At 73.6% G+C, this 55,812-nt stretch carries 50 protein-coding genes, 5 tRNA genes and 1 riboswitch (2 of these 56 only partly in view); of the genes, 31 read left to right on the plus strand and 24 right to left on the minus strand.

Annotated elements, in window-relative coordinates; all coding sequences use genetic code 11:
- Positions 1 to 282, minus strand: partial view of a hypothetical protein gene (locus ACFYS8_RS12090; protein WP_387639410.1) — the start only. The gene continues 318 nt to the left of window position 1, outside the view; 282 of the gene's 600 nt are visible here — the first part of the coding sequence; it begins with the start codon at positions 280 to 282; its stop codon lies beyond the left edge, outside the window.
- Between the two features lie 26 nt (positions 283 to 308).
- Positions 309 to 818 carry a SixA phosphatase family protein gene (locus ACFYS8_RS12095; RefSeq protein ID WP_387639413.1) on the minus strand — a complete coding sequence of 170 codons (510 nt, stop codon included), beginning with the start codon at positions 816 to 818 and terminating at the stop codon, positions 309 to 311.
- A gap of 96 nt (positions 819 to 914) precedes the next feature.
- Here ACFYS8_RS12095 and ACFYS8_RS12100 point away from each other — a divergent pair, with 96 nt between their 5' ends.
- Positions 915 to 1,499, plus strand: coding sequence for an HhH-GPD-type base excision DNA repair protein (locus tag ACFYS8_RS12100; protein WP_387639415.1), 585 nt, complete (start codon positions 915 to 917; stop codon positions 1,497 to 1,499).
- Positions 1,500 to 1,565: 66 nt separating this feature from the next.
- Positions 1,566 to 2,063, plus strand: coding sequence for an FBP domain-containing protein (locus ACFYS8_RS12105; RefSeq protein ID WP_387639418.1), 498 nt, complete (start codon positions 1,566 to 1,568; stop codon positions 2,061 to 2,063).
- A 9-nt stretch (positions 2,064 to 2,072) separates the two neighbouring features.
- Here ACFYS8_RS12105 and ACFYS8_RS12110 read toward each other — a convergent pair whose 3' ends face one another.
- Positions 2,073 to 2,591 carry a YbhB/YbcL family Raf kinase inhibitor-like protein gene (locus ACFYS8_RS12110; protein WP_387639420.1) on the minus strand — a complete coding sequence of 173 codons (519 nt, stop codon included), beginning with the start codon at positions 2,589 to 2,591 and terminating at the stop codon, positions 2,073 to 2,075.
- 49 nt (positions 2,592 to 2,640) lie between these two features.
- A complete protein-coding gene (locus ACFYS8_RS12115) occupies positions 2,641 to 3,477 on the minus strand; it encodes an alpha/beta hydrolase (protein ID WP_387639423.1) in 837 nt (278 codons plus the stop codon).
- Positions 3,478 to 3,571: 94 nt separating this feature from the next.
- Between ACFYS8_RS12115 and ACFYS8_RS12120 the strand changes: the two genes are divergently transcribed.
- The 3 genes from ACFYS8_RS12120 (at position 3,572) to ACFYS8_RS12130 (ending at position 5,986) form a co-directional block, all read left to right on the plus strand.
- Entirely contained in the window at positions 3,572 to 4,735 is a 1,164-nt protein-coding gene (locus tag ACFYS8_RS12120) for a hypothetical protein (RefSeq protein WP_387639425.1), read from the plus strand.
- 68 nt (positions 4,736 to 4,803) lie between these two features.
- The gene (locus tag ACFYS8_RS12125) at positions 4,804 to 5,100 is read left to right on the plus strand and encodes a type II toxin-antitoxin system VapB family antitoxin (protein ID WP_014136828.1); all 297 of its coding nucleotides are present in this window, start codon (positions 4,804 to 4,806) and stop codon (positions 5,098 to 5,100) included.
- Between the two features lie 205 nt (positions 5,101 to 5,305).
- Complete coding sequence (locus ACFYS8_RS12130; RefSeq protein WP_387639428.1) at positions 5,306 to 5,986, plus strand: LytR C-terminal domain-containing protein; 681 nt, start codon at positions 5,306 to 5,308, stop codon at positions 5,984 to 5,986.
- A 92-nt stretch (positions 5,987 to 6,078) separates the two neighbouring features.
- On the opposite strand, the gene upp is transcribed toward ACFYS8_RS12130, so the two are convergent.
- A complete protein-coding gene (gene upp, locus ACFYS8_RS12135; RefSeq protein ID WP_387639430.1) occupies positions 6,079 to 6,714 on the minus strand; it encodes a uracil phosphoribosyltransferase in 636 nt (211 codons plus the stop codon).
- A 149-nt stretch (positions 6,715 to 6,863) separates the two neighbouring features.
- Between upp and ACFYS8_RS12140 the strand changes: the two genes are divergently transcribed.
- The 4 genes from ACFYS8_RS12140 to ACFYS8_RS12155 all read left to right on the plus strand — a co-directional run bounded on the left by ACFYS8_RS12140 (position 6,864) and on the right by ACFYS8_RS12155 (position 8,713).
- A complete protein-coding gene (locus ACFYS8_RS12140; RefSeq protein ID WP_387639433.1) occupies positions 6,864 to 7,139 on the plus strand; it encodes a hypothetical protein in 276 nt (91 codons plus the stop codon).
- A 285-nt stretch (positions 7,140 to 7,424) separates the two neighbouring features.
- The gene (locus ACFYS8_RS12145; protein ID WP_387639435.1) at positions 7,425 to 7,991 is read left to right on the plus strand and encodes a hypothetical protein; all 567 of its coding nucleotides are present in this window, start codon (positions 7,425 to 7,427) and stop codon (positions 7,989 to 7,991) included.
- Between the two features lie 29 nt (positions 7,992 to 8,020).
- Positions 8,021 to 8,560, plus strand: a complete 540-nt coding sequence (gene tadA / locus ACFYS8_RS12150) for a tRNA adenosine(34) deaminase TadA (RefSeq protein WP_387639438.1) — start codon at positions 8,021 to 8,023, stop codon at positions 8,558 to 8,560.
- A 66-nt stretch (positions 8,561 to 8,626) separates the two neighbouring features.
- Positions 8,627 to 8,713: transfer RNA gene (locus ACFYS8_RS12155), tRNA-Ser, on the plus strand.
- 70 nt (positions 8,714 to 8,783) lie between these two features.
- Here the strand turns inward: ACFYS8_RS12155 and ACFYS8_RS12160 are convergent.
- Positions 8,784 to 10,814 (minus strand): hypothetical protein, encoded by a 2,031-nt coding sequence (locus ACFYS8_RS12160; protein ID WP_387639440.1) that lies wholly within the window; start codon positions 10,812 to 10,814, stop codon positions 8,784 to 8,786.
- A gap of 265 nt (positions 10,815 to 11,079) precedes the next feature.
- On the opposite strand from ACFYS8_RS12160, the gene ACFYS8_RS12165 reads away from it, so the two are divergent.
- The 6 genes from ACFYS8_RS12165 to ACFYS8_RS12190 all read left to right on the plus strand — a co-directional run bounded on the left by ACFYS8_RS12165 (position 11,080) and on the right by ACFYS8_RS12190 (position 18,171).
- Positions 11,080 to 11,505, plus strand: a complete 426-nt coding sequence (locus ACFYS8_RS12165; RefSeq protein ID WP_387639442.1) for a hypothetical protein — start codon at positions 11,080 to 11,082, stop codon at positions 11,503 to 11,505.
- Complete coding sequence (locus tag ACFYS8_RS12170) at positions 11,502 to 15,212, plus strand: HEAT repeat domain-containing protein (protein ID WP_387639444.1); 3,711 nt, start codon at positions 11,502 to 11,504, stop codon at positions 15,210 to 15,212. Before ACFYS8_RS12165 ends, ACFYS8_RS12170 begins: the two co-directional genes overlap by 4 nt.
- Before the next feature lie 391 nt (positions 15,213 to 15,603).
- The gene (locus tag ACFYS8_RS12175; protein ID WP_380486435.1) at positions 15,604 to 15,744 is read left to right on the plus strand and encodes a hypothetical protein; all 141 of its coding nucleotides are present in this window, start codon (positions 15,604 to 15,606) and stop codon (positions 15,742 to 15,744) included.
- A gap of 76 nt (positions 15,745 to 15,820) precedes the next feature.
- Positions 15,821 to 16,114, plus strand: coding sequence for a Dabb family protein (locus tag ACFYS8_RS12180; RefSeq protein ID WP_387639447.1), 294 nt, complete (start codon positions 15,821 to 15,823; stop codon positions 16,112 to 16,114).
- Between the two features lie 204 nt (positions 16,115 to 16,318).
- Positions 16,319 to 17,176, plus strand: a complete 858-nt coding sequence (locus ACFYS8_RS12185) for an RNA polymerase sigma factor SigF (RefSeq protein WP_387639449.1) — start codon at positions 16,319 to 16,321, stop codon at positions 17,174 to 17,176.
- A 173-nt stretch (positions 17,177 to 17,349) separates the two neighbouring features.
- Positions 17,350 to 18,171, plus strand: coding sequence for an RNA polymerase sigma factor SigF (locus ACFYS8_RS12190; protein WP_387640695.1), 822 nt, complete (start codon positions 17,350 to 17,352; stop codon positions 18,169 to 18,171).
- 122 nt (positions 18,172 to 18,293) lie between these two features.
- Here ACFYS8_RS12190 and ACFYS8_RS12195 read toward each other — a convergent pair whose 3' ends face one another.
- Positions 18,294 to 19,142: a tyrosine-protein phosphatase gene (locus ACFYS8_RS12195; RefSeq protein WP_387639451.1), complete on the minus strand. Its 849-nt coding sequence runs from the start codon at positions 19,140 to 19,142 to the stop codon at positions 18,294 to 18,296.
- A gap of 103 nt (positions 19,143 to 19,245) precedes the next feature.
- Positions 19,246 to 19,446 carry a hypothetical protein gene (locus tag ACFYS8_RS12200; RefSeq protein ID WP_387639454.1) on the minus strand — a complete coding sequence of 67 codons (201 nt, stop codon included), beginning with the start codon at positions 19,444 to 19,446 and terminating at the stop codon, positions 19,246 to 19,248.
- A 151-nt stretch (positions 19,447 to 19,597) separates the two neighbouring features.
- On the opposite strand from ACFYS8_RS12200, the gene ACFYS8_RS12205 reads away from it, so the two are divergent.
- The gene (locus ACFYS8_RS12205) at positions 19,598 to 20,554 is read left to right on the plus strand and encodes an aldo/keto reductase (protein WP_387639457.1); all 957 of its coding nucleotides are present in this window, start codon (positions 19,598 to 19,600) and stop codon (positions 20,552 to 20,554) included.
- A gap of 143 nt (positions 20,555 to 20,697) precedes the next feature.
- Here ACFYS8_RS12205 and ACFYS8_RS12210 read toward each other — a convergent pair whose 3' ends face one another.
- From ACFYS8_RS12210 to ACFYS8_RS12220, 3 genes are all read right to left on the minus strand, one after another.
- Positions 20,698 to 21,645, minus strand: a complete 948-nt coding sequence (locus ACFYS8_RS12210) for a C40 family peptidase (RefSeq protein WP_387639460.1) — start codon at positions 21,643 to 21,645, stop codon at positions 20,698 to 20,700.
- Positions 21,642 to 22,871: an SPFH domain-containing protein gene (locus ACFYS8_RS12215; RefSeq protein WP_387639463.1), complete on the minus strand. Its 1,230-nt coding sequence runs from the start codon at positions 22,869 to 22,871 to the stop codon at positions 21,642 to 21,644. The genes ACFYS8_RS12210 and ACFYS8_RS12215 overlap by 4 nt, the downstream gene beginning before the upstream one ends.
- Positions 22,872 to 23,062: 191 nt before the next feature.
- Positions 23,063 to 26,200, minus strand: coding sequence for an Ig-like domain-containing protein (locus ACFYS8_RS12220; RefSeq protein ID WP_387639465.1), 3,138 nt, complete (start codon positions 26,198 to 26,200; stop codon positions 23,063 to 23,065).
- Positions 26,201 to 26,436: 236 nt separating this feature from the next.
- Between ACFYS8_RS12220 and ACFYS8_RS12225 the strand changes: the two genes are divergently transcribed.
- Together ACFYS8_RS12225 and ACFYS8_RS12230 are read left to right on the plus strand one after the other, a co-directional pair.
- A complete protein-coding gene (locus ACFYS8_RS12225) occupies positions 26,437 to 26,913 on the plus strand; it encodes a globin domain-containing protein (protein WP_387639468.1) in 477 nt (158 codons plus the stop codon).
- Between the two features lie 12 nt (positions 26,914 to 26,925).
- Positions 26,926 to 28,131, plus strand: a complete 1,206-nt coding sequence (locus ACFYS8_RS12230; protein ID WP_387639470.1) for a globin domain-containing protein — start codon at positions 26,926 to 26,928, stop codon at positions 28,129 to 28,131.
- A gap of 37 nt (positions 28,132 to 28,168) precedes the next feature.
- Here the strand turns inward: ACFYS8_RS12230 and ACFYS8_RS12235 are convergent.
- The 3 genes from ACFYS8_RS12235 to ACFYS8_RS12245 all read right to left on the minus strand — a co-directional run bounded on the left by ACFYS8_RS12235 (position 28,169) and on the right by ACFYS8_RS12245 (position 28,622).
- Positions 28,169 to 28,244 (minus strand) — tRNA-Arg (locus tag ACFYS8_RS12235).
- Between the two features lie 34 nt (positions 28,245 to 28,278).
- Positions 28,279 to 28,354, minus strand: a tRNA-Arg gene (locus ACFYS8_RS12240).
- Between the two features lie 177 nt (positions 28,355 to 28,531).
- A tRNA-Ser gene (locus ACFYS8_RS12245) sits at positions 28,532 to 28,622 on the minus strand.
- Between the two features lie 201 nt (positions 28,623 to 28,823).
- On the opposite strand from ACFYS8_RS12245, the gene ACFYS8_RS12250 reads away from it, so the two are divergent.
- Positions 28,824 to 32,072, plus strand: a complete 3,249-nt coding sequence (locus ACFYS8_RS12250) for a PAS domain-containing protein (protein WP_387639473.1) — start codon at positions 28,824 to 28,826, stop codon at positions 32,070 to 32,072.
- 7 nt (positions 32,073 to 32,079) lie between these two features.
- On the opposite strand, the gene ACFYS8_RS12255 is transcribed toward ACFYS8_RS12250, so the two are convergent.
- On the minus strand, positions 32,080 to 33,513 hold the full coding sequence (locus tag ACFYS8_RS12255) for a sensor histidine kinase (protein ID WP_387639476.1): 1,434 nt from the start codon (positions 33,511 to 33,513) through the stop codon (positions 32,080 to 32,082).
- Positions 33,506 to 34,183 (minus strand): response regulator transcription factor, encoded by a 678-nt coding sequence (locus tag ACFYS8_RS12260; RefSeq protein WP_387639479.1) that lies wholly within the window; start codon positions 34,181 to 34,183, stop codon positions 33,506 to 33,508. Before ACFYS8_RS12260 ends, ACFYS8_RS12255 begins: the two co-directional genes overlap by 8 nt.
- Positions 34,184 to 34,317: 134 nt before the next feature.
- On the opposite strand from ACFYS8_RS12260, the gene ACFYS8_RS12265 reads away from it, so the two are divergent.
- Positions 34,318 to 34,923, plus strand: coding sequence for a PepSY domain-containing protein (locus tag ACFYS8_RS12265; protein WP_387639482.1), 606 nt, complete (start codon positions 34,318 to 34,320; stop codon positions 34,921 to 34,923).
- A 67-nt stretch (positions 34,924 to 34,990) separates the two neighbouring features.
- Here the strand turns inward: ACFYS8_RS12265 and ACFYS8_RS12270 are convergent, their stop codons facing one another.
- A complete protein-coding gene (locus tag ACFYS8_RS12270; RefSeq protein ID WP_387639485.1) occupies positions 34,991 to 36,652 on the minus strand; it encodes a long-chain fatty acid--CoA ligase in 1,662 nt (553 codons plus the stop codon).
- A 359-nt stretch (positions 36,653 to 37,011) separates the two neighbouring features.
- On the opposite strand from ACFYS8_RS12270, the gene ACFYS8_RS12275 reads away from it, so the two are divergent.
- On the plus strand, positions 37,012 to 37,980 hold the full coding sequence (locus tag ACFYS8_RS12275; RefSeq protein WP_387639487.1) for a DMT family transporter: 969 nt from the start codon (positions 37,012 to 37,014) through the stop codon (positions 37,978 to 37,980).
- Between the two features lie 610 nt (positions 37,981 to 38,590).
- On the opposite strand, the gene ACFYS8_RS12280 is transcribed toward ACFYS8_RS12275, so the two are convergent.
- On the minus strand, positions 38,591 to 39,955 hold the full coding sequence (locus tag ACFYS8_RS12280; RefSeq protein WP_387639490.1) for an FAD-binding oxidoreductase: 1,365 nt from the start codon (positions 39,953 to 39,955) through the stop codon (positions 38,591 to 38,593).
- Positions 39,956 to 40,060: 105 nt separating this feature from the next.
- Between ACFYS8_RS12280 and ACFYS8_RS12285 the strand changes: the two genes are divergently transcribed.
- From ACFYS8_RS12285 to ACFYS8_RS12295, 3 genes are all read left to right on the plus strand, one after another.
- Positions 40,061 to 40,282 carry a hypothetical protein gene (locus ACFYS8_RS12285; RefSeq protein WP_387639492.1) on the plus strand — a complete coding sequence of 74 codons (222 nt, stop codon included), beginning with the start codon at positions 40,061 to 40,063 and terminating at the stop codon, positions 40,280 to 40,282.
- Between the two features lie 81 nt (positions 40,283 to 40,363).
- Positions 40,364 to 41,851 (plus strand): hypothetical protein, encoded by a 1,488-nt coding sequence (locus ACFYS8_RS12290; RefSeq protein WP_387639495.1) that lies wholly within the window; start codon positions 40,364 to 40,366, stop codon positions 41,849 to 41,851.
- A gap of 4 nt (positions 41,852 to 41,855) precedes the next feature.
- Entirely contained in the window at positions 41,856 to 42,416 is a 561-nt protein-coding gene (locus ACFYS8_RS12295; RefSeq protein ID WP_387639498.1) for an NUDIX hydrolase, read from the plus strand.
- A 70-nt stretch (positions 42,417 to 42,486) separates the two neighbouring features.
- On the opposite strand, the gene ACFYS8_RS12300 is transcribed toward ACFYS8_RS12295, so the two are convergent.
- A tRNA-Ser gene (locus ACFYS8_RS12300) sits at positions 42,487 to 42,572 on the minus strand.
- Between the two features lie 58 nt (positions 42,573 to 42,630).
- Positions 42,631 to 44,373 carry a S1C family serine protease gene (locus tag ACFYS8_RS12305; RefSeq protein WP_387639501.1) on the minus strand — a complete coding sequence of 581 codons (1,743 nt, stop codon included), beginning with the start codon at positions 44,371 to 44,373 and terminating at the stop codon, positions 42,631 to 42,633.
- A 241-nt stretch (positions 44,374 to 44,614) separates the two neighbouring features.
- Positions 44,615 to 44,766, plus strand: a riboswitch (TPP riboswitch).
- Here ACFYS8_RS12305 and ACFYS8_RS12310 point away from each other — a divergent pair.
- The 4 genes from ACFYS8_RS12310 to ACFYS8_RS12325 all read left to right on the plus strand — a co-directional run bounded on the left by ACFYS8_RS12310 (position 44,757) and on the right by ACFYS8_RS12325 (position 48,825).
- A complete protein-coding gene (locus tag ACFYS8_RS12310; RefSeq protein ID WP_387639503.1) occupies positions 44,757 to 46,115 on the plus strand; it encodes a purine-cytosine permease family protein in 1,359 nt (452 codons plus the stop codon). It overlaps the preceding riboswitch by 10 nt.
- Before the next feature lie 79 nt (positions 46,116 to 46,194).
- Positions 46,195 to 47,007 carry a glycerophosphodiester phosphodiesterase gene (locus ACFYS8_RS12315; protein WP_387639505.1) on the plus strand — a complete coding sequence of 271 codons (813 nt, stop codon included), beginning with the start codon at positions 46,195 to 46,197 and terminating at the stop codon, positions 47,005 to 47,007.
- Between the two features lie 238 nt (positions 47,008 to 47,245).
- Positions 47,246 to 47,782, plus strand: coding sequence for an ATP-binding protein (locus tag ACFYS8_RS12320; protein ID WP_387639507.1), 537 nt, complete (start codon positions 47,246 to 47,248; stop codon positions 47,780 to 47,782).
- 65 nt (positions 47,783 to 47,847) lie between these two features.
- Positions 47,848 to 48,825, plus strand: coding sequence for a DUF5926 family protein (locus tag ACFYS8_RS12325; RefSeq protein WP_387639509.1), 978 nt, complete (start codon positions 47,848 to 47,850; stop codon positions 48,823 to 48,825).
- A 190-nt stretch (positions 48,826 to 49,015) separates the two neighbouring features.
- Here ACFYS8_RS12325 and ACFYS8_RS12330 read toward each other — a convergent pair whose 3' ends face one another.
- Positions 49,016 to 49,672: a bifunctional DNA primase/polymerase gene (locus ACFYS8_RS12330; RefSeq protein ID WP_387639511.1), complete on the minus strand. Its 657-nt coding sequence runs from the start codon at positions 49,670 to 49,672 to the stop codon at positions 49,016 to 49,018.
- 349 nt (positions 49,673 to 50,021) lie between these two features.
- Between ACFYS8_RS12330 and ACFYS8_RS12335 the strand changes: the two genes are divergently transcribed.
- The 3 genes from ACFYS8_RS12335 to ACFYS8_RS12345 all read left to right on the plus strand — a co-directional run bounded on the left by ACFYS8_RS12335 (position 50,022) and on the right by ACFYS8_RS12345 (position 54,421).
- Positions 50,022 to 51,392 (plus strand): PP2C family protein-serine/threonine phosphatase, encoded by a 1,371-nt coding sequence (locus ACFYS8_RS12335; protein ID WP_387639514.1) that lies wholly within the window; start codon positions 50,022 to 50,024, stop codon positions 51,390 to 51,392.
- Positions 51,393 to 51,518: 126 nt separating this feature from the next.
- Positions 51,519 to 53,009 carry an aminopeptidase P family protein gene (locus ACFYS8_RS12340; protein WP_387639516.1) on the plus strand — a complete coding sequence of 497 codons (1,491 nt, stop codon included), beginning with the start codon at positions 51,519 to 51,521 and terminating at the stop codon, positions 53,007 to 53,009.
- 395 nt (positions 53,010 to 53,404) lie between these two features.
- The gene (locus ACFYS8_RS12345; RefSeq protein WP_387639519.1) at positions 53,405 to 54,421 is read left to right on the plus strand and encodes a helix-turn-helix domain-containing protein; all 1,017 of its coding nucleotides are present in this window, start codon (positions 53,405 to 53,407) and stop codon (positions 54,419 to 54,421) included.
- Positions 54,422 to 54,443: 22 nt separating this feature from the next.
- On the opposite strand, the gene ACFYS8_RS12350 is transcribed toward ACFYS8_RS12345, so the two are convergent.
- From ACFYS8_RS12350 to trxA, 3 genes are all read right to left on the minus strand, one after another.
- A complete protein-coding gene (locus ACFYS8_RS12350) occupies positions 54,444 to 55,211 on the minus strand; it encodes a MerR family transcriptional regulator (protein ID WP_387639522.1) in 768 nt (255 codons plus the stop codon).
- Between the two features lie 80 nt (positions 55,212 to 55,291).
- Positions 55,292 to 55,714: a MarR family winged helix-turn-helix transcriptional regulator gene (locus ACFYS8_RS12355; protein WP_387639525.1), complete on the minus strand. Its 423-nt coding sequence runs from the start codon at positions 55,712 to 55,714 to the stop codon at positions 55,292 to 55,294.
- Positions 55,715 to 55,787: 73 nt separating this feature from the next.
- Positions 55,788 to 55,812, minus strand: the end of a protein-coding gene (gene trxA / locus ACFYS8_RS12360) for a thioredoxin (protein WP_387639527.1). Its footprint extends 299 nt past the window's final position; 25 of the gene's 324 nt are visible here — the last part of the coding sequence; its start codon lies off the right edge, out of view; the stop codon is at positions 55,788 to 55,790.

Below are 55,812 nucleotides of genomic sequence, written 5' to 3' on the forward strand. Positions count from 1 at the left end.
GGTGGGCGCCATGTTCCGGTACGGCCGGCCCGCCGCCAGCGCCTCACCGATCGCGGCCGCCTCCTCCCCGCCGACCACCCGCCACACCGGGCCCCGCGGCATCAGCGTGTTGCACACCGAGCACAGCCGCTCGCGGGCACAGGTGGCGGACCGCTCGTAGTCGGTCAGCCCGAACTGTGGGTGACCGTCCTCCCACGGCGTGATCGCGGGCACCGGGTAGCCGCGCTCGTCACGCGGGCGGGAGGCCACGGCGGGCGGCTTGGGCACGGAGTCGAAACGCATGCCCCATGCCTATCACGCCCTACAGCTCACCCACGCGGTACCGCAAAGTCGGTCAACTCAGCACTTCCCGGGACGAGTTGACCCCACTCCCCGGGCACCTCCAGGACGGCGATCCCCGCCGTGGAGAACTTCTCCCGCAGCCGCTCCAGCGGCTCGCTCTCCCGCTCCCCGGCCAGCGCCAGCACCAGCTCCTGCACCTGCGGCCGGTGCCCGACCAGCATCGCGGTGCGCACCATCGGCGGCAACTCCCGCACCAGGCCGATCAGTTCGTCCACCTCACCGCGGTAGGCCCGGGGCTCCAGGACGAGTTCGGGCGTGCCACCGAGGGCCGGCTCCGCCAACTCCCAGGTCTGCCGGGTGCGCACCGCCGTCGAGCACAGCACCCGGTCCGGCACCAGCGCGTGCGCGGCCAGCCAGCGCCCGGCCGCCGCCGCGTCGGCCCGGCCGCGCTCGGCCAGCGGGCGCAGCTCGTCCGGAACGTCCGGCCAGTCCGCCTTGGCGTGCCGCAGCACGATCAACCGCCGCTGTTGGGTCATCCACCCAGTGTGGCCCGCCCCGCCGGTGGTGTGTTGCGGGACGCGCCGCCGAACGGCGGCTGCCAGGATGGGAATCCCGACCCCCTGGAGCCCGCCATGGCGCCCGCCGTCCACCTCGCCCAGCAGGACGACGCCGACGAACTGCTCGGCCGCAGCCCGCTGGCCGCCCTCACCGGCATGCTGCTGGACCAGCAGGTCCCGATGGAGAAGGCGTTCAGCGGCCCGCTGGTGATCGCGCAGCGGATGGGCGCGGACGACCTGGACGCGCACGCCATCGCCGCCGCCGACCCGGAGGCGTTCGCCGCCCTGTTCGCCGAGAAGCCCGCCGTGCACCGCTACCCCGGCTCGATGGCCAAGCGGGTCCAGCAGCTCTGCGCCCACCTGGTCGAGCACTACGACGGCGACGCCGAGGCGGTCTGGCGCGACGCCCCCACCGGCAAGGACCTGCTGACCCGGCTGAAGGCACTGCCCGGCTTCGGCACCCAGAAGGCGCAGATCTTCCTGGCCCTGCTCGGCAAGCAGTACGGCGTCCGCCCGACCGGCTGGCGCGAGGCGGCCGGCGCGTACGGCGAGGAGGGCTGCCACCGCTCGGTCGCCGACATCACCGGCCCGGAGTCGCTGCTGAAGGTGCGCGCCACCAAGCAGGAGGCCAAGCGCGCCGCGAAGGCGGCCAAGGGCTGAGCGGCACCCCCGCACCGCCGGAAAACCGGACGACACGCCCGGGGCCTCTCGGTTAGCGTCCGGTCCATGCGTGCCCTGACCGAGCCCGAGATCCGCGCCTCCTTCGTCAACTGCTCGAAGGGCGAGGCCAAGCGGCTGCCCGTTCCGCGCGAGCTGGCCGAACAGCGCTGGGACGACCTGGACTTCCTCGGCTGGCGGGATCTCGGCGCCCCCGACCGGGCGTACCTGGTCGCCGAACTCGACGGAGACCTGGTCGGCGCGACGCTCCGCTCCCCGAACGTCCGGCGCAGCCTGACCAGGACGAACGTCTGCTCGCTGTGCATCACCGCCCACCAGGGCAGCGGCGTCTCGCTGCTCACCGCCCCCCGGGCGGGCGTCCGCGGCCGCGAGGGCAACTCGGTCGGCACCTACATCTGCGCCGACCTGGCCTGCTCGCTGTACGTGCGCGGCATCCGCCGCCCGGCGACGGTCAGCCGCCCGAACGAGTCCCTCCCGCTGGAGGACCAGATCGCCCGGACGGTCACCAACCTCGACGCCTTCCTCCGCCAGATCCTGGCGGCCTGACGCCCCGCCCTACGCGGACTTGTACTCCACGGTGAGCAGCGCGCGGCCCAGCGCGTGCGCGGTCAGCGCGAAGCCGACCTGCGCGGCGGGGGTGTCGCGCTCCACGCCGAGGCTCGCCACGTCCAGGGCGTGCACCACGAACACGTAGCGGTGGGCCGGCCCGGGCGGCGGGGCCGCGCCGTCGTAGCGGTGGCCGGGGAAGTCGGTGCGGACGTGGAACGCCCCGCCGGGCAGGTCGCTGTCCTGCGCCCCGGCGCCGCGCGGCAGTTCGGTGGTGTCGGCCGGCAGATCGACGGCCAGCCAGTGCCACCAGCCGGCCCCGGTCGGCGCGTCCGGGTCGTAGCAGGTCACCGCGAACGACCGGGTGCCCGCCGGGAAGCCCGACCAGGACAGCTGCGGCGACTGGTTCCCGGCCGCGTACACGTGCGCGTCCGGCATGGTCGTCCCGTCCACCAGGTCGGAGCTGCGCAGCTCGAACCTCGGCACCGGCGGCAGGAAGTCGTACGGAAGCGGGATGCGGCCGGTCATCGGTGTCCTCTCGCGGCGGTTCGGGGGTACGCGGGCAGTCTACGGAGCGTCAGGCGGGACCAAGTGCCTCGACGGCCGAGCCGAGTACCGTGTCGGTCCGGCCGAGGTCGAAGACCAGGTCGAAGTGGTTGCGTCCGCCGACCAGCAGTTCCCGTACCGGCACTCCGGCGGCCCGCGCGGCGTGCGCGAACTCGTTCTGCTGGCGGGCGAATTCGCCGGTCTCGTACTCGCCGAGCGCCACCACCAGCGGCGGCAGCGCCGCCAGGTCGGCGAACAGCGGGCTGAGCCGGCGGGCCCGTTCGGCGTCCAGCCCGAGCGGCTCGTTGATGTAGCTGAGGGCGATCGGTTCCAGGTCGTAGACGCCGCTGAGCAGCGCCGCCCCGGCGATCCGCCCGCGCAGCCGCCCGTCGAGCAGTGCGGTGGCCGCCAGGTGCGCGCCGGCCGAGCTGCCGCTGAGCACGATCCGCTCGGGGTCGACGTCCAGTTCGGCGGCGTGCTCGACCAGCCACACCACCGCCTCGGTGACCTGCGCCGCGATCTGCTCCACCGTCCAGGTGGGCGCCAGCCCGTAGCCGACGGCGGCGTACGCGGTGCCCCGGGCGACGAAGTCCAGCGCGGGGAAGACCGAGTCCTCCTTGCCGAGCTCCTGCCAGTAGCCGCCGTGCACGAAGACGTGCAGCGGCGCGCCCGGCACCGCCGGGAAGAAGTCGATCAGTTCCGGCCCGTCCGCCCCGTACCGCAGCTCCCGGTGCCCGGGCAGCTCCCGCAGGGCCCGCCCGCTCTCCCGGGTGTACGCGGCGAGCTCCGCGTCGAAGTCCGCCACCCGGCTGCTGGGCGAGTACTCCCGATCGAGTTCCCGCTGGTCGAATCCCCGGTAGACCGCCACCTTGCCGCTCCCCTCATCCAGCCAGGTATAGACCAATACGGGAGGCCGCGGTTAGCGTGGTCACTCCCTGTACTTCCTTCTCCGGAGTTGCCCTGTGGAGACGTCCGTCCTCGCCTTCGCCACCGACCTGCTCGACGAAGGGGCCGACACCTTCTTCGGCAACCTTACCGACCGGGCCGGCGTCGGCGGAGTCACTCTCGCCTCCGTCTACCACGAGGCCCGCGACGTCTTCCCGCACAACCCGCGCCGGGTGCTGCGCTACCTCGAACCCGGCGCCGCCTACTTCCGCCCCGACCCCGCCCGCTGGGCCGGCCGCCGCCTCGCCCCGTTGCCCTCCACCGCCATCGGCACCCGCGACCCGTTCGCCGAGGCCGCCGAGGAGAGCCGCCGACGCGGCCTCAAACTGCACGCCTGGACGGTGTTCTGCCACAACGACCGGCTCGGCTTCGCCCATCCCGACTGTGCCCCCGCCAACGCCTTCGGCGACCGCCACCTCACCGAGCTCTGCCCCGCCAACCCCGAGGTCCGCGAGTACTGCCACACCCTGGTCGAGGAACTCGCCCGCTACGGCGTGGACGCGATCCGCGCCGAGTCCCTGCACTTCCACGGCCTGGCCCACGGCTACCACCACGAGCGCTACTTCGAGCAGCTCGGCCCCGTCACCGAGGCCCTGCTGTCGATCTGCTTCTGCCGGCACTGCCTGGCCGCCGCCACCGCCGCGGGCGTCCCCGCCGAACACGTCCGCGACACCGTCCGCACCGAACTGCGCGCCCGCCTCGCCGACGAGGACCGCGCCCTCACCCCCGTCCCGCTCGACGAACTGGCCGGTGGCGCCCTCGCCGCCTACGTCGACGCCAGCGCGAGCACCGTCACCGGCCTGGCCGCCGAACTCGCCGCCACCGCCGCCGCCCACGGCATGCGGCTGACCTTCATGGACGGCGGCGGCCCCGGCACCGGCTGGCTTTCCGGCATCGACCTCCCCGCTCTGGCCGGCGCCGCCCACCAGATCGAGACACTCGGCTACGCGAAGACCCCCGAGGCCGTCCGCGAGAAGGTCGCCGCCTTCGCCCTGCACGGCGTCCGCCCCCAGGACATGGCCGTCATCCTCCGCCCGATGTCCTCCGACTGCGACGGCCCCGCCAACCTCGCCGCCAAGATCAGCACGCTCCGCGAGCTCGGCGTCCCCGAGGTCGAGTTCTACAACTACGGCCTGATGAGGCTCTCTTCGCTCGACCGGATCGGCGCCGCACTGCGCTGAGGCGGAAAGTCGGTCACCGTTGGTCCCGCTTGCTGCGCCCGCCATGTCCCAAACGGTAGGCTTTCCGTGTGATCTTCAAGCGCATCGGTAACGGGCGGCCGTACCCGGATCACGGCCGGACCAGCACCCGCCAGTGGGCGGACGTCGCGCCGCGTCCGGTGCGGCTCGACCAGTTGGTGACCACCAAGGGCCAGTTGGACCTGGAGACCCTCCTCGCGGAGGACTCCACCTTCTACGGGGACCTCTTCGCCCACGTGGTGAAGTGGCGCGGTGACCTCTACCTGGAGGACGGGCTGCACCGAGCCGTGCGGGCCGCCCTGCAGCAGCGGCAGGTTCTGCACGCCCGGGTACTGGAAATGGACTGACGCACCGCCACCCGCCATCGGCTGCAACCGATGGTCGGTGTCGGTACGTCCTTTCGAGTGCCGTCGTCCCCCGGATGATGATCATCCAGTACCTGTGTCGCTGTAGTCGGATTAATCTGCTGACTACCACGGCTCACGCGGCCACTTCCCACGGCCGCACCGCGGTCACCGGCACCCCACCCTGGCACCTACGGGGAGACAGACCATGAGCATGTTGACTCCCCGGGGCTTGAAGGGGAAGCAGTACCGGATCACCGGCAACAGTTACCCCCGCCTCGGACGTCCCCCGCGTCGCGGCCGCAAGGTCGTCGCCGCCGTCGGCGGAATCCTCGCCCTCGGCCTGGTCTCGGTCGGCGGCGTCCAGCTCTACGACGTGTTCACCGGCAAGAACAAGAACAGCGCCGCGCAGGCCTGCGCCTCGGCGAACCCGTCCGGCAAGCCGCTGGCCGCCCCGGAGGGCTCTCCCTCCGCCGGCGCCGCCGACTCGCCGGGGACGGCCCCCAGCAGCACGGCCGTGCCGCAGCCCGCGAGCGTCACGGTGAACGTCTACAACGCCACCGACAAGTCCGGTCTGGCGGCCAAGACCGCCGACGAGCTGAAGAAGCGCGGCTTCCAGGTGGGCAAGGTCGGCAACGCGCCGACCGCCCTGGACAAGAAGGTCCCCGGCACCGCGCAGGTGCTGAGCGGCCCCGGCGGACTGGGCGCGGCCACCCTGCTGGTCTCCCAGGTCGCCTCCGCCACCAGCACCGAGGACGGCCGCACCGACAACACCGTGGACCTGGTCATCGGCGACACCTTCAGCGCGCTGGCCGACCCGACCCAGGCCGCGGCCGCGCTGGCCGAGCTCATCAAGCCGTCGCCCAGCCCGGAGCCGCGCAACTGCTGACCGGCCGAACAGCCGTACACGACGAGATCCGGCCGGAAACGGAAGCCCGTTCCCGGCCGGATCTCTTGCGTTCGAAGGACGCCTCGCAGGCCTCAGCCGGCGGTGCCGTACAGGCGGTCGCCCGCGTCGCCGAGACCCGGCACGATGTAGCCGTTCTCGTTCAGGCGCTCGTCCACGGCCGCGGTCACCACGGTGACGGGCTGGCCGGCCAGCTCGCGCTCCATCACCTCGATGCCCTCGGGCGAGACCAGCAGCACCACGGCGGTCACGTCGGTGGCGCCCCGGTCGAGCAGCATCCGGATCGCCGCGACCAGGGTGCCGCCGGTGGCGAGCATCGGGTCGAGGACGTAGACCTGCCGGCCGGAGAGGTCGTCCGGCATCCGGGTCGCGTAGGTGGAGGCCTCCAGGGTCTCCTCGTTGCGGACCATGCCGAGGAAACCGACCTCGGCGGTGGGCAGCAGCCGGGTCATGCCGTCGAGCATGCCGAGGCCGGCCCGCAGGATCGGGACCACCAGCGGGCGCGGGTAGGACAGCCGGGTGCCCTGGGTGACGGCGACCGGGGTGGTGATCTCGACCGTGTCGGTGCGGACGTCCCGGGTCGCCTCGTACGCGAGCAGGGTCACCAACTCGTCGGTGAGCCGCCGGAAGGTCGGCGAGTCCGTGCGCTCGTCGCGCAGGGTGGACAGCTTGTGGGCGACCAGCGGGTGGTCGACGGCGTGGAGGCGCATGACAACGACGATAACGGCCGTCGGCACATCTGTACGACTTCGCCGGGTCGGCGGCGACCCGCCGTGACCTGCCTGGAGTCCCGCTGGAAACACCGATTCCCGGCCGCCGCTGTGGTATCGGCGGGTGACATCTGGGAAAGTCGGAACCTATGAAGAGCAACCCGACGCGGGCATCGACCGCCGGCGCGGGCGGGTCCGGCTCGACAGACGAGTCCCGTCCGGAGTCACCGGCCGTCGAGGAGACAGCCGGCCAGGAGACCGACGCCGAAACCACTACGGACGCCGACGCGGACCGGCGCAGGCGCCGGGCCGTGTTCCTCCGCGAACTGGCCGAGGCCCGCGAACTGCGCGCCCGGGTCCAGCCAAGACGCACCAAGGAACGCCGGATGCGCGAGGCCATGCGGATGCGAACCTTCCGGATCTGAGCCGTCCGGGGACGCGCCCGCACCACCGTCGCGCCCCGCAAGCCCCCGTCCGCCCCCGCCTGTGGGGCGTTCGAGGGGCATGATCCACGCCCGGAGCGGCCGGAAGCAGGCCATTCCGACACGACCTGCGAAGACGCGCTGCCGAACACCCCCCGCAGCGGCGGCCTTTCTGTCACGATGCGGTGGGACGGTCCGAACAGCGGACCGCTCTTCTGGCGCGGGGGCGGCCGGACCGCACCCGCCCGAGATCGCCGACAGCCGAGACCAATCTTGGGAGTGTCCCTGGTGGCGTACTTCGCTGCAGTGCTTGCTCGCACCGGTGCCGGGTGGGATGTGAGCGAGACCGAACTCGACGACGTAGAGACCCTGGCCGACCTGACCGACCTGGCCCGCGAAACGGCCGAGGACGACGACACGGTGCTGGTCTTCATCGAGCAGGAGGACGCCTGGTTCGCCGTCCTGCGCATCGACGGTGAGGACGACCCGCGGATCTTCGTCTCGGACGCGGCCGCCGCGGCGCGCAGTTCGTACGGCTCGGTGCTCACCGACGAGCTGATCGAACAGGACGGGGAGGCCGACTTCGACGACCTGGACGGCCTGGTGGCCGAACTCGACGACGAGAACGCCGCGAGCGACGAGGACGACGAGACCGACGAGGACGACGACGAGCCGGCCGACGGCCGGGGCGCGACCCCGGTCGGGCCGATCGGCGACTCCGAACTGCTGAGCGAGTTCGGCCTCGGCCAGGCCGCGCTGCTGGAGCTGGCGGGCGAAGGCGCGGCGCCGGGCGACGCGCTCGGCGAGATCGCCGAGGCGCTCGGCTGCGGCGAGGTCCTGGAGGCCGTTCGTTAGCGGCGGGCCCGGTGGCCGACACTGGGTCCATGCAGCACGCCCCCGCCCCTTCCAGCACCCTGGGCGACCGGCCGCGGATCGCTCCGCTGCCCGCCCCCGAACGCCCCGACCCGGTCCGCGACCGGTGGCGGGACCAGATGCGCCTCGCCATCGCCGAGGCCGCACTGGCCACCGCGACCGGCGACGTCCCGGTCGGGGCGTTCGTGCTCGGCCCGGACGGTTCGGTGCTGGGCCGGGGCCACAACGTCCGCGAGGCGGTCGGCGACCCGACCGGGCACGCCGAGGTGGTGGCGATCCGTCAGGCCGCGAACGCGGTCGGCGAATGGCGCCTGAGCGGCTGCACCCTGGTCGTCACCCTGGAACCGTGCACCATGTGCGCGGGCGCGATCGTGCTGTCCCGCCTCGACCGGGTGGTCTACGGCGCCCTCGACCCGAAGGCCGGCGCGGCCGGCTCACTCTTCGACGTCCTCCGCGACAACCGCCTCAACCACCGCCCCGAGGTCATCCCGGGCGTACTCGCCGACGAGTGCACCGCCCAACTGCGGGCCTTCTTCGACACCCAGCGCTGACCCCCGCCGCCACCCCCCGCGGATACGGATTTCGTCCGTCCCCACGCATCCGGTAGAGTTCCCCTCGGTAGCGTGTCCGAGCGGCCAAAGGAGCACGCCTCGAAAGCGTGTGTGGGGGCAACTCCACCGTGGGTTCGAATCCCACCGCTACCGCTCGCGAAGAGGCCCCGACCATCAGGTCGGGGCCTCTTCTGTATGTCCCTGGCGTCGGTCACCGAACGGGTCAGCCGCGGCGGCGGGCCCAGCGGAGGGTGAACAGGCCGGCCACGCCGAGTCCGGCGGAGAGCAGCAGCGGGACCAGCGGGGAACCGCTACCGGTCTTGGGCAGCTCGCCCGGGTGGTTGGGGCGCTCGACCGGCTTCTTGGTCGGCTCCTCGGACGGGTGCTCGGTCGGGTGCTCGGTCGGCTTCTCGGAGTGCGAGGGCTTGGGCGACGGCGACGGGCTGGGGCTCGGCTCCTCGGCCCTGACCGCGATCTCCTCCTGGGCGGGCGGCGAGGTGACGGTCCGTTCGGGCGCGTTGCCGGTGGCGTGCGCGGTGTTGCGGACCACTCCGGCCTTCGCGTCGGCCTCGGTGACGGTGTACGACCCGGTGCAGGTGGTGACCGCGCCGGGCGTCTCGGCCGGGGTGAGCGTGGTGGACTCGCACGTCACGTCGGTCAGCCGGTCGTCGAGCACGGCGAGGTCGGAGACGGTCTGGTCGGTGGTGTTGGTCACGGTGTACGTGTAGGTCGCGGTCTCACCGGCCAGGTACTCCCGGCTGTCGTCGACGCGCTTCTCCAGCAGCAGGCCGTAGTTGTCGGTCAGCGGCAGGGTGTGGTCGGCCTCCGGGGAGGTGACCGGTCCACTGTCCGAGTCGCCGTTGGCGACGGCCACGTTGGTGATGAAGCCGCGCCGCACGTCCTCCTCGGTGACGGTGTAACTGCCGGTGCAGGTGACTGTCTCGTCCACGGCCAGCGTGGTGGTCGGGCAGCTGATCGCGCCGACCTGCGGGTCGGTGACGACGAGGTCGCGGATCTCGCTGCCGCCCGCGTTGGTGACCACGAACTGGTAGGGCACCACGGTGCCGGCGGTGACCGGGTCGGGCAGCGGCGTGGTGCGGTCGATCTGCTTGACCAGGTCCAGCTGGGGCAGCGGGTTGACGCTGCGGGCGACGACGTTGCGCAGCAGGTGCACGTCGGTGAAGTCACCGGTGGACGAGGCGAAGCCGAACTTGTAGGTGGAGGGCACCGGTTGGGGCGCGGGAGTGCTGAGCACCCGGACCGGGCCGGAGCCGAAGTCGACGTCCACCTCGACCTGCGGGTCGGGGGTGGGCGTGACGGTGACGGTCACGGTGCGCTTGCTGGGCAGCAGCGCGATCTCGGCCTGCTCCGGGGTGATGCCGGGCGGCAGGTCGGCGGCGGTGGTCGGGCCCTGCAGCTCACCGGGCAGGGTGGACGGCCACGGACCGGTGGTGGAGGTGTTGCTGGTGGTCGCGGCGAGGTAGCAGTACCCGGTGGTGCCGTTGCCGGGACCGCGCAGGGTGATCATGTTGGGTCCGGGCGCGGGCACGTGGAAGGCGGTGCCGGCCGGGGAGCGCTCGCCGGGCGGGCACCCGTTGCCGCGGTGCTCCCAGTCGCCGAAGTAGTTGCCGAGGACGTCGAGTCCGACGCCGAGGTAACCGTCCTCGACGCCCGGGATGAACGGGTTGGCCGGGTTGTCGTCGGGCAGCTTCTGGGCGTACCCGAGGCTGCCGCCGTACGCGCCGGGCCGGGTCAGCGGGGCGGCGCCGTCCACCAGGAAGAACGAGATGCCGTCGGCGGGCCGCGGCTCGGCGGGGTCGCCGCCGTACTGCCACTGTTCGAACGAGACCTGCATGCCCTCGTGGGCGGGCAGCGCCTTCTCGTACAGCACTGCGGCGGTGCGGTCGTGGCCGGCGTCGGTCAGCTGCAGGTAGCCGTGCGGGGCGCCGTTCTCCGGCGGGACGGGGCCGGTCTCGACGGGCGGGCAGCCGCCCAGCGGGTGCGGGTCGCTGCCCGGCGGAGTGCTGGTGGCGGGGGCGCCGGTCAGGCAGGCGCCCGAGGTGGCGACGAACGCCGGGTCGGCGGTCGCGCCGGTGAAGGTCTCGGACACCAGCAGAGTTCCGGAGCCGGCCCGCGGCACGGTCGGCGCTGCTGCCGCCGATGGCAGGGCGGCCGGGCCGAGAGCGGCCAGGGCGCAGGCCACGCCCGCCAGGAGTCTGCGGCCGGTCCAGCTGGGCCGGAGGGTTTTCAGCACTTCTCGTTCCGCCTTCCTGCGGCGCTCCGCCGGGCCACTGCCCCGTCGCGGACGCGCGCGTCTGCTGTCGACGTCTCGCAGTCGACCTGTCCGAACGGCGAGTCGAGGCCCGGACACGCGCGCGACCGCCGGTAAGTACCCGCCCGGTCCAGCGCCCGGGGGCCTTCGGAGTGGAAACCCGGACCGTCCGGTTTTTCCAAGGGCCGTCGCGCACCGACGGCTCATTTCCGGTTGCCGGGGCCGCAGTTGAGGGGATGATGCGGGCATGGGGAGTACGCGGTGGCGCTGGATGGTGTGGGTCGGGGCCGGGATCTCGGTGGTGGGGCTGGCGTTCTTCCTGTGGGAAGAGGGGCTGGACCGGGCGAATCAGTGGGCCGGCGTACTGGGCCTGTTCGTCGGCTTGGCGGGCCTGGTCCTGTCGGTGACGGGCGGCGTGCGCGGCCGCGGCGGTGGCCAGTCCGCGGACGGCGCGGCGGTCGGCGGATCGGTGCGGATGGTGCGCGACGTGAAGGGCGACGTGGTGATCGGGGGCGGCGCCGCGCCCGGCCCCGTCCCGGACGCCTCGGCGACGCCCGTCACCGACGCGGCAGGTGACGGGCAGTCGGCGCGCGGGATCCGCGCGGGCGGCGACGTGAACCTGGTGGACGGGGTGGAGGGTTCGGTCCGGTTCGGCGAGCAGCAGCAGCCGTGAGCGGATTCTGGCGCCGGCTGCTCGGCGCGGAGGGCGCCGCGGCCGGCGGCGGCCAGTCCGCCGAGCACGCCACCGCGGGCGGCGACCTGACGATGATCCAGCACGCGCAGAGCGTGCAGATCACGGTCGGCGCCGCACCACCGCCCCCGGGCGACCTGGACGGGGCGCGCCGCCGGCACGCGGTGCGGCTGCGCGAGCGCTACCACCGACTGGACCTGGAGGTGCTGACCCCGCTGTCGGAGCAGGACGAGCACCCTGCGGTGCACCTGCGCGAGGTGTTCGTCCCACAGCTGGTGCGGGCCGACCCGCCGCCGGTGGAACTGCCCCGCGAGCTGCTGAAACGTCTCACGGAGACCGGCGAGCTGGACCCGGGCCGGCTCCCGCCGGGCGTGGAGCGGGAGACGGTTCGCCGGGTCCGGGAGGCCTACCGGCGCCGCCCGGCCGTCCCCGTGCTGCCGCTGCTCGCCGGGCCGGACGGCCACCGGGCGGTGCTGCTGGGCGACCCCGGGTCGGGGAAGTCGACACTGGCCCGGTTCCTCGGCCTGGCACTGACCGAGCCGCTGCTGCACCCGGACACCGCCGTCCCGGAGCAGGTCGCGGCGCTGGCCGGCCGGCTGCCGCTGATCGTGGAGCTGCGCCGGTACGCGGACCCGGAGTGGCGGGAGCGGACCTTCGAGGACTTCCTGGCCCACCTGCACGGCACCGAGGGCCTGGGCCTGCCGGCCGACCTGCTGGAACGCCAGCTGACCGAGCACCCGGCGGCCACCCTGGTGGTGTTCGACGGCCTGGACGAACTGTTCGACCCGCGGGTCCGGGAGACCGCGAGCCGGCGGATCGCCGCGTTCGCCGCCCGCTACCCGCAGGTGCGGGTGCTGGTGACGTCCCGGGTGATCGGCTACCGGCGGGAGCCGCTGGACGCCGCCGGGTTCGGGCACTACATGCTGCAGGACCTGGACGCGCAGCAGATCGACGCTTTCGCGGCCCGCTGGTACGCCACCGCCTGCCCCGGCGACCCGGTGGAGGCGCAGCGGCTGCACCGGCGGGTGACGGCGGCGGTGGCGTCCTCGGCGCCGGTGCGGGAACTCGCGGGCAATCCGCTGATCCTGACCATCCTGGCGATCATCGGCCGCCGCCGGGAGCTGCCCCGGGACCGCCGCACGGTGTACGAGCACGCGGTGGCGGTGCTGGTGGAGCACTGGGACCCGAGCAAGTACCTGCAGGACCGGCGGGTGGACGGCGGGATGCCGTACCTGGCGTCCGAGGACCGGCTCGAGCTGCTGCGGCTGGTGGCGCGGCGGATGCAGGAGGGCGGCGACGGGATCGCCGGGAACCACATTCCGGGGCGGGTGCTGCTGGCCTCCTTCGAGAGCTACCTGCGGGAGCGCTACGAGCTGCCGGCCGACCGGGCGGCGCCGGTGGCGCGGGCGATGCTGCAGCAGTTCCGGGAGCGGAACTTCATCCTGAGCCGGTTCGGCGGCGAGGTGTACGGCTTCGTGCACCGGGCGTTCCTGGAGTACCTGGCGGCGTCCGACATCGCCTACCGGTTCAACCGGGAGCGGTCGCTGACGGAACACCAGCTACTGGAGGGCGTGTTCGCGGCCCGCTGGCGGGACCCGGCGTGGCGGGAGGTGCTGCTCCTGCTGGCGGGCGAGCTGGACGAGCGGTTCGTCGGCGAGGCGGTGTCGCGGCTGCTGGCGGCGGCCCCGGCCCTGCCGGGGGCCGGCGACCCGGTGCCGGAGTGGCTGGTGCTGGCGGTGCGCTGCCTGGGCGAGGTGCGCAAGCTCGGGCTGGTGACGGCACAGAGCGAGGCGGTGGTGGACGCCCTGGTGGCGCTGTTCGAGGCGTACGCCGCGGAGGGTTCGACGGTGCTCCCGGGCGACACCGTGGAGGCGCTGGACGGTCTGCGGCCGGTGCTGACCGGGCTCGGGCCGCACTGGGTGGGGCGGGAGCGGTTCCTGCGCTGGTACCTGGTGTACGGGCACCACGCGCAGCGCGAGTCGCCGCTGCCGGCGGTGGGCGCGGTGACGGCCCGGCTGGCGTGCGCGCTGCTGCTGAACGATCCCCGCGGACCGGCGGTGCTGCGGGCCTGGGCCGAGCACGGCTGGTCGCCGGCGCAACGGGCGGCGGCGTTCGCTGCGCTCGCGGAGGGCTGGGCGGGCGACCAACGGGTGGGGGCGTTCGTGCGCCGCCGGATAGAGGAGGACCCGGATCCGCTGACCCAGGAGGCGGCGGTGGCGGCGCTCGCCGACGGCTGGGCGGGCGAGGCGGCCGGCGGGGCGTTCCTGCGGGCCCGGGTGGCGTCCGCGCGGGGCGAGAACCGGCTGAACGAGATGCTGGCACTGGGCAAGGGCTGGGCCTGCGACGGCCCGGCGCAGCAGCTGCTGCGGGAGCTCGCGGCATCCGACCCGCAGCCGGAGCTGCGCGGGCTGGCGGTGTTCGCGCTGACCGTGAACGAGCGGGTGGGCGGCGCGCTGGCGGAGTTCCTGCGCGAGCGGGTGCGGAACGACCGGGATCCGGGAGTGCGCGGGCTGGCCCTGCAGGCCATCTGCCTGCAGCCGGCCGAGGATCCGCGCAACGCGTCGTTCCTGCGGCTGCTGGCCGGCGCCGACAAGGACCCGCGGGTGCGGGTGGTGGCGCTGGCGGGACTGGCCCGCGGCTGGGCGGGCGACCCGGAGGTGGCGGAGTTCCTGCGGCTGCGGGTCGCCCAGGACCCGGATCCGATGGTCCGCCGGCGCACCCTCGCCGTCCTGGCACACCGCTGGGCCGGCGACCGGCAGGTGGCCGAGCAGCTGCGCGGCTTCGTCGCCGGGGACGGGCAGCCGGAGGTGCGGGCCTTCGCCCTGACGCTGCTCGGGCAGGGCTGGGCGGGCGACCCGGAGGTGGCGGAGTTCCTGTTCGAACGGGCCCGGGCGGCGGACGGGCACGGCCGGGCGCAGGCCACCGGCGAGCTGGCGGCGCACTTCGCGGACAACCCGGAGCTGGACGCGTTCGTCCGGCACGAGGCGGTGCACTCGCCGGACCCGCTGGTGCGCGGCGCGGTGCTGACCGCGCTGGCGGACCGCCGCTCGCCGAGCGCGCAGGCCCGGGCGCTGTTCCTGGAACGGGCGGTGGCCGACCCGGACCCGCGCACCAGGGATCTGGCACTGGTCGCGGTGGTGCGCTGCTACGACGGCGAGGAGCGGGCCGGGATGCTGCTGCTGGCGCGGGCCGCGCACCTGCGGGACGCGGCGGTTCGGCTGTCGGTGCTGCGGACGCTGCTGGCGCACCGGCCGGACGATCCGGCGGTGCGGGCGATGCTGCGGGAGCGGGCGGTGGCCGACTCGTCGGCGCCGATCCGGGCGATCGCCCTGCACGCCCTGTCCCGCGACCGGGCGGCCCGACCGTCCGGTCTGCTGCGTGAGCGGGCGGTGGCGGACGCCGATCCGCTGCCCCGCCGGGTGGCGCTGCGGGCACTGACGGCCGACCCGGACGTGGCGGAGTTCCTGCGGCTGCGGGCGGTGGCGGACGGCGACGAGGAGGCCCGGATAGCGGCGCTGCGGGCGCTGGCGTTCGCCTTCCCGGGGCCGTCGACGGTGGACCTGCTGGCGGCCCGGGCGCGGGCCGAACGGCTGCCGGCGGTGGCGGTGGAGGCTGCCCGGCTGGGCGAGGCACTGCGCACGGCGGCGGCGCCGTGGACGGCGAACGGCCCCGCGCTCCCGGGCGGTTGACCACCGTGCCTCGGGAGTGCGGGGCCGCCGCTCCGCGGAGGGGGCAGCAGCTCCGGGGGAACGAGCTGCTGCCCCGGGCGGAGGTCCCACAACCGGGTCCGCGTCGGGGGGAAGCCGCGGTGCCCGGTCCCACAGCGGGGACCTCCGGATCGCCGTACCGGGGATTCCTGCCAGATCCTCGGTACATGAACCATCCTGCCGCGCCCCCGTGGCGGCCACACCCGGAGAAAGCCCCGTCCGAGCAGGACCTTCGTCCTGGCGGGTGAACAAGGCCCTCACTTCTTGCGCCGTCCGGTGGATAAGCTGCGGGTGGCAGGGCCGTGCGGGGAGAGGACGACGGCCCGACTCAGGGAGGCAGGCCCGTTCGATGGCTCAGGCGAAGAAGGTGGCCATGTGGATTGTGGTCATCTTCGTCATCTACACGATCATCACCTCGCCGGTGCGCGCCGCCGAGCTGGTGCAGTCCGGGTTCGTAGGGATCTCCGACGCGGCCAAGGCGGTCGGTTCTTTCATGACCGGACTGGTCCGCTAGTACCGTTTGCGGGGTTCGTCCTTCGGGGGCGCTCCCCTGCCGGGGCGTGCCCTCCTGATCCGCGAGGAGCGGCATCGTGATCCGGCACCTGGTCCTGTTCAAGCTCAACGAAGGCGTCGGCAAGGACGACCCGCGGGCCCTGGCTGGCGCGAAGGCGTTCGCGGAGCTGGGCGCGCTGATCCCGGAGCTGCGCGAGTGGGAGTGCGGCTGGAACACCACCGAGCGGGACATCGCCTACGACTACGCGATCAACAGCCTGGTCGAGGACCGCGAGGCGCTGGCCGCCTACCTCGGCCACCCGGCCCATCAGGCCGCCGCCGGGCAGTGGAAGACCTTCGCCACCTGGGTGATCGCCGACCTGGAGGTCTGACCGCCCGCCACCCCCGCCGTACCCGCACCACCACCGCGACCCCCGGCCTGCCGACCAGGCCGGGGGTCGCGGCATGCTCCGCCGAATGCTCCACCGGCCGCCAACACGCCTCGGCCGGGTACTTGCCCGGCCACAGAGCGACTTGTGATGCTATGACCGGTTTTGCCGGAAATTTTGGCGAGGTGGTTCAGAGGGAGGGGTGACGTGTCCGTGCGGACGCAGGGCAGCAGTGCGCCGGAGGACCGGGCCGAGGAACTGCCGGACCCGCTCGAACTGGCCGCCCGCCGCCCCGGCGGCCGAGGCACGATCGACGTCCGGACGCTCACCCGGGTGCTGTTCGAGCGGCTCACCGAACTGCCCCCCGGCGCCTCCGAACGCTCCCGGGTACGAGCCGCCCTGATCGAGATCAACATCCCGCTGGTCCGCTACGCCGCCACCCGCTTCCGCAGCCGCAGCGAACCCATGGAGGACATCGTCCAGGTCGGCACCATCGGCCTGATCAACGCCATCGACCGCTTCGACCCGACCCGCGGCGTCCAGTTCCCCACCTACGCGCTGCCCACCATCCTCGGCGAGATCAAGCGCTACTTCCGCGACAACGTCCGCACCATGCACGTACCGCGTCGGCTCCAGGAACTGTGGGTGCAGGTCAGCGGCGCCATGGAGGAGCTGACGGTCACCCACGGCCGGGCCCCCAAGGTCCCCGAGATCGCCGCCAACCTGCGCATCCCCGAGGAGGACGTCCGGGCCTGTCTGGACGCCGGCCGCGCCTACAACGCCGCCTCGCTGGAAGCCGCCCAGGAACACGAGGGCGGGCTCGCCCTGCTGGACCGGCTCGGCTACGAGGACTCCGCCCTCACCGACGTCGAACACCGCGACATGGTCCGCCACCTGCTGGTCCAACTCCCCGAACGGGAACGGCGGATCATCATGCTGCGGTTCTTCGCCAACCTCACCCAGTCGCAGATCTCCACCGAACTCGGCATGTCCCAGATGCACGTCTCCCGGCTGCTGTCCCGGATCCTCACCCGGCTGCGCACCGGCAACTCCTGGGAGGAGTGAACCGCCCGCCGCCCACCGCAGGGTGACGACTCGCCACGATCGGGTTTGCCGGGGCCGGTGATCCGGTATTGAGCAGGAGGACACGGCAGTCGGGAACCGCCGTTCGGCGGCACCCGTTCGACAGGCAGTCACAAGGGGGTGGGCGCGTGTTCACAGAACAGGGCAGTGCGGTCATCGAGTCCGTCGTCGTACCGATCCCGGCCCAGGCCGGTCCCGCCGAGGCCCCCGATCGGGCGCTCGACACCCGTACGCTCTCGCGCTCGCTGTTCCGCCGGCTCGCCGTCCTGGAGCCCGGCAGCGCCGAACACGGCTACGTCCGGGACACCCTCATCGAGCTCAACCTGCCGCTGGTCCGGTACGCGTCCGCGCGTTTCCGCAGCCGCAACGAGCCGATGGAGGACATCGTCCAGGTCGGCACCATCGGCCTGATCAAGGCCATCGACCGCTTCGACCCCGAGCGCGGCGTCGAGTTCCCCACCTTCGCCATGCCCACCGTGGTCGGCGAGATCAAGCGCTTCTTCCGCGACACCAGCTGGTCGGTGCGCGTCCCGCGCCGCCTCCAGGAGCTGCGGCTGGCCCTCACCAAGGCCGGCGACGAACTCTCCCAGCGGCTCGACCGCTCCCCCACCGTCCCCGAACTCGCCGCCTACCTCGGCGTCTCCGAGGACGACGTGGTCGAGGGCCTCGCCGTCGGCAACGCGTACACCGCGAGCTCCCTCGACTCCAGCCCCGCCGAGGACGACGGCGGCGACGGCCCGCTCGCCGACCGCCTCGGCTACGAGGACCTCGCGCTCGAAGGCGTCGAGTACCGGGAGTCGCTGAAGCCGCTGCTCGCCAAGCTGCCGCCGCGCGAGCGCCGGATCATCATGCTGCGGTTCTTCGGCAATCTGACGCAGTCGCAGATCGGCGAGGAGATCGGCATTTCGCAGATGCATGTCTCGCGGCTGCTCACCAAGACGCTTGCGCACCTGCGGGAAGGCCTGACGAGCGAGTGATCAGTGGCTCCGGGGGCAGCGGACGGTCGTGTTGCGGCGGGTCAAGACAGGGACCAGAAACGGCGGAACGCAAAGCGCCCTGTTGATCCTCCGCAGACTTGGCCCCGCCGTTCCCCGGGCCCCTAGACAGTGCAAGTGGCCCTGAGCTGAAGCAGGTGGCTGTCCGTCAGGCCGAGGCCGTCGTGCCAGAAGGCTTCGAAAGTGGGCCAGCCGCGGGTGAGTTCTTCGAAGGCGGCGTCGAGGTAAATCGTTTCAGCACGGGCCAGGGGGCGCAGCAGGGGGTCCACGCGGGCGATTCGCGTCGCGGAGCGGTCGTTGGTGAGGAGGTAGTCGGCGAGGACGGCCTCGCGGCTCACACCGAGGGCGGTGAGCAGGAGGGCGGCCGTCCAGCCGGTGCGGTCCTTGCCCGCGGTGCAGTGGAAGAGGACCGGGCCGCCGTCCGCCTCGGCGATCAGGCGGAGCACGGTGGCGAAGCGGGAGCGGGCGACCGGGTCGGTGACGAACCAGCGGTACATCGAGGTCATTATCGCGGTGCCGCGGCCGTCGCCGAGCATGGTGTGCATCGCGTCCGGTTCGCCGCTGCGCAGGGCACGTTGCAGGTCCACGTAGAGGTCGAAGTCGGCGGAGAAGACCGGCAGGTGGTGCAGGGCCGGGCCGAGTCCGTCCGGTGAGAGCACGGTGAGGGTCGCGGCGGCGTCCATCGGGAGCACCGCGGTGGGCAGGCCGGGGACCAGGTCGGCGCCCAGGTGGCGGACCTCGTCCAGGCTGCGCAGGTCGACGACGTGCCGGAGGCCGAGCGCGCCGAGCAGTTCGCGGTCGTGCTCGCCGAGCCGACTCAGCGCGTCGGTGCGCAGCAGCAGGCCGGGCCGGACGGTGCGGCCGTCCGCGGTGCGGTAACCGCCGAGGTCACGGGCGTTGACGGCGGCCGTCAGGCCGAGGCTGCGGGCGGTCTCGGTGGACGGCGCGGACACGGGGCCTCCTGGCGGGCTGCGACGGTTGCCGCCAGTGTAGGCGCGCCGCGGCGCGGGACCGCCCGGGGTGTCCGGCCGGTCCCGGGAGGGCGGGTTTCGCGGGTTACTTGACGGCCAGCCAGATCACGCCGACCACGACCGCCAGGGCCACGATGGCCCCAATGACGATCACCGGGGTGCGGTTCGACGAGGAGTTGCTGCCGTAGGTGGTGACGGTGCCCGGGGCCTGCGCGGCCGGGGCCTCGTCGACGAACGCCCGGAACATCTGGGTGGAGCCGGCGGGGTCGTAGTCGTTGTCAGCCATGGAACGGGACTCTAGCCAACCCTGACGGCCCGCCGACACCCCGGACCCCACTGCGGGCCCACTCTGCACGGAGCCCTCACCTCGAACGACACCCGGGTGAACAACCGGTCGCGGCGGAATCACGCAGGCCCCGAACGGGTTGTCCTTGGGTATGACTTTCACTGACGCCCCTCGGGTTCCCCTTGGCAACTCCGACCTGTCCGTGTCCCAACTTGCCCTCGGCGGCAACGTGTTCGGCTGGACGGCCGACGAAGCGCAGTCCTTCGCGGTGCTCGACGCGTACGCCGCGGCGGGAGGCAATTTCGTCGACACCGCCGACGGCTACTCGGCGTGGGTGCCGGGCAACTCCGGTGGCGAGTCCGAGACGGTGATCGGCAACTGGCTGCGCAGCCGCGGCAACCGGGAGCAGATCGTCATCGCCACCAAGGCCGGCATGGCGCCCGGCATGGACAACCTGAAGCGCGACACCGTGCGGCGCGCCGTCGAAGGCTCGCTGCGCCGGCTCGGCGTCGAGCGGATCGACCTGTTCTACACCCACCGGGACGACCTGGACACGCCGGTCGAGGAGGTCGTCACGACGCTGGACGAGCTGGTCCGCGAGGGCAAGGTGCGGGAGCTCGCCGCGTCCAACATCGGCGCGCGGCGGCTCGCCGCCTCGCTGGAGTTCGCCGCCCGCGAGGGCCTGGCCCGGTACGTGGCGGTGCAGCCGCACTACAACCTGGTCTCCCGCGACACCTACGAGGGCGAACTGGCCGGGGTGGCCGCCGCGCACGGGCTGTCCGCCGTCCCGTACTACGCGCTCGCGTCCGGCTTCCTGACCGGCAAGTACCGGCCCGGCGCGCAGGTGGACAGCTCCCGGGCGCAGGGCGCGTCCCGGCACCTGGAGACCCCGCGCGGTCTGCGCGTGCTGGCCGCGCTGGACGAGGCCGCCGCCGCGCACGGCGCCGAGGTCGCCACCGTCGCGCTGGCCTGGCTGGCCGCGCAGCCCACGGTCGCCACGCCGCTGGCCAGCGCCCGCACCGTCGAGCAGCTGCCCCCGCTGCTGGCCGCCGCCACGCTGCGGCTGACCGAGGCCGAGCTGAAGCTGCTGGACGGCGCCTCCGCCTGACCCGGCCGGGGCGGGCCCCCGCGGCCCCCCCCCCGCGGGGGGGGGGGGGGGGCGCCCGCCCCCCCCCCCGCCGCGCCCCCGCCCCCCCCCCCGCCCGCGCGGGGGGGGGGGCGCCGCCGCCCCCCCCCCCCCCCCCGCCCGGGTCAGGGGCGGCCGAAGAAGTCCGGGTAGTACCCGCTGCTCAGCCGGGAAACCCGGACGTCCTTGCCGGGGCGGGGGGCCTCCACGTACGTCCCGTCACCGAGGTAGATCGCGACGTGGTGGATGCCGGAGACCCGGCCGTTGCCCGACCAGAAGATCAGGTCGCCGCGCTTGAGCTGCTTCGAGGTGATCGGCGTGCTGGCCCGGTACTGGTCGTCGGCGACCCGCGGCGTCGAGACGCCCGCCCGGCGGAACGCCTGCTGGACCAGGCCCGAGCAGTCGAAGCCGTTCGGACCGTTGCCGCCCCACACGTAGGGCTTGCCGACCTGCGCGAGTGCGTACGAGACGGCCGCCTCCACCCCGCTCGCGGCGGGCGCGGAGGGCCCGGACTGGCCGGAGGAGGAGCCGCCCCCGCCGGTGCGGGACAGGTACACGTCGTAGTGGCTGGTGTAACGCCACTCGCCGGCCGCGTTCCTGAACCAGTAGACCTTGCCGTCCCAACCCTGCCGGATCCCGCCCGAGGACTGCGCGGAGCTCGAACTCTGCGACGACGACTGACCCTTGGCGCCACCCGTGCGCTCAAGGTAGACGCTGTGCCACTTGGTGTAGCGCCACTCGCCGGCCGCGTTCTTGAACCAGTAGACGCTGCCGTCCCAGCCGGGACCGGACGGTGCGGGCATGGCGTGCGCGGTGCTCGCGCCCAGCCCCAGACCGACGGCTCCCGCGCCGGCCAGAACAGTGGTGGCCAGACAGGTCGAACGGACGGCCCGGTGTATTCGGCTCGCCCGGTCGGACGCGTCGGACGCGGCGGCGCGCGGGGCCGGGCGGTTGCAGTGCGGGCAGCGGCAGGCTGCGGCCCCGTCGGCTTCGGCGAAGCCCAGCAACGGGGCGCCCGACCAGTCGGGTAGATCGGTGGGGTCGGTGGATATGGAGGCGAGCACGGTCGTCACGCGGGTTTCCCTTCCTTGCGGCCCGGCCGGGCGGCCGGTGCGGGCACCGAGGCGGTCACCCCGGCCGGGGCGACGAACGCGACCAGCAGCTGCTCCATCAGGGCGCTGCGCGCGCTGTCGTCCAACTCGTGGGCGGTGGCACGCTCCAGGCGGCGCACCGCGAGCGCCGCGGCCTCCACCGCGTCGTCCACCAGGACCGTCCGCAGCCCGGCGTCCAGGTCGGCGAGGCGGCGGCGCCGCATCGACTCGGCGACCTCCGGCGCGTAGTCCAGGGCCAGCGGCTGCACCGAGTACACCTCGATGCCCGCCGGGGCGGTCTCCGCCGCCAGCGCCCGGGTCAGCTCGTCGGCGAACCACTGGCCGTCGCGCAGCGCCGGTCCGGGAGCGGAATTGGAGTCGCAGGGCAGAGCCGAGGCGGTTCGGGTGAGAACGGCCTGCACCTGCTCGCGCAGATACGTTTCGTGGTCGGCGATGCCCAGGGTGACCCGCGCGGTGTCCTTGACCCGCCACACGATCAGCACCCGCACCAGCAGCGGGGTGCCGGTCCGGTCGGTGACGTGCACCGCCTCGCTGCGCCAGTGCCGCAGCCGGACGTCCACCCGGCGGCGGCGCACCATCGGGTTCACCCACAGCAGGCCGGTGCGGCGCACCGTGCCCCGGTATCGGCCCCAGCGGGTCAGCACCCGGGTCTCGCCGCCCGGGTTGGACAGCAGCCCGGCCAGCGCCACCATCATCGCCAGCCCGATCGCGCTGATCGTGGCGATGGTCCGGTCGTCGGCCACCGCCCCGTCCGCCTTCGCGGCCGCCGTACGGACGTCCGGCAGGCCGGACAGGTGCGGGACCACACCGGCCCGGGCCAGCACCAGCAGCACACCGGCCACGCCAAGGATCAGCGCCAGCAGCGGCAGCCAGCCCGGCAGCGTGAACGCCGGGCGCTCGCGCAGCGACTGGTCTGCGCGCGGCGGCCGCCGGTGGGTCGCGGCGTCCGCGACCGTCGGGTGGGCCGAGGACTCGGAGCGGTCCGCCGGCTCGACCACCGGGAGCTGCTGGGTCGGCGCGCCCCGGTCGAGTTGCTCCTCGACGGGGGCGGCGGTCCTGATCAGCGGGTTGTGCACCGCCTCGGCGACCGCCTTGGCCAGTTGGGTCGCGCCGACGGGGTCGGCCGGGGGTTCCGTGGCGGAGGGCCAGGAACGGGGTCGCGGCGACGAGTCGCGGGTGACGTCCATGCACGTGTCCTAAGGGTCAGAGTGTCGCGCAACGGGCGGCCCGGAGCTGACGGGCAGTGCCGGGGACCCAGGCTAGGCTGATTGATCATCAAATGCGACGTATGCCACTCGGTGTGTCGCTATGTCGGAAAACCGGTCGGCTGAGGTACCGCCCGCCACGAACGGCGGAACGGGCGGTACCGGGCCCGCCGTCAGTGACGACGGGCGCCACTGCGCCGGCTGCCGAGCATCCGGCGCGCCAACAACCCGAAGCCCGCCGTGATCAGCAGCGCCCCGCAGGCCATCCCGCGCCATCCGGTGGCCGTCGCCCGGTGCACGACCGCCGGCCCACCCGGCGGGGGCGCCGGCAACGTCCGCCCTCGCACGACCTCGTCCGCCGAGCCGGCACCGGTCTGCTCGGCCGGCCCGGCGCGGTCGGGCTGCTCGGCCGGTGCGGCCTGCGGGGCCTGCTCGGTGGGCGCTGTCGACGCGGCGGCCGACGGCGGCTGCGGCGAGCTCGACTCGCCGGCAGACTGCGCGGCGGTCGGCGACGGGCTCCCGGACGGCGCGGAGGTCGGCGGCGGGCTCCCGGACGGCGCGGCCGTCCCGTCCGGCACCTGCCGGCCCGGGGCCTCCGAAGACCACGGGTGCGGCGCCGTGAACACCCACTGGCCGGGCGTCGCCCCCGGCACCAGGAACGGCGGCAGCGGCACGGCGACCGTGCCGGGCACCGACGGGGCGGCGGAGACGGGCGCAGAAGCGGAAGCAGTGGCCGATGGGGAGGCGGCGGCCGACGCGGAGACGGTGACCGAAGGGGAGACCGTGACCGACGGGGATGCGGACGAGCTTGCTGCGGGCGAGCTCTGGCTTCCCGTCGGCGTCGGGATCGGGGTCGGCACAGGCGGCGTCGGGACCGGGACCGGGACCGGGACCACGATCGGCAGCACGCCCGGCGGTACCGGCACCCAGGGGGCCCCGCTCGCCGGAGCGCCCGTCGGGGAAGGCCGAGCGGAAGCCGATGCGGAGGCGGACAGCGACGCGAACGGGCTCGTCGCAGCGGGGCTGTGGGAGCTCGGCGACGCGGTCGTGGTCGCGGTCGGTGCCGGTGCGGCGCTGCTGCTGCTCGCCGCCGGGGTGGGCACCCGGACCGGGACGGGATCGCCGGGAGTGCCGTTGCCCGCCGGGTCGGTGGCGGTGGCGATCAGGGTGACGTCGCCGCCGGTCAGGTCCTGGGTGGCGGTGCAGGACCAGTTGCCGTCGGCGGCCGCCACGGCGCTGCACACGGTGGTGCGTGCGGCGCTGCCGTGGCCGGCGGTGACGGTGACGGTGGTACCGGGCTCGGCGCGGCCGGTGATCAACGGGCGGGCGGTGTGCAGGAGTTCACCGGCGGCCGGCGAGACGAGCTGCGGCTTGTCGGGCGCGACGGTGTCCACCGTGAGCCCGACGGACTTGCCGTCGGCGCGGTTGCCCGCGCCGTCGCGGGCGTGCGGGGTGAGCCGGTGGGCGCCGTCGGCGAGGTTCTCCACCGGCAGGCAGGACCAACTGCCGTCGGCGGCGACGCCGGTGGTGCACAGGTCGAGGCCGTCCGGCTCGCCGTCCGCGGTGACGGTGACGGTGGAGCCGGGTTCGCCGAGGCCGGTGACCAGCAGGCCGGGGTCGTTGGTGTAGGCGGGCAGGGTGAGCACGGGGGCGGTCGGCGCTGTGGTCTTGACGGTCAGCCGGAACGGCTCGCCATGGACCGCCGTGCCGCCCTGAGGGGTCTCCGCCAGGACGAGGGCGTGGGTGCTCTCGCCGAGCGCGTTGTCGGGGCGGCAGTTCCAGCTGCCGTCGTCGCCGACCTGGGCGGAGCACAGGGTGGTGCCGTCCTCCTGGACGGCGATGCCGGCCCCGGCGCGCGCGCCGTCGCCGCGGAACTCGGGGCGGACCTCGCCGGTGACGGTGCCGGGGACGGGCAGGCCGATCTCCGGCCCGGTGGCGGCGGCGCTCTCCGGGGCAGCGGTGCGGACCGACAGCGCGACCCGCTGGTCGACGACCTGGCCGGAGTCGGCGAAGCCGGCGGCGGTGGCGAGCTGGGAGCCGTCGCGGGCCAGCCGCAGCCGGGCCCAGGTGTCGCCGCTCACAGCGCCCTCCGGGACCGGCCACTCCAGCGCGGCGCTGCTCGCCCTGGCGGGGACCTCGGCCTGCACGCGCTCCGCCGGGTCGAAGCGCCCGTTGTGGTCGAAGTCGATCCAGCCGGCCAGTACGGCGGGCTCGGTGCCTGGGCTGACCGGCACCTCGATCCGGTAGGTGCGCCCGGCGGTGGTCTCGGCCGGGAAGGCGAGGTCGGGGTCGGCGCCCTGGTAGTCGGCGTGGCCGGGCTGGAGCCGGGGCGGCGGCGGCAGGCTGGCCCAGGGGCTGCGGCGGCTCGCCCCGCCGTCGGTCTCCACGCTGAGGGCGGCCGGGCCGGCGGCCGAATTGGACAGCAGCGGCTTCTCGACGGACTGGGCCAGGCCGGGCCGGGTACGGGTGGCGGCCGGTGCGGCGTCCTGGCCGAGGAACAGGTCGGAGACCAGGTGGGAGGCGTTGCCGTAGCTTTGCGGGGCGCTTCCGAGGCCCTCGTCGAGGGAGACCGTCCAGGCCGGGCGGAGCGTCATCGGCGGTGTGGTGGAGCCGTCGCGGGCGGTGGAGCGCTGTTCGAGGCGCAGGTCGACGGTGGTGACGGTGCCGGACAGTTCGAGGGTGCCGTCGCCGCCGGCGTCGCCGTCGCGCGGGCCGTCGGCGGCGGGGGCGAGTTCGCCGGGGCCGACCGTCCAGCCCGGCCAGCCGGTGCGGCCGACCAGGGTGGGGGCGGCGGGGGTGCCGCCGGCGACCGTCAGGCGGGTGCTGGTGCCGGTGGTGCCGCCCTGGCCGGTGGCCAGCCCGGTCAGGCCGCTGACGTGCAGGCGGGGGTTGCGCACGGGGCGGGAGAAGGTGAGCCGCAGCGTGCCGAGGGGGTGCCAGGCGCCGTCCGCGTGGGGGCGGTCCTCGGCGGCGCGGAAGGTCTCGGCCGGGTCGCCGGGGCGGATGCCGTCGCTGTAGGCCTCGCCGCCGGCGGCCCGGTCGGTGAGCTTGCCGGGTGCGGCCTCGACCGTCACGCCCTGGACGGCCTCGAAGTCGAACCGAACGGCCAGCCCGGAGGGCAGTTGGGCGCGTCGCTCGGCGGACCAGCTGTCGGGTGTCTGCTGGGCGGCCACCGGTGGGGTGCCGAGGCCGGTGAGCAGCCCGGTGGCGATCAGGGCGGTGGTGGTCCGGCCGATCCGGGGCCCGGGCCGGTCACGGTCGGCCGGGCGGGCGTCGGGGGCCGGGGCCCGGTGGAGGAACTGTCGGCACATCCGGCTCTCCTCTCGGTGTCTTCGTCCGCCGAATTCGCGGCCCGTGCCATACACCCGAATGGTGATGACGATCAGACAAAAGGGAATCACGATCGGGTTTCGGTCATACCGCGACACCTGCTCGATCGCCCGATTCCACCCGTTCAGCAGCCAATCTGTCCGCAGCATCTGGATACCCGCCACGCCAGGCATCAACTCGCCCAAGCAGGCATCAATCGGACGCTACTGTCCAGTACTTGAGTGATCGTCAGATCGCCCTGTTGGAATTGGTGTGTTTATCAGTAGAGTCGGCGGGCGTGACTATTGATTCCGCGCTCATCAAAAGCAGCTTCGCCGCCGTCGAGCCCCACGGCAGCGATGTCACCGCATACTTCTACGCCCATTTGTTCGAGCACAACCCGGATGTCCGCAAGCTCTTCGCCGAGCACCTGAATGACCAGCAGGACCGCCTCTGGGCGGCGATATCCACCCTGGTCGACAAGCTCTACGACACCGGGACCGTGGTCGAGGTGCTGCAGGGCCTGGGACGCCGGCACGCCGGGTACGGCGCCCTCCCCGAGCACTTCCCCGCCGTCGGCGCGAGCCTGCTGGCCGCCCTCGCGCACTTCGCCGGGGACGCCTGGACGCCGGAGACCGCCGCGGCCTGGACCGCCCTGTATGGCGTCGTCGCGGAGGTCATGGGCGGCGCGCTGACCGAAGCCGCCGCAGGCTGAGGGGCCTCCCCGGTGCCCTTCGACCCCGCGGTCGTCCGTGCCAGCTTCGCCGTCGTCGAGCGCCGGGCCGACCAGCTGACCAAGTACTTCTACGCCCACCTGTTCACCAACAACCCCGGCGTCGAAGCGCTGTTCCCGGCCCGGCTCGCCGAACAGCGGGACCGCCTGATCGCCGCACTCGCCCAACTCGTGCTGCGGCTGGAGGACCCGGAGAAACTCACCGGCTACCTGGCGGCGCTCGGACGCGACCACCGCAAGTTCCAGGCCGCGCCCGAGCACTACCCGGCCGTCGGCGCCAGCCTGATCGCCGCGCTGAAGCACTTCTCCGGGACCGCCTGGACCCCCGAGGTCGAGCAGGCCTGGACGGAGGCGTTCGGCATCATCGCCCAGGCCATGATCGACGCGGCCGCGGCCGTCCCCGCCGGCACCCCGCGCTGGTGGAACGCCGACGTGCTGGCCGTCCGCCGCGCCACCCCCGACCTGGCGGTGCTCACCCTGGCGCCCGACCACCCGTACCCGTTCACCGCCGGCCAGTACCTGACCGTCAGCTCAGACCGGCACCCACAGGTCTGGCGGCCCTACTCACCGGCCTGCGCGCCCCGGCCCGACAACACCCTGGAACTGCACGTCCGCCGGGTCCCCGACGGGCTGCTGTCCACCGCGCTGGTCGACGAGGTCCGGGCCGGTGAGACGCTCCGGCTCGGCCCGCCGCTCGGCGAGGCGGTGCTCGCCGAGGACTCCGGGCGGCCGCTGCTGATGGTCGCCGCCGGAACCGGCTGGGCCCAGATCAAGGCCCTGCTGGAACAGCTCGCCCGGAACGGCGGCCGGCCCACCACCGTGTTCGTCGCCGCCCGCGACGACCGCGACCAGTACGACCTGGCCGCCGTGCACGACCTGGTGAAGGCGCATGCCTGGCTGCACGCCGTCCTGTCGGCGCCCGTGCCCGGCGCGTCCCGTGCCACCGCGATCCGCCTGCTCCGCGACGGCCTGCGCGACTACGGCACCTGCGCCGGCCACGACATCCACCTGTCCGGCCCGCCCGACCTCGCGCCCGCGCTCGCCGCCCAACTTCTCGACCAGCACGCCGATCCCGGGCTCATCCGGCACGACCCCGTCACCGTCACGTTCAACCGCAGCCGCCCGCTCACGCCCGCGGACTGGTTCCTGGAAGAACGCGAGGTGCTCTGGATCAACCGGACCGAACTCGGGACGGCATGACGACGAAGGCCCCGGGTGGAAACCCGGGGCCTTCGGCTGGTGCGCTCAGCAGGATTCGAACCTGCAACCTCTTGATCCGTAGTCAAGTGCTCTATCCGTTGAGCTATGAGCGCTCGGACGGCCCCTTGCGGAACCGCGAGCGGAGATTGGTGCGCTCAGCAGGATTCGAACCTGCAACCTCTTGATCCGTAGTCAAGTGCTCTATCCGTTGAGCTATGAGCGCTCGCCCCGTCGGCCTTGGCCTCCTGGGCGGTGCGGGGACAACATTACATGACCGGCGACCTGGGGCGAAATCGATTGCCGGGGACCCCGTCAAGACCGCCGCAGAGGCCGCTGGACGAACAGTGGCCGACAACGCGGAAGCCCCGCCGGTCAGTGACCGACGGGGCTTCCGGTGAAGCGGAGGCGGAGGGATTTGAACCCTCGATGGACGGTAAAGCCCAAACCGCATTAGCAGTGCGGCGCCATAGACCGGACTAGGCGACGCCTCCAACACCCGGACTGCGACCGGGACTCCGGCGCACTCCGTGCGACTGAGATGATGCCACAGCCGAAGGCTCCGGCACCAACCACCACAACGATACTGGCCGGGTCGTCCACGGCGCAAAGAAGAATGAGATACTCCAGTCTCCGAGGAGAGCCAGAGCCGCCCGTCGAAGCGGCGGCCCGAAGGCGTGAGGAGACCTGTCGACGTGAGCAGCAGGCCGACCCGAGGCGCTGCTCGCCTCGCCGCGATACTCGACGCACTGCCCGATCCGTTGCTGCTGGTGAACTCCAACGGCACGGTGGTCGACGTCAACAAGGCCGCCGTGGAGAGCCTGCAGGCACCCGGCACCTCGTTGGTCGGACGGGGAGTGCTGGACCTGCTGCCGGAGTTCGACCCCAGCCGAATCCCCGGTTCGATGCGGCCCCCGGCGAGCGAGACCCAGAGCCTGGAACTACCGGTCCGGATGACCGCCCGACGCACCGACGGCACCACCTTCACCGTCGAAGTGTCGGGCAACGACTTCACCGACGAGGGCGGCGGGGAGGCGCACGGGTTCCTGTCGTTCACCACGACGGACCAGGACCTGCTGCTGCTCCTGGTCCGTGACCTGTCGACCCGCCTGGGAGTGGAGACCGAACTCCGGCGCCAGCACAAACAGACCGAGATGATCCTGCGGGCCGCCGCCGAGGGTGTCCTCGGCGTCGACCTGGAAGGCCGCGTGGTGCTGGTCAACCCGGCCGCCGCGCACATCCTCGACTTCCGGGCCAGCGAGCTCGGCGGCCGCGAACTGCACCCGCTGATCCAGCACTCGCAGCCCGACGGCAGCCCGCTGGCCGCCGAGAGTTCGGCGCTGAACGACACCCTGCACTCCGGCCGCAAGCACCGGATCCGCAACACCGTGCTGTGGCGCAAGGACGGCAGCCCCGTCACCGTCGACCTGACCACCGCCCCGGTCCGGGACGGCGAGCAACTGGTCGGCGCCGTCATGACGTTCACCGACCGCACCCACGAACTCGCCCTCACCGCACGCAACGAGCACCTCACCGCCGTGCTGGAGTCCGAACTCGGCGGCGCGCTCGGCGCCCTGCACCGGCGGATCGACGCGCTCGCCGCCGACCCCGCCGGGCAGCTCTGGCCGGAGGCCAACTGGACGCTGCGCCGGCTCGCCGACGAGTGCCGCCGGTTCGGCCGGCTGATAGAGGGCGTACTGGAGCACCAGCGCTTCGAGGCCGCCGCCGAGCGCGGCAAGGCCGCCCTGGACCGCGAACGGATCGGCCTGGACGAGGTCGTGCAGCTGGCCGTCGACCGGGCCGGCGAACTGGTCGGCCCCGGCCGGGTCCGCTACTCGGTGCACGCCGCCGCCGTGAAGGTGCTCGCCGACCGCGAGCGGCTCGCCCAGGCGCTCGCGCACCTGGTCGCCGACGTCAGCGGCGTCACGCCCGTGCCCGAACCCGCCCGCGCCGAGGACGAATCCGCCACCACCGGCGGCGCGTTCGCCGGGCCGGCGCCGGACCCCGGGCAGCCGCCCATGGTGGTGCTGGCCGCCGCGCAGCGCGGACAGGTCGCCCGGATCGAGGTGCGCGGCCCCGCGCAGACCGCCAGCGCCGTCCACCTGCCGATCGCCCGCGCCGCCGTCCAGCGGCACGGCGGCGTCCTGCAGCGGCACGACCTGCCCGGCGGCGGCGGGGCCACCTACGTGGTGGAGCTGCCGCTCGACCCCGACGGCGGCGACGGCGACACGCCGGACAAGCAGCAGCACGTCCCCAAGGACTCCGACACCGCGATGCTGCCCGACCTTCCCGGGCAGCCCCCCGCGGCCGAACCGGCCAAGGACGACGCGCCGTCAACGCCCGAGCCGGCCGAGGACGGTGCCACCCCCGCCGCCCGGGCCGACGACACCCAGGGCTCCGGCCGGCGCCGGGCCCGCCCGGCCCGCGAGGAGGACGCCCGGCCCGAACCGGCCGCCCCCGGGGCGCCGATCGCGCTCGGGCCCGGGCCGTCCGCCGCCGGCTCCTCCTCCGCCTCGGCCGAACCGGCCGAGAGTGGAGCCGCCGGGGCCGACCAGCTGCCGAGTGCCGAGCCGCCCACGCGTACCGGGCGGCGGGCCCGCCGGGCGCACGCCGGTTCCGGCGACAGCATGCCGGCGCTGCAGCTGCCCGGTATCCCGGACCCCGGGACGCCCGTCTACCCGGGGCTGGAGCACGCGCTGCCGGCCGACCCGCCGGAGCCCGTCGTGCCGCCGACCCAGCCCACCGGGCGGCGGCGACGGCTGGCGCTGCCCGCCGACACCGCGGAGAGCGCGGAGGAGGTGACGACGGTTCTGCCGCCCGTCCCCGCCGGGGCGCCGGAGCCGTCCACCGCGCTGGAGGTCGCCGCCCGGCCCGCCGCGCCGGCCGTGCCCCCGATGCCCGCCACGCCGCCGCCGGCCGGGGATGCCGGCCAGCCGCAGCCGGTCGGCACCGGGCTGGGCGGGCTCGTCCCGCCGCGGCCGCTGGCCGCCTTCCCGGGCGCGTTCCCGCAGCCCGGGGCGCCGCAGCAGGCCGAACTGCCCGCCGCCCCGGCCGAGACGGCCCCGCAGGCCGTCAACGGGCAGGCGCTGCCCGCCGGTTCGGGCGAGGGCGGCGGCGCGCTGGCGCTGCCCGCCGGGCCCGGCGCGGTCGAGGGGCGCACACCGCCCCGGCCGATCGCCGAACTGGCCCCCGCCAAGGAACCCGCGTTCGACGGCCCCCGGCCGCTGCTGGTGTGGCCCGAACCCGACCCGTCCACCCACGACGCGCTGCGGAACCGGGGCTTCCGGCCGGTCGTGGTGGCCTCCCGCGAGGAGGTCGACGCCCAGGTGCCGCAGGCCCCCGCCGCGCTCTTCGTCGACCCGCTGACCGGGCCGATCACCCGCACCGCCCTGCAGGCGCTGCGCACCGCCGCACTGGCCGGACGGATCCCCGTGCTGCTGGCCGCCGGCCTCGGCCAGGCCACCCGGGACGCCGCCTACGGAGCCGACCCGGCCGTGCTGCTGCGGGCGCTGGCCCCCCGGGACAGCGAGAACCACGCCGCGCGGGTCCTGCTGGTCGAGTCCGACCCCGAGGTGGCCGCCGCGCTGGTCACCAGCCTGGAGCGGCGCGGCATGCAGGTGGAGCACGCCGCCGACGAGAACGAGGCGGTCGCCCGGGCCAGCAGCATCCAGCCCAACCTGGTGGTGCTCGACCTGCAGCGGATCGAACACGGCGACCTCGGTCTGCTGGACTGGCTGCGCGCCAACGACCGCCTGCACCGCACCCCGCTGGTGGTGTACACCTCGGCCGACCTGGACCCGCAGGCCCGCGCCGGGCTGCGCACCGGCGCGAACGTGCTGTTCCTGGCGGAGCGCTCCACCACCGACGAGGTGCAGCGCCGGATCGTCGAACTTCTGGCCCGGGTCGGCGCGTTGGGGCAGGTGGCGACGGCCGCGTCGTTCTGACCGTCCGTCAGTTCTGTTCGGCTCCCGCCTTCGGCAGGCGGGCGACCAGGCGGGCGCCGGTGCGGGCGGGCTCGGCGGCCAAGGTGCCGCCGTGGTGCCCGGCGAGGTCCCGGGCGATGGCCAACCCCAGTCCGGCGCCGCCGAGTTCGCGGCTGCGGGCGTCGTCGAGCCGGGTGAAGCGCTCGAACACCCGCTCCCGGTCACCCTCCGGGATGCCCGGCCCGTCGTCGCGCACCTCCAGCACCACCAGCGGCCCCTGGACGGCGAGTTGGACCTCCACCCGGCTCGTGGCGTAGCGCTGGGCGTTGTCGACCAGGTTGGTGAGCAGCCTGGTCAGCCAGGTGCGGTTGCCCAGCACGTGGGCCCCCTCGGCGAGTTGGGACGTGACCGGGATCCGGTCGGCGGTGCGGGCGGCCAGCGCGGCGGCGAACAGGGCGGTCAGGTCGAGGAGTTCGACGGATACCGGGTCGGCGGCGTCCAGCCGGGCTAGCAGCAGCAGGTCGGCCGCCAGGTCCTGCAGGCGGACGGTGTCCTCCAGCGCGTCGGCAAGCAGTTCGGGCCAGAGCTCCGGGTCCGGGTGGGCCAGTGCCACCTCCAACTGGGTGCGCAACACGGCGATGGGGCTGCGCAGTTCGTGCGAGGCGTCGGCGATGAAACGGCGCTGGCGCAGGCCCGCGTCCTCCAGCCGGTCCAGGGTGGCGTTGACGGTGACGGCCAGCCGGGCCACCTCGTCGCCAGTGTGCGGGACGGGGACCCGGCGGTGCAGGTCATGGCCGGTGATCTCGGCGACCTCGGCCCGGATCGCCTCCACCGGGCGCAGTGCCCGGCCGGTGACCCGCCAGGTGACGGCCGCGACCAGCAGCACCAGCACCGGGACGCCGACGGCGAGCGCGGTGCTCGTGGTGTCCCCGGCGGCGTCCACGTCGCGCAGCGAGGTGCTGGCGTGGACGACGAGATAGCCGTCCGGGCCGGTGACGGGCATGGTGATCACCCGCGACCGGTGCTCCTGCATCCGCGGCACGGGCATCAACGGCTGGGCGCCCTGGGCGGGTTGGGGCTGCTCCTTTGCGGCGGGCGGTACCGGCGGCGGGGCGAGGGGGTGCGCCAGCAGGTCCGGGGTGGCGGCGACCGGGCGGCCCTGGCCGTCCACCACCCAGATGGAGGTTCCGCCGTGCAGGGGGAGGATCGACGGCAGGTGCTCGCGGGCGGCCAACTCGACCACCTTGCCTGCCTGTTCGACCGCGGAGTCCTGGGCGGTGCGGAGCAGGTTGGCGTGGAGCACGGCGAGCAGCGCGGCCGAGCTGCCGCCCAGCGCGAGCGTCACCACGGCGGTGGCGGCGAAAGTGGCCCGGGCCCGCACCGAGCGCGGCAGCAACCGCCGCAGGCGCGGCGGGACTTGGAGGCGGCGGAGGGCCGGGAGGCGGTGCACGCGGTCAGCCACCGTCCGCCGCCAGCCGGTAGCCCGCGCCGCGGACGGTGCCGACGGCGCTGCGGCCGAACGGGGCGTCGATCTTGCGGCGCAGCGCGCTGATGTGGACCTCGACGATGTTCGGGTCGCCGTCGTAGGCCGAGTCCCAGACCCGCTCCAGGATCTCGCGCTTGGAGACCACCCCGCCGGCCGCCCGGGCCAGGCACTCCAGGACCGCGAACTCGCGGGCGGTGAGCCGCACTTCGGTGCCCGCGCGGGTGCAGGTGTGGCGGGCCGGGTCGATCGCCAGGTCGCCGAACTCCAGGGTCTGCGGCAGACGGCGGCCGGTCCGCCGGACCAGGGCGCGCAGCCGGGCCACCAGCACCACGTACGAGAACGGCTTGGACAGGAAGTCGTCGGCGCCGGTGTCCAGCGCCTCGGCCTCGTCGAGTTCGCCGTCCTTGGCGGTGAGCATCAGGATCGGGGTGTCGTCGCCGGCAGCCCGCAGCCGGGCGCAGACCCGGTAGCCGTTCAGGCGGGGCAGCATGATGTCGAGCACGATCACGTCGTAGTCGTGCTCGGTGGCCAGCCAGAGGCCGTCCTCGCCGTCGTGGGCGACATCGACGGCGAACCCCTCGGCCCGCAGGCCGCGTTGCAGTGCGGCGGCGAGCCGCCGTTCGTCCTCGACCACCAGTACGCGCATGGGGACCAGCCTGGCAGGCGCCGGATCCGGCGGTGGGGGCGGCTTCAGCTTGGCTTCAGGCGGGTGGCGGCATGCTGGGCGCCCGGCCGGCGGATTCGGTCCCGGCCGGGTCGTCGAGGGGAAGTGGGACGCAGATGTCCGAGCCGCAGTCGCCGGAGTCGTTCGAGTCCGGTGCCGAGGAGAAGGTCGCCGCGGCGGCCCGACCGACGCTGCGCAAGCGATACATCCGGCTGCCGGAGCGGCGAGGCCGCCGCTGGGTGCTCGGCGCGGCCGTCGCGCTGGTGCTGGGGGTCGGTGTGGCCGGTGCCGCCGCGGTGGCGGCGCACCACTCCGGCCGGGAACGGCCGCCGATCGCCCCGTTCGCGATGCGGGAGCCGGGGGCTCCCGGGGCACCGAACGCATGGGGAAGCGATTACGGGAAGCACCGGAACGGGGAGCAGAAGGGCGACGGGAAGGCGGCGCACCGCGGCGCCCAGGGCGACGGGAAGGCGCAGCCGGGCGGCCGGGCGGCGAAGCTCGCGCCGGCCGCGCTGCCGACCGTGCCCGCCGATCAGGCGGTGGCCAAGGCGGCCGGCGCGGTGCCCGGCGGCAAGGTGGGCGCGCTGTCGGTGGTGGGCCGGGAGGGCGGCGGCAGCTCCTGGGCGGTCGAGGTGCTCGGCACGGACGGCGTCCGCCACCAGGTGGTGGTGGATGGCACCGATGGGTCGATCACCGCCAACACCGTCGTGAACGGCCGCTGACCGTACCCGAAGGCCCCGCCGCAGGACCGAGAACCGCGGCGGGGCGTTCCGGGCGGACCGTGAGTGGTCAGCCCTTGCCGATCACCGTCACGTCCAGGCGGTCGGCTGCGTAGTCGGCGCGGATCACCTTCTTGTCGAACTTGCCCACCGAGGTCTTCGGCACCGCCTCGATCACCGACCAGCGTTCCGGCAGCTGCCAGGAGGCGACCCGCTCGGCCAGGAAGGCGCGCAGTTCGGGGAGGCCGACGGTGGCGCCGGGGCGCAGGACGACGGTGGCGAGCGGGCGTTCGCCCCACTTCTCGTCGGGGACGGCCACCACGGCGGCCTCGGCCACCTGGGGGTGGGCCATCAGGTGGTTCTCCAGGGCCTGCGAACTGATCCACTCCCCGCCGGACTTGATCACGTCCTTGGCCCGGTCGGTGAGGGTCAGGTAGCCGTCGGCGGTGATGGTGCCGACGTCGCCGGTGCGCAGCCAGCCGTCGGGGCTGAACTTGTCCTCGGGACGCTCGGGCTCGCCGTTCGCGCCGCCGAAGTACGCCCCGGCGATCCACGGGCCGCGCACCTCCAGCTCGCCCTCGGCGACGCCGTCGTGCGGCATCACCTCGCCGCCGGGGCCGATCAGCCGAGCCTCCACGGAGGCGGGGAAGACGCCCTGGGTGATCCGGTAGGTCCACTCGTCCTCGCCGTTGACGCCGGCCGGCGGGTGGGCGACGGTGCCCAGCGGGGAGGTCTCGGTCATGCCCCAGGCGTGGATGACCCGGATGCCGTGCCGCTCCTCGAAGGCCTTCATCAGCGCGGGCGGGCAGGCCGAGCCGCCGATGACGACGGACTTCAGCGTGGAGGTGTCGTAGTCGCCGGCGTCCAGCTCGTCCAGCAGGCCGTTCCAGATGGTCGGGACGGCGGCGCCGAAGGTCGGCTTCACCCGGTCGATCATCGCGGCCAGCGGCTTGGGCTGCAGGAAGCGGTCCGGCATCAGCAGGCTGGAGCCCGTCATGAACGCCGCGTGCGGGATGCCCCAGGCGCCGACGTGGAACATCGGCACCACCGGCAGCACGATGTCGCGGGGGGTCAGGCCGAAGCTGGCGGGGGCGATGATCTGCATCGAGTGCAGATAGATCGACCGGTGGCTGTACACCACGCCCTTGGGGTCGCCGGTGGTGCCGGACGTGTAGCAGAGCACGGCGGCCTGCTTCTCGTCGATGTCGGTCTGCCACGGGTAGTCGGTCGGGCGGCCCTCGATCAGCGCCTCGTAGTCGTGCACCGTCCCCTCGAAGCCCGCCAGCAGCGCCGGGTCGTACGGGCCGGAGACCACCAGGTGGCGGACGACGTCGGCGAGCTTGGGCAGGACGGCGGCGAGCAGCGGCAGCACCGAGCCGTTGACGATCACCACCCGGTCCGCGGCGTGCCGGACGATGTACTCCAGCTGGTTGGCGGGCAGCCGCAGGTTCAGGGTGTGCAGCACCGCTCCCATGGACGGGATCGCCAGGTACGCCTCCTGGTGCTCGGTGTTGTTCCACATCAGCGTGGCCACCACGCTGCCGTCCGTGACCCCGAGTTCGTCCCGGAGGGCGTGGGCGAGCTGTGCGGCGCGGCCGCCGACCTCGGCGAAGGTCCGCACGACCGGGCCGTTCTCGGTCCAGGTGGTGACGGTCGACCGGCCGTGGATGGTGGCCCCGTGCTGCAGAATCCGGGCGACAGTGAGTGGAACGTCCTGCATCGTGCTGTACACCAGGGGTCCTCCTTGACCGGCCGGCGGATTGTTACCCGCAGGTAGTAGGCGATGCCTCCGATTGTTTCCCCGGCACACCCGCGCTGTCAGTAGCCGCAACCGAGATGAGACCGACGCCGCCGACCTGCGCGGCTTTCCGTCTCCGCGCGTGTCCGTCCGGGTCCGCGGCGTGTTCGGAATGCGGGGCACGTCACAGTTCCATGGTCGCGCGGCGGGATCGCTGACCGGTCGTCAGTTCGCCCGGGCGGCACGCGCCGCCGACGGCCCGCGGGCCTTGATTCGCCTCCCAGTGCACCCCGGCTTGCCTCTGGCGGTAACCGTCTTTGACCAAAGGCACTCCTTACGACACACTCGATCTCATGCCAGGCACCTCCCTCACCGTCGAAAGCACCACCGACATCCCCGCCATCGCCTCCGTTTCCAAGGTCACCAGTTCCGGCCGAGCCCGGGCAAGCGGAATGCGACGACGGCTGGGCGGTATCCCGGCACCGGTGCTGTGCGTGGTCTCGATGGTGGCGGTCCAGCTCGGTGTGGCGGCCTCCAAGCCGCTGTTCGGGGTGCTGGGGGTGGCCGGCGCGACCTTCCTGCGGATCTCCTTCGCCGCCATCGTGCTGCTCGCCTTCACCCGTCCCCGGCTGCGCGGCCGCAGCAAGCGCGACCTGGCGCTGGCCGGACTGCTCGGCGTGGCGTCCGCCGGCATGACCCTGCTGTTCGCCGCGGCCGTCGACCGGCTGCCGATGGGCACCGCCGCCACCATCGAGTTCCTCGGCCCGCTCGCCGTCGCCCTGGTCTTCGCCCGGCGCGCCGGACACGTGCTGTGGGCGATGCTCGCCGCCGGCGGCGTGGTGCTGCTCACCCTGTTCGGCCACGGCGAGTCCGGCTCCAGCCTGGACCCGGTCGGCCTGGCCTGCGCCTTCGGGGCGGCCGCCTGCTACTCCGGCTACATCCTGTTCACCGACAAGGTCGGCGCCGCGTTCAAGGGCTTCGAGGGCCTGGCGGTCTCCTTCACCGTCGGCATGGTGGTGCTCGCCCCGTTCGGCGCCGCCGAGGCGATGCACGGCCTGTCCGGCTCCGACTCCCCCGCCCTGCTGCTGCTCGCGATCGCGGGTGTCGCCCTGCTCTTCCCGGTGCTGCCGTACGCGCTGGAGATGGTCGCGCTGCGCCGGATGTCCCAGCGGGTGTTCAGCGTGATCGTCAGCCTGGACCCGGCGGTCAGCGCGCTGGTCGGGCTGCTGGTGCTCGGCCAGGTGCTGGGCCTGCCGCAACTGTTCGGCATCTTCTGCGTGGTGGCCGCCAGCGTCGGGGCCACGCTCACCGCCAGGCGGTAGGGCCTCCGCGGTAGGGCCTCCGCGGTAGGGCTTCCTCTTCCGAACACCCCTCGGGGGCGCGGTGCCGTTCGCGGCTGCCGCGCCCCCGAGGGGTTTCTGCTCGTCCTGCTCCCCGAGGCGGGTGACCCTTTCCACTCCCGGGTACTCCGGCGGTCCGTGCTCGGGCCGGTCCGGCGCCCCCGCCGGCCCGGCCGCACCTCCCGCCGGGAGGTCAGTAGCGCGCCATGGATTTCCTCCGTGCTGCCGATGTCCGGTTCCGATGGTCACAGCTGATGACCGTGAATCACTGTCCTGCACTTCCCTGCACTTCTTCCTGGGAACAGAATTCCGCAACAAATCGACAAAGCACCAGCACCACTGGGCCTTTTCCCTCGTTCGCGTGATACCGAGGTCGCCGCACGGGGTGGCCGGCCGCTGGTTGCATGGCTGTTGAGCTGCGCTTCTGCCCGGACGGCGGAGCGCAGGCCGCCGCTTTCCGGCGAGTCGTTCCACCCCGCAGGCGCACGAATGGTGCGCCCGCGCCCCGGTCACAGCCGAGATGACCGTCAAATGTCGATTTTTATCCGCACGCCAGGGGCAATGGAAATCCGATCCGAATTCAGAACGATCCTCAGATCATCTTTCCCGGGTTGAGCAGACCCAGCGGATCGAAGACCGCCTTGATCTGCCGCTGCAGCTCCAGCCCGACCGACCCCAGCTCTCGGGCCAGCCACTCGCGCTTCAGCAACCCGATGCCGTGCTCGCCCGTCACCGTGCCGCCCAGCTCCAGGCCGAGCGCCATGATCTCGTCGAAGGAGATCCGGGCCCGCTCCACCTGCTCCGGATCCTTGGCGTCGAAGATCACCACCGGGTGGGTGTTGCCGTCGCCCGCGTGCGAGACCACGCCGATGGTCAGCCCGTGCCGCTCGGCGATCTCCGCGACGCCGTTCAGCATCGCGGCCAGCGCGCTGCGCGGCACCGCCACGTCGTCGATCATCGTGGTGCCCATCCGCTCCAGCGCGGGCAGCGCCAGTCGGCGGGCCTGGAGCAGCAGTTCGGACTCCGCCCGGTCCTCGGCCGGCACCACCTCGGTGGCCCCGGCGGCCGTGCACAGCGCGCCGACCGCGGCCAGCAGCTCGCGCTGGTCCGGGCCGTCGAAGGCGACCAGCAGCAGCGCCCTGGTGGACCCCGGCAGCCCCATCTGCGTCATCTCGTTGACCGCCCGGACGGTGGTGGCGTCCATCAGCTCCATCAGCGAGGGCGTGAACCCGGCGGCCATCACGTCGCACACCGCCCGCCCGGCGGCGTCCACCGAGTCGAACTCGGCCGCCAGCACCAGCTGCGGGCCGGGCGCGGGACGCAGCGCGAGCACCGCCTCGACCACCACGCCGAGGGTGCCCTCGGAGCCGACCAGCAGCCTGGTCAGGTCGTAGCCCGCCACGCCCTTGGCCGTGCGCCGGCCGGTCCGCAGCAGTCGGCCGTCGGCCAGCACCACGTCCAGGCCGAGCACGTACTCGCTGGTCACGCCGTACTTCACGCAGCACAGGCCGCCGGCGCCGGTGCCGATGTTGCCGCCGATGGTGCAGGACTCCCAGCTCGACGGGTCCGGCGGGTAGGCCAGCTGCTGGGCCTCGGCGGCCCGGGACAGTTCGGCGTTGACCACGCCGGGCTGCACGATCGCGATCCGGTCGACCGGGTCCAGGTGCAGGATCCGGTTCATCCGGGTCAGCGAGAGCAGGATGCAGCCGTCGACGGCGTTCGCGCCGCCGGACAGGCCGGTGCGCGCGCCCTGCGGCACCACCGGCACCCGCAGTTCGGTGGCGGTGCGCATCACGTGCTGCACCTGCTCGACCGTCTCCGGGAAGACCAGCACGGCCGGCTCGCCCGCCTCGCAGAATCCCGCCATGTCGCGGGCGTACGCGCCCGTGACGTCCGGGTCCACCGCGACGGCGCCGTCCGGCAGTCCCTTGCTCAGCCGCTCGACCAGCTCACTCACGACAACCTCCACTCGTTCCGCCCGCACTCTCCTCCCCCGCCCGGCCCCCCGCAATCGTCACCGGCCACTGTCGGGCTGTCGGTCGGTTCGGGCACCCTGGTACCCATGCGCGCACCCCGTGTCCAGTGCCCCGCCTGCGGCCGTCCGGTCGCCCTCATGCCCACCCGCCGCACCGGCTACGGCATCGTCCACGACCACAAACGCGACCGCCGCTCGCTGGTGCTTTGCGACGGCAGCATGCGCCAACTCCCGTTCAGCGACGCCACCCTGTGGCAGGACGCGCTGCCCGGCCTGCCCGCCCAGGACGGCGAACCCACGCTGTTCTGACGGCCCGTCGCCCCGGGGCTGGCCAGTACCGGACGCCACGAGTAGCGTCCCCGTGCGACGGTTCGTCCTGGGGGGCACGACATGGCGTACGACGACGGCACGCGGTACCAGTACCTGGAGTCGCTCGACTCGACCCGGACGACCTGGCCCGGGCCGGACCGCACGGCCGAGGGGCACGAGGACGAGCTGCACCTGCAGATCTTCACCGAGGTGCTGATGACGCTGGCGCTTGGCCGCGAGGTGGTCGTCCCGCAGTCGTACGCGTTCGACTCGTTCGGGTTCCAGCGGGTCGCGGCCACCGTACTGCGGGCCCGGGACAGCGGCGCGGCGGGCGAACACCCGTTCCGGCTCCACCTGTTCGGGGTGCGCTCGTACGAGGAGGCGGTGGCCGGCATCCTCGCCCAGGCGGGCGATCCGGCCAGTCCGTTCCTGAGCAGCCTGCTGCCCGAACTCAACGACCCCACCGAATACGGCCTCGACCCCGGCGACGTGCGGGAACAGGCCGCCGACTTCGACCGGCTGCTGAACGCCGAATGGCTCGACCCGGAGCGGGCCGACGGGCTGGCGGTGGTCCGCGACGAGTTCCGGCACCTCCCCCGGGTCGCCGCCCGGCCGCCGGCCCGGCTGTACGCGCTCGGCGAGCTGGTGCTCGCCGCCGTCGACGAGACCTCGCCGATGGGCCGGGCGGTGGCGGACCTGCCCGAGCCGTACCGGGAGGTGCACGCCACGGTGGCCACCGCGATCCGCCGGCTCGGCGCCGACCGCCCGCACGCGTTCCACCACCGCAGCCGGCTGCGACTGGCCCGGCCGTGGCCCGGCGACGCCGCCGGACGGACCCCCGAGGAGATCGTCGGCGGGCCGGAGACCCTCGGCCTGCTGGTGGAGTTCGTCGACACCCTCTACAACCTGATCGTGGTGGACTCCATCGGCGTCGCCGACACCACCCTCAGCACCGGCCAGGGCCACGACGACAACCGGCTCGCCGCCCGCGCCACCGCCCAGGAACTCGCCCTCGCCCAGTACCGCCACCGGGCCGGACGAACCCTCCCGGAGACCGACGAGACCTCGGACGGGCCACTGTTCGAGGTGAAGGTCGGCGCTGCGGCAGGCCTCACCGACGAACGGGTACGGGCCCGGATGGCGGCGCTGCGCACCGACGCCGCCGACGCGATCGCCGCCCTGCTGCACGCCCGCGCCGAACGCGGCCGCACCGCCAGATCGCCGTTCTGGCAAGGCATTGAGCGGCTGCGCGCGGCCGAGGACCCGCTCTCCGCGCGCAAGGCGCTGGACGCCCACCTGAGCCGGGTCGCCGCCATCCTCGGCGACCGGACCGGCCTCGTCCCGATCGGCGGGATGGCCGTCGAACTGATCCTCACCGCGGCGGGCACGGTCGGCCCCGCGCTGGCCACCGAGGTGTGGAAACTGCCCGGGCTGGTCGGCTACCCCGCGATGGCGGCCGGCGCCGTCGGCAACGTCCTGTACCGCAAGGGCAAGGAGAATGTGGCACGCCGGCTCTCCACCCGGCGGCTGGCGTGCGCGCTGGGACGAGTCGTCGACGTGAGGAGCTGACGCCATGACAGACACCGAGCACCCGGACGCCATCCGCCGCACCCGCGAAGTCCTCGCGTACCGCAACAGCTTCGTCGACGTCTACGACGACGAGGTCGCCTTCCCGAGCGGGACCGCCGGGCACTACCTGAGGATCCGTCACCGAGACGAGGGCCTCGGCGTGGTGATCATCCCCGTCCACGGCGACCTGATCGGACTGGTCCGCACCTACCGCTACCCGCTCGGCCGCCCCCAGTGGGGCCTGCCCCGCGGCTTCTCGCAGAGCGCCGACCCGCTGGTCACCGCGCGGGCCGAACTGCACGAGGAACTCGGCGTCCCCAACGCCGAGTTCGAGCTCCTCGGCACCATGACCCCCGACTCCGGCCTGCTCGCCAGCACCGTCGCGATCGTCCACGCCACCGTCCGCGACACCCCCTCCGGCACCCCGCTGCTGCCCGACGAAGTCACCGAAACCCGCTGGCTCCCCCTCCCCGACCTCCGTCACTGGATCACCACCGGCCACCTCGACGACGGCATGACCCTCGCCGCCCTCACCCTCGCCCAGGCCCACCGCCGCCTCCCCTGACGGCCCCTCACCCCGCGGACGCCGAACGGCCCCCGACCGGAAACTGCAGGTCGGGGGCCGTTCTCAGGCGCGGAGGGTGTGGGATTTGAACCCACGGTGACCAGAGGCCACGACAGTTTTCAAGACTGTTCCCTTAGGCCGCTCGGGCAACCCTCCTCGGTGGAGGCCAGCCTAACGGGTCGGGGCGGGTTCGGTGCACTCCGTTGTGGAGGGGTCAGTTGTCGCCCTTGCGTTCGCCGAGGGTGACGGTGGTCTTGGCGGCCTTGCCGTCGCGGGTGTACTCGACCTCGACCTTCTCGCCGGGCTTGTGCGTCCAGATCTCGCTGACCAGGGTCGGGCCGCTGTCGATGGAGATGCCGCCGAGCTTGGTGATGACGTCGCCGGCCTTCAGGCCGGCCTGGTCGGCGGGGCCGCCGGGGGTGACGGCGGGGGTGTCGCGGACGGGGGCGGTGGCGATCTGGGCGCCGTCGCCGCGGTAGTCGTCGTTGCGCAGGACGCCGAGGATCGCGTAGACGGGGGTGCCGTCCTTGATCAGGGTCTGGGCGACCCACTTGGCCTGGTTGATCGGGATGGCGAAGCCGAGGCCGATGGAGCCGGCCCGGCCGGAGCCGCTGGTGTTCGACTGGATCGCCGAGTTGATGCCGATGACCGAGCCGGAGCCGTCGAGCAGCGGGCCGCCGGAGTTGCCGGGGTTGATCGACGCGTCGGTCTGCAGGGCGTTCATGTACGAGGAGTTGGCGCCGGTCTCGTCGCCGGAGGCGACCGGGCGGTCCTTGGCGGAGATGATGCCGGTGGTGACGGTGCCTTCGAGGCCGTAGGGCGCGCCGATGGCGATGGTGGAGTCACCGATGGCGACCTTGTCGGAGTCGCCGAGCGGCAGCGGGACGAGCTTGTCCTTGGGCGGGTTGTCGAGGCGGATCACCGCGACGTCGTAGCCCTCGGCGCGGCCGACCACGGACGCGGTGTACGACGACCCGTCGGAGAACTTGACGGAGAGCTTGCCGCCCTTGGCGGCGGGCGCGACCACGTGGTTGTTGGTCAGGATGTGGCCCTCGGTGTCGAAGACGAACCCGGTGCCGGTGCCGGACTCGCTGGAGTTCGAGGCCTTGATGGTGACGGTGGACGGCAGCGCCTTGGCGGCGATCCCGGCGACGGACTCGGGGGCCCGGTCCAGGGTCTGGTGGGCGTTGCCGACGCTGACGGTGGTGCTGGTGTGCTTGGTGCCGCTGTCGCCGTTCCCGCCGGAGACGCTCGCGCCGATCGCACCACCGGCCAGGCCGGCCACCAGGGCGACCGCCGCGACCAGCGCGACCAGGCCGCCGCGCTTGCTCTTGCCGGAGCCGCCGCCCGGGGCGGGCTGCGGGCCACCCCACGGCGCACCCGGCTCGCCCGGCCCGCCGACGCCGCCCGGACCGCCGGCCGGGTGGCCCCAGCCGCCCACCGGGTGACCGGCGCCGAACGGGTGCTGCCCTTCGCCGGGGACGCCGGGGACGCCCGGGGTGCCCTGCGGGTCGTGGGCGACCGCGGTCGGCGCGAACGGGTTGGCCGCCACGGGCTGGGCGTCCGGGGCCGACGCGTAGGGGTTGGCCGGCGTCTCCTGGGCGTGCGGCGGCACGGCCGGGGTGACGGTGGTCGGCGTGTAGGGGCTGGGCGGCTCGCTGACGCTGCCGTACGGGTTCTGGAACGGCGGCGGCGCGTCCACCGGAGCCGGAGCCGGAGCCGGGGCCACCGGCGGGGCCGCCGGCGCGGCGGGGACCTTCCCGAGCTGCATGGTCTGGTCGGACACCGGCGCGGCGGGCGCGGGCGCCGCCGGGGCCGCCGGCAGCACCGGCGGCGGGGCGTCGAGGTAGGAGGGAGCGGGCGCGGGCGTTCCGGCGGTGGCGGCGGCCGCCTCGGTGCCGGTGGCCTCGGGGGCCTTCTCCGGCGGGGTGGTACCACTCGCGTGCTCGGTGCTCACGGACGACCTCCATCGCTGACAGAACCTTGGGCTGCGGTCCGTCGCTCGGTCGGCGCGGCCACAGCCTCGGGGCACAGTTTTTCCTATGCCGGATTCGGACACCGTAAGCGGGCCCCTGAAGAAATCATGAGAAGCCTTAGGCCTCGCTGACATGGACATCAGTGGTCCCGCGATGCGGACGCCGTTCCCCCCGGCCTTGGCGTTCTCCCACCCGGAGGCTAGCCTGTCGCTCCTGTAAACCGAAGAACGTCGCGGGAGCTTGGACCAGCCAGGCTGAGAGTGCGCCGGATCGACCGTAGGGCATGGCGGTGTCGCCACCCCGGTCGAGGGGGCGCTGACCGCCGGAACCTGTCCGGGTAATGCCGGCGTAGGGAGTATCGGCCATGACGGCTGTTCCGTCTGCCCCAATTTCCGATCTTGAGACGGCCGCGCGGGCCGAGGCCCCGCTGACCCTCGACACGGCGCCGCCGCGGACGCTGGATTTCCGGGCGCTGTTCGCGCTGTGGGCGAACCTCGGGGTGAGCCTGATCGGGTTCACCAGCGCCGCGACGGTGCTGGGCAAGCAGGGCCACGAGCTGGGCTTCACCGCGGCCGTGACGGCGATCGTGGCGGGTACCGCGATCGGCACCGCGATGCTCGCGGTGGCGGCGCTGGTGGGCGCCCGCACGGGCGCGCCGGCCATGGCGGTGCTGCGCGGCCTGTTCGGCACCCGGCTGTCGTACGTGCCGACGGTGCTGAACATCCTGCAGTGCGTCGGCTGGGGCGTGTACGAGCTGACGGTGATCGCCTGGGGCGCCCAGACGGTGGCCGGCACCGAGGGCTGGCGCTGGCTGTTCGTGCTGCTGGCGGGCGTGCTGACGACGGTGCTGACGATCTGGCCGCTGGGCGCGATCGCGGTGCTGCGCAAGTACGTGGCCGTCGCGGTCGGTGTGGCGATGGTGTACTTCACGGTGCAGTTCGCCCGGCTGGGCTTCCCGGACCCGGGTGCGGGCAACTGGGACGGCTTCCTGTCGGCGACGGACGCGGTGATCGCGGTGTCGATCTCGTTCGTCCCGCTGGCCGCCGACTACACCCGGCACGCGCGCACCTCGGCGAGCGCGTTCTGGGGGACGTTCTCCGGCTACACGGTGGCCCAGGTGTGGTGCTACGTGCTGGGCGTGGTGGCGCTGCTGCAGTCCGGCGGCGACCCGGAGAAGATCCTCGGCTCGTTCACCGGCGTGGCCGCGGGCTGGGCGTTCCTGCTGGTGCTGGTGCTGCGCGAGTCGGACCAGTCGTTCGCGAACGTGTACTCGACGGCGATGTCGATCCACAACCTGTGGCCGAAGGTGGACCGGCGGGTGCTGACCGGCGGCATCGGCGTGCTGGTGACGGTACTGGCGCTGCGCATCAAGGAGTTCACCGACTCGTACTACGCGTTCCTCGGCCTGATCGGGTCGGTGTTCGTGCCGCTGTTCGCGGTGCTGGCGGTGGACTACTTCCTCGGGGCCGGCCGGCGCGGCTGGAACCTGACCCAGGACGCCCCGGCGCGCTGGGTGATGCTGGCGCCGTGGGCGCTGGGCTTCGCGGTGTACCAGTTCCTGGCGCCGACCGCGGTGGCCGGCTGGTGGACGGACCTGTGGACGCAGGCGCAGGAGGCCGTGCACTTCACCCCGCAGGCGTGGAGCTCGGCCTCGCTGTTCTCGTTCCTGGTGGCGGCGCTGGCGACCGGCGCGGTGGCGGCCGTGGAGCGCCGCAAGGGCTGACGCCGCATCAAGGGCTGTTCACCGCGGTGTTGCCGGATCGGAAGCCACCCGTCATCCGGTGCCGCGTAGGCTGGTTGACGTGAACACCCAGCACAGCGCCTCGGCCCCGCTCCCCGCTCCGATCGACCGCTCCGCGGTCAAGGTGATCGCCCACCGAGGGTCCTCCGCGGCCCTTCCGGAGCACACCGAGGAGGCATACAAGCGGGCGCTGGAGGAGGGCGCGGACGGGCTGGAGTGCGACGTCCGGGTCACCGCCGACGGGCAGTTGGTGTGCGTGCACGACCGCAACGTCCGCCGCACCTCGGACGGGCAGGGCGTGGTGTCGACCATGACGCTGGCCCAGCTGTCCGCGCTGGACTTCGGCTCGTGGAAGCACCCGGAGCAGCCGCAGCGCAGCTCCGTGCTGACCCTGGAGCGGCTGCTGGAGCTGGTCGCGGACACCGGGCGGCGGGTGGAGCTGGCCATCGAGACCAAGCACCCGGTGCGGTACGCGGGCCGGGTGGAGTCCGAACTGCTGCGGATGCTCGGCCGGTTCGGGCTGCTGCCGGCCGCGCCGGAGGAGTCCACGGTGCGGGTGATGAGCTTCTCCGAGCTGGCCCTGCACCGGGTCCGCCGGAACGCCCCGGCGGTGCCCCGGGTGTACCTGTGGGAGCGCCCGGTGCCGCTGCTGGGCCGCACCAAGGCGCTGCCGGGCGGCGCGTCGATCGCCGGCCCGGGCATCTCGCTGGTGCGCCGCGACCCGGACCTGATCCGGGCGCTGCGCCGGGCCGGCCACCGGGTGCACGTGTGGACGGTGGACCGCCCCGAGGACGTCGAACTCTGCCTGGAACTGGGCGTGGAGGCGCTGATCACCAATCGACCGGCGGACGTACTGGCCCAGTTGGGCCGCTGACCGCGCAACCGGCGGGTGGCACCCTCGCCCCATAGGCGTGACAGAAATACCGAACGGGGTATTTCCTGTTGGCCATTCGGACAAGCCCCCCGGTGAGACCGAAGGTGAGACGCTCCTCACCTTTTGGCCGCCCGTCGTGCGGATCTCGTTAATGCCGCGATCGGATCGTCGAACTCCCGTTTCCGATGCATTAACGGCGGGCATCCATCCCTCGGCAGAAGCTGAAGGAGGTCCGGGGGTGGCGTTGATGGTGGCGCGAGCTTTGCCAGTTCAGGCCGGGTCGACCTCATCGGCCATGGCCGTTCCGCACGGTCCGGCCAGTGTTTCGACCGCGCGGCGGAGGCTGCGCAACGATCTCGGTGATCGCTCGATACCGGACGGGGTGATTGACGACGCGGTGTTGATCCTCTCCGAACTGCTCAGCAATTCCTGTCGTCATGCCAGACCGCTGCCGGCCGATGATCCCGACGAGGCGGACAGATCGTCCGAGTGGCATCCGCACGGCGATGACGACGCGGAGATCGGTACGGTGCTGTGGAGTTGGCGGATGCGCGGGGACGGTCTGCTGACCCTCGAGGTGACGGACGGTGGGGCGACCACCCGGCCGGTGCCGGCCAGCCCGTCGGTGTCGGCGCACGGCGGCCGGGGGCTGAGCATCGTCGGCAAGCTGGCCCGGGACTGGGGGGTGCGGCACGCCCCCGGTCAGGTGACGGTGTGGGCGGAGCTGCCGGTGTTCGAGCAGGTGGTGGGCGGCGGGGAGCGGCGCAGCGCCTGAATCCCGGGCCGCGGGCGAAGTAGGCTGCGCGGTGCAAAGTCCGACGTCCCCGGGAGAGCCGCACCATGGCCAAGAAGGCCGCGAAGAAGCAGCCCAGCCAGTCCACCGTCGTCGAGGGCGAGATCCCGGTCGTCGGAGCGCGCGAGGCGTGCCCGTGCGGCTCGGGCCGCCGGTACAAGGCCTGCCACGGCCGCGAGGCGGCGCACGCGGTGCAGGAGTTGGTGCACCGGCCGTTCGAGGGCCTGCCGGGCGAGGCGGACTGGGTGGCGCTGCGCGAGCTGGTGCCGGCCGCCACCGTGCCGCTGACGCTGGCCGCCGGGGTGGCCGAGGAGGCCGTCGGCACCGTCCCGTCGGTGACGCTGGCGACGGTGCTGCCGCTGGCCTGGCCGGCGCTGCGCCGGGCGGACGGCTCGATCCTGCTGGGCCTGCAGACCCAGTCGTCCTCGGGCGACCTGAGCCGTGACCTGGCGGACGCGCTGGAGCTGGCGCTGGCGACCGAGCCGGGCACCCCGGTGCCGGCCCGCCGGACCAACCCGGGCGGCCGCCGCCTGCAGGAACTGCTCGACACCACGGCCGATTTCGTGCCCACCGTGTTCACCGGGTTCGAATTCTGGCTGGAGGACGCCGAGTCGGCGACCGGCGAGGTGGCGGCGTCGCTGGAGCGGGCGAACGCCTCGGCGATCCCGACCGAGAAGCTGGCCGGCGTGGACTCCGCGTACTGGTGCGGCACCCCGGACAAGAACCACCTGCGCTGGGTGATGACCGTGCCGGAGGAGCAGCTGCTGGACGCGCTGGCCCGGCTGACGGCGGCCGGCGAGAGCTCGCTGGGCGAGAACACCAAGCTGGTCGGCTCGTTCCGGGCGCACGGCCTGACCGTGCCGGTGTGGGACCTGCCGGTGGACATGACCGCCGCCGAGGTGGAGAAGCCCGCCGTCGAGTTCGCCGCGAAGCTGGCCGAGGTGCTGGCCGCGCCCGCACCGCTGACCGCCGAGGAGCGCCGCGCCCGCGCCAACCTGGTGAACCGTCAGATCACCCTCAACTAGCAGGGCAGTGACCGGCGTCACATTTCCGCCAGACGGCCGAAAATCCCAAGGTCCTTTCGGCGTGGACAAATTGGCGCGGAGCCGGATCTTTGTTACTGTTTGAACAGTCCGACCGCTGGTGCATCCCCCGTCGCCAGCGGTCGGGCCTTTTTTGTCTCCGGGCTTACCCCGCAACGGACCTGACGGAAGGTCAGCAGTACGGCAGGGCGACCGCGCTCGCGGTGATCAACCCGCCCAGCAGGGTGCCGACCTCGGGCAGCCAGGGCCGGCCGTGACCGGGGCGGCGCACCCAGTGCACCGGGCCCGCGCCCGTCCGCGAAGGCGGCAGCACCAGGTAGCCGCCCGGCCCGTGGTAGCGCAACGTACCCGGCACCCACGGCCGTTCGGACAGCAGCGCGCCCAGCTCCGGCAGCGTGTACGGCGCGGTCAGCAGCACGAACCGGCCCGGCGCGCCGAGCACCGGGCCGAACGGGACGCCGGTCTCGTCCAGGTGCCGCAGCAGCCACGGCCCGGCCGCGCGGGGCAGGCTCACCGCGCACAGCGACCGGCCGGTGGCCGCCAGCACCGGCGCGCCCGGCGCGCGCCGCTCCCACCAGTGCCGGACCATCCGCGGATCGGTGGTGGCCGCCTCCAGCGGCGGGTCGCACGGGTGCGCGCCGGGCGCCGGACAGAGCCGGTCCGGGCACGAGCAGGCCGGTCCGCGCAGCGCCCGCGCCCCCGGCACCACCGGCCAGCCGCAGCCGGCGGCGGCCTGCAGCGCGGCGGCCAGCGCCAGCGTCCGGCCTCGGCGGCCCGGCCACCACTGGCCGACCCGCTCGGTCAGCGGCTCTTGGCTGTGTCGGCGCATGGCGGCTCGTTCCTCTCCGCGTCGGTCGGCCTGGGCCGGGGGTGCGGGCGGGTGCGGGCGCGCTCATGCCCACGCCGCTCCGCTGGAACGAGAATCCCCCATACGTCCGGATGGACGCGGCTCCGCCGACGCCGGTTCCACCGTACGAGTGAGTGCCCGGCGCCCCGGGTGGCACCTGCGGGGCCTCGCCGTACGATCCCTGGCACGTTCGGCCCGTCGCAGTCCTGGACATGCCCCGATCGGCCTGTGTACAAGTGGGGGAATCGTGCCGAGTAGTGAGTAAAGACATCGTTTTCGGTCGGTCTCGGGGCTCCTGCGTGACACGTTCCGGATTGTGGGGAGTTGCGACATGACCGACGTCCAGCCGCTGGCGGCCGAGGCCCTGAGGTCCGAGCCGGTGCTGCTGCCGGAACTCGGCGAGGTGCCCTCGGCGGATCTGCAGGACCGTTTGGCCGGATGGCTGTCCGATTTCACCAGCCTCCAGGAGCACTTGGAGCTGCTGGCCCGGGCCGACGGGCTGCCCGGCACCCTCGACGCGCTGCTGGACTCCGGCGCGGCACTGCTCGGCGCCCGCCGCGGCCTGGTGGTCACCCTGCGGCCCGGGCCGGCCCGCACCCTGGCCCGGCCGGTCGGCCTCGGCCTGGACCCGGCGACGCTCGGCCAGCTGGAGACCATCCCCGCCGAGCACGGCCCGTTCGCCGACCTGCTCAGCCTCCCCGGCGCCACCGGCCGGCTGCTGATCTCCGACCTGGCCACCGACCCGACGGTCGGCCCCCGGTTCCGCGAGATCGCCGCCCGACTCGGCCTCGGCGCCTGCTACGCGCTGCCGCTGGCCACCGCACGCGAGGGCGCGCTCGGCGCCGCCGTCTGGTTCTACGACGAACCGGGCCGCCCCGACGAACGCCGCGAGCACCTGGTGCGCCGCTACTGCGAGTTCGCCTCCCCGCTGCTGGCCCGCCAACTGGAGGCCGACCGGGCGGTGCGCGCCACCGCCGCGCTGCGCCGCTCGCTGCTCCCCGACCACCTGCCCGCCCGGCCCGGCCTGCGGATCGCCGCCCGCTGCGTGCCCGCCGCGCTGGAGCACGCCGCGGGCAGCGACTGGTACGACGCGGTCCCGCTGCCGGACGACACCCTGGCGCTGACCGTCGGCAGCGTGCTCGGCGGCGGCCCCAGCGCCGGACCGGGCGCGGGCGTCGGCGCCGCCGCCGCGATGGGCCGGGTGCGGGCCGCGCTGCGCGCCTACGCGGTGCTGGAGGGCGAGGACCCGGTGTCGGTGCTCGGCGACCTCGAGCTGCTGCTGAAGACCACCGAGCCGACCCGTTCGGCGACCGCCGTGTACGCCAACGTCGACCCCGCCGAGCGCCGGATCGCGCTGGCCGGGGCGGCGAACTGCCCGCCGGTGCTGCTCACCCGGTACGGGGCGAACTTCGTCGAGACCTCGCTGTCCGCGCCGCTCGGCATGCTCAGCTGCTGGGAGGCGCCCGGGGTGGAGCTCACCGCGGAACGCGGCGACGTGCTGGTGCTGTACACCGAGGGCCTGGCCCGCCGGTTCGGGTCCAACCTGCACGCCGGGCAGAGCGCGCTGCGCCGGGCCGCCGCGGACGCCCCCCGCGACATCCGGCTGGACCCGGAGCGGCTCTGCGACCACCTGCTGGCCGAGGCCGGCGGCGAGGACCCGGGCGAGGACGACCTGGTGCTGCTGGCGGCCCGCTTCGAGTAGCACGAGCCGCCTCCCGAACAGCCTTTCTTCACTCGAACGGCCCTACGTACCATGGGGGCGACGTCCGCCCTCGCGCCCCGCGACCCGGGGAGTGCGGGGCGGTACCACGCGCAAGGAGGCGACGTAGTGACCGAGGACCGCAGCCCGGCGGAGTCCGAGAACCCCGAAGGGACCGCCGAGGGCGAGGAGGACGAGCCGATCAAGAGCCGCAAGAACGGCCTGTACGACGGCGTCTCCGACGAACTCGCCGCGTCCATGCGTTCCGGCTGGGCCGACACCGAACTGCACGGCCTGCAGCCGGTCGCCCAGGCCTCGTACGCGGCCGAGCGCCGCGCCAAGCTGTCCGCCGCCTTCCCGGGCGAGCGGCTGGTCGTTCCGGCCGGCAACCTGCGCACCCGCGCCAACGACACCGAGTACGCGTTCCGCGCCGCCAGCGAGTACGTGCACCTGACCGGCAACCAGACCGAGGACGCGGTCCTGGTCGGCGAGCCCGTCGAGGGCGGCCACGAGTTCACGCTGTACCTGCTGCCGCGCTCCGACCGGGAGAACGGCGAGTTCTGGCTCAGCGGCCAGGGCGAACTGTGGGTCGGCCGCCGCAACTCGCACGCCGAGGCCGAGCAGCTGTACGGCCTGCCCGTGCGGGACGTCCGCAAGGCCGCCGAGGAGCTGGCCGCGGCCACCGTCCCGACCCGCATGGTGCGCGGCTACGACGCCGCCCTGGAGACCGCCCTCGCCGAGCAGCTCGACGCCGAGAAGGACGACGAGCTGACGGTGTTCCTGTCCGAGCTGCGCCTGGTCAAGGACGAGTGGGAGATCGGCGAGCTGCGGGCCGCCTGCACCTCGACCGTCAACGGCTTCACCGACGTGGTGCGCGAGCTCGGCCAGGCCGTCGCCACCTCCGAGCGCTGGATCGAGGGCACCTTCTGGCGCCGCGCCCGGGTCGAGGGCAACGACGTCGGCTACGGCACCATCGCCGCGGCCGGCCCGCACGCCACCACCCTGCACTGGGTGCGCAACGACGGTGACGTCCGCCCCGGCGAGCTGCTGCTGCTCGACGCCGGCGTGGAGACCAGCACGCTGTACACCGCCGACGTCACCCGCACGCTGCCGATCGACGGCCGGTTCAACCCGCTGCAGCGCAAGATCTACGACGCGGTGTACGACGCCCAGGAGGCCGGCATCGCCGCCGTCCGCCCCGGCGGAACCTTCCGCGACTTCCACGACGCCGCGCAGCGGGTGCTCGCCGAGCGCCTGCTGGAGTGGGGCCTGATCGACGCCTCGGTGTACGACGTGGAGAAGGTGCTGGAGCTCGGCCTGCAGCGCCGCTGGACCCTGCACGGCACCGGCCACATGCTCGGCCTGGACGTCCACGACTGCGCGCACGCCCGCCGCGAGAGCTACGTGGACGCGGTGCTGGAGCCCGGCATGGTGCTGACCGTCGAGCCCGGCCTGTACTTCCAGACCGACGACCTGACCGTCCCCGAGGAGTACCGCGGCATCGGTGTCCGGATCGAGGACGATATCCTGGTCACCGCCGACGGCAACGAGAACCTGTCGGTGGGCCTGCCCCGGCAGGCCGACGAGGTGGAGGCCTGGATGGCCTCGCTGAACGGCTGATCCCGTTGACCAGCTGATCATGCATCGCCCCGAAGCCCCCGTCCGGTCCGCCGGCGGGGGCTTCGGTGCGCTCAGTGCCGTCGGCCCCACCCGGAGCGGACGGCGGCGATCACGACAATCTTCTCGAAACGGGCACGGCCGGGCGTGAACATGGCTGCTCTCCGGAGTAGGGGTGTGGTGAGGTCCGCGAAGGGCGCTGCCGCTGCCCGCGCGTGCTGTCGACCCCATCCTCCCGGGCGGCCGCCGCTCAGTTCCAAAGGTTTTCCGCCACCGTCCGGTCAGCCTGCGGCACCGCCCGGACGCACCCGGTCCGCCCCGGCCCGGCGCGCGGCACGGCGGCGGCACGGGCCGCTACACTCGCCGCGTCCCGCCAACGGCCGCACCTGGAGCACCACATGGCCGAGCCCGTGCCCGTCACCATCGGAAAGCGCCCGGCGCCCGTGCACACCGTCGCCGTGTACGCCTTCGCGGGCATGGCCCCGTTCGAACTCGGCGTGGTGGTCGAGGTGTTCGCCCTCGCCCGCCCCGAACTCGCCGGGCTGCTGGCCGCCCCCTGGTACGACGTCCGGGTGTGCGCGGAGCGGCCCGGACACCCGCTGGAAGCGGTCGGCGGCTTCACCCTGACCCCCCGGCACGGCCTGGAGGAACTCGCCGCCGCCGACACCGCCGTGGTGGTCGGGGTGCCCGACCCGTACGGCCAGGTACCGCCCGCCGTGGTCGCCGCGCTGCGCACCGCGCACGCCCGCGGCGCCCGGGTGGTGTCGATCTGCTCCGGCGCCTTCGCGCTGGCCGCCGCCGGACTGCTCGACGGCCTGCCCGCCACCACCCACTGGCGGTGGGCCGACGAACTGCGCCGCCGCCACCCGGACGTCCGGGTCGACCCGGACGTGCTGTACGTGGACAACGGCCAGGTGCTGACCAGTGCGGGCAGCGCCGCCGGCATCGACCTGTGCCTGCACCTGGTCCGGCAGGACCACGGCGCCAAGGTCGCCAACACCGTCGCCCGCCGCTTCGTCGCCGCGCCGCACCGGGACGGCGGGCAGGCCCAGTACGTCGAAGCCGCGGTGCGGCCGGTGGACGAGCCCGAGGACGGGGTGGCCCGGTCGATGCGCTGGGCGCTGGACCAGCTCGCCCGGCCGCTGACCGTACCGCTGCTGGCCCGGGCGGCCGGCATGTCCGACCGCTCGTACCTGCGGCACTTCACCGCCCGCAACGGGGTCAGCCCGATGCGGTGGGTGGCGATCCAGCGGATCGCGGCCAGCCTGCCGCTGCTGGAATCGCCGGAAGGCAGCGTCGAGGAGATCGCCGCGGCGGTGGGCTTCGAGTCGGCGGCGACCTTCCGCCACCACTTCGGCCGCACCATGCGCACCTCGCCCACCGCCTACCGGCGCACCTTCGGCCGGGCCGCGTGACGCCGGCCCGGCCGGCGCGCCGTCAGGACCGTTCCTGCCGGTCCGCGTTGGCGTGGATCGCGTCCCGCAGCCACCCGGCGAGGCCCGGGGCGAGCTGCTCGTAGGTGGCGGTGAACCGCGGGTCGGCGACGTACATGTCGCCGAGGCAGCGGTGCATCTGCGGGGCGCACTCGTAGAAGTTCAGGCCGATGTGGTCACGGTGCCGTTCGGCGGCGTCCATCGCCTCCGGGCTGTCGGGGGCCGCGCCGGCCGTGAACGCCGCCACCAGGGCGTCGTTGATGGCGTCGGCCTCCTCCTTGATCCGCTCCCAGTCGGCCTTGGTGTACTTCGAGGTCTTCTGCTGGGACTGCTTCCAGGCGTCGGTGTCGCCCCAGCGCTGCTCGGCCTCGTCCTCCCAGTTCTCCTGGTAGCCCTTGCCGAACACCTCGAACTTCTCCTCCGGGGTCAGCTGAATGCCCAACGTCCTTGCCTCCATCGCTCGTTCGACTGCCGCGGCGAGGTCCTCCAACTTCCTGATCCGGTCGCCGATCAGCTCGCGCTGCCGGCGCAGGTGCTCGGTCGGGCTGACCGAGCGGTCGTCCAGGATCGCCGCGATCTCCTCCAGCGGGAAGCCGAGTTCGCGATAGAACAGCACCTGCTGCAGCCGGTCCAGCTCGGCGTCGTTGTACCGCCGGTAGCCGGCCGGGGTGCGGCCGCTGGGCGACAGCAGCCCGATCTCGTCGTAGTGGTGCAGGGTGCGCACCGTCACTCCGGCGAGGTGGGCGAGCTGTCCCACCGTGTATCCGCTCATCGCGTCGCCTCCTTCCCTCCCGCTGCGCACCAGCCTCCGGCCTCACGTCACGTGAGGGTCAAGCCGGTTGCGCAGCAGGGCTATTCGGACGCGCCGTAGCGGACCAGGTAGCCGGCGAACCGGTCCAGGTCCTCGTCGTCCCAGGAGGTGAAACGGTCGGTGAAGGCCCGCCGCCGCTGCTCGTACGCCTCCGCCAGGAGGTGCTCCCCGGCGTCGGTCAGGTGCAGCAGCTGCCCGCGCTGGTCGTCCGGGTCGGCCTGGCGGCCCAGCAGCCCGAGCCGCTCCAGCGCGCCGACCTGCCGGCTGACGGTGGACTTGTCGAGCATGAAGTGCGCCGCCAGGTCCGCCGCCCGGCACGAGCCGCGCTCCTTGACCAGGTCGAGCATGCTGTACGTGACCAGCGACAGCTCGGGATGCAGCTGGGCTGCCTTGTGGCGGGCCCGGCGGGCGAACGCGGTGAGCTCGCGCTGAATGGTGTCCAGCGCGGCGTCGCGGTCGGGCATGGCGGTGACTCCTTCGTCGTGCGGTGTTGCGACCCACCGTAGGGGCACCCGCCCGACCGCGCCGACCGGCGTCCTACAGCAGGTCGTCCAGCTCCCGC

It is taken from the genome of Kitasatospora sp. NPDC004615 (genome assembly GCF_042873545.1).
Lineage (GTDB): Bacteria > Actinomycetota > Actinomycetes > Streptomycetales > Streptomycetaceae > Kitasatospora.

Coding starts and splice junctions, on each gene's coding strand:
- ACFYS8_RS12335 (WP_387639514.1), top strand. CDS start 50,022: ATGACCGACGTCCAGCCGCTGGCGGCCGAGGCCCTGAGGTCCGAGCCG.
- upp (WP_387639430.1), bottom strand. CDS start 6,714: ATGCGCCTCCACGCCGTCGACCACCCGCTGGTCGCCCACAAGCTGTCC.
- ACFYS8_RS12295 (WP_387639498.1), top strand. CDS start 41,856: ATGACAGACACCGAGCACCCGGACGCCATCCGCCGCACCCGCGAAGTC.
- ACFYS8_RS12285 (WP_387639492.1), top strand. CDS start 40,061: ATGCGCGCACCCCGTGTCCAGTGCCCCGCCTGCGGCCGTCCGGTCGCC.
- ACFYS8_RS12310 (WP_387639503.1), top strand. CDS start 44,757: ATGACGGCTGTTCCGTCTGCCCCAATTTCCGATCTTGAGACGGCCGCG.
- ACFYS8_RS12325 (WP_387639509.1), top strand. CDS start 47,848: ATGGCCAAGAAGGCCGCGAAGAAGCAGCCCAGCCAGTCCACCGTCGTC.
- ACFYS8_RS12175 (WP_380486435.1), top strand. CDS start 15,604: ATGTGGATTGTGGTCATCTTCGTCATCTACACGATCATCACCTCGCCG.
- ACFYS8_RS12260 (WP_387639479.1), bottom strand. CDS start 34,183: ATGCGCGTACTGGTGGTCGAGGACGAACGGCGGCTCGCCGCCGCACTG.
- ACFYS8_RS12205 (WP_387639457.1), top strand. CDS start 19,598: ATGACTTTCACTGACGCCCCTCGGGTTCCCCTTGGCAACTCCGACCTG.
- ACFYS8_RS12330 (WP_387639511.1), bottom strand. CDS start 49,672: ATGCGCCGACACAGCCAAGAGCCGCTGACCGAGCGGGTCGGCCAGTGG.
- ACFYS8_RS12110 (WP_387639420.1), bottom strand. CDS start 2,591: ATGACCGGCCGCATCCCGCTTCCGTACGACTTCCTGCCGCCGGTGCCG.
- tadA (WP_387639438.1), top strand. CDS start 8,021: ATGCAGCACGCCCCCGCCCCTTCCAGCACCCTGGGCGACCGGCCGCGG.
- ACFYS8_RS12130 (WP_387639428.1), top strand. CDS start 5,306: ATGAGCATGTTGACTCCCCGGGGCTTGAAGGGGAAGCAGTACCGGATC.
- ACFYS8_RS12355 (WP_387639525.1), bottom strand. CDS start 55,714: ATGCCCGACCGCGACGCCGCGCTGGACACCATTCAGCGCGAGCTCACC.
- ACFYS8_RS12140 (WP_387639433.1), top strand. CDS start 6,864: ATGAAGAGCAACCCGACGCGGGCATCGACCGCCGGCGCGGGCGGGTCC.
- ACFYS8_RS12200 (WP_387639454.1), bottom strand. CDS start 19,446: ATGGCTGACAACGACTACGACCCCGCCGGCTCCACCCAGATGTTCCGG.
- ACFYS8_RS12095 (WP_387639413.1), bottom strand. CDS start 818: ATGACCCAACAGCGGCGGTTGATCGTGCTGCGGCACGCCAAGGCGGAC.
- ACFYS8_RS12220 (WP_387639465.1), bottom strand. CDS start 26,200: ATGTGCCGACAGTTCCTCCACCGGGCCCCGGCCCCCGACGCCCGCCCG.
- ACFYS8_RS12290 (WP_387639495.1), top strand. CDS start 40,364: ATGGCGTACGACGACGGCACGCGGTACCAGTACCTGGAGTCGCTCGAC.
- ACFYS8_RS12345 (WP_387639519.1), top strand. CDS start 53,405: ATGGCCGAGCCCGTGCCCGTCACCATCGGAAAGCGCCCGGCGCCCGTG.
- ACFYS8_RS12105 (WP_387639418.1), top strand. CDS start 1,566: ATGCGTGCCCTGACCGAGCCCGAGATCCGCGCCTCCTTCGTCAACTGC.
- ACFYS8_RS12350 (WP_387639522.1), bottom strand. CDS start 55,211: ATGAGCGGATACACGGTGGGACAGCTCGCCCACCTCGCCGGAGTGACG.
- ACFYS8_RS12100 (WP_387639415.1), top strand. CDS start 915: ATGGCGCCCGCCGTCCACCTCGCCCAGCAGGACGACGCCGACGAACTG.
- ACFYS8_RS12265 (WP_387639482.1), top strand. CDS start 34,318: ATGTCCGAGCCGCAGTCGCCGGAGTCGTTCGAGTCCGGTGCCGAGGAG.
- ACFYS8_RS12275 (WP_387639487.1), top strand. CDS start 37,012: ATGCCAGGCACCTCCCTCACCGTCGAAAGCACCACCGACATCCCCGCC.
- ACFYS8_RS12165 (WP_387639442.1), top strand. CDS start 11,080: ATGGGGAGTACGCGGTGGCGCTGGATGGTGTGGGTCGGGGCCGGGATC.
- ACFYS8_RS12215 (WP_387639463.1), bottom strand. CDS start 22,871: ATGGACGTCACCCGCGACTCGTCGCCGCGACCCCGTTCCTGGCCCTCC.